The following is a 57671-nucleotide window of genomic DNA, read 5'->3' as shown; positions in this document are numbered from 1 at the left end:
TTCTTTTTGTAGAGCTTGATGAGAAAGACCATCGACGCTGCCGGACAGATCAGAAAGTAATTATCATAGGCAATTACCTCTTTTTCAATTAAAAACGTCAGCAACACAATAAAGCAGCCCACCAAGGTGCCATAGTAGGTCAACGGCTGGTTTCCATCAAGACCCAGCAGGCGGTAAAACTCCAGCTGCGTCAGCGCACTAATGGCGCAAAAAAGCAGGGCAAAGCTCCAATCGCCATACCAGATTGCCCCTAAAACAAGTCCTATCCCCACCACGGCTGCAATGACCCGCTGTTGAAGATTCGACATTTTATCTAACCTAGATTTCATTATCCGATGCTAACGTTGGCCCAATTGACCGTTTTGCCAATAACCAACTATGAAACAAACAATTACACCTAATCGAATGCAAGCTACGAGTACTGTTATGCTGAATTTTCGGTGCGATTGTTCATTTTGCGAACCTATCTATTTTACCAGTTTGGGCGAATATACCAAAAAATGAGCGATAAATGCCCATGAGGTATGCTATCCAGCCGGTTTGTCACGAGGCCTAAACGGGCATCTGGCTTGTTCTGCTGCTTATGTTTACGATATTTGTTGACGCAGTTCGTGAAAAAAGCGTTGCGATCACCAAATCTTTTATCTCCATGAAGTTTTTTGTACCGGCCACCAAAGACAATAAAGAAGCAGAGAACGTCTATAGCATCTTGCAGAAAAAAATTCGTCAGGCGAATTATAAACCCACCGACGCCCGGGTTTATTCGATTACGTTTGAAGACAATGGCCAGGAGCTTACTGAAACCGTCGGCAAATCATCGCCCATTGCTCACGAAAACGTAGTAGCTATCTTTGAAACGGAAGACATTTATTTAATCTGTACAACCAACCGAGGTATTTTGCGGGGCTTGCCTATTGCAGCCGGTAAGTGGGCCATTACCCGGGCGGAGTTGTTTGACGCCGAATAAAAGAAAACTGCCGAGTTTGATCGACAAAAAGTTGTTACTACCAGCTCATTCGCCGGTTACGTGCTGCATTTCAGCAGAAATAATCACTTTGGCAAGAATGGCATGTTGTGAAGGAACATAAACCTCACAGTTGCCAAAATGTACGTTACTATCTTTTTTGTTGATGACAACGGCGTCGATTTCGTGTCCGGCCAACACAATCTTGGCCATCTCAGCTCTGATAAGCATGGAAGTCACCAACACCTTTTCCCAATTTTTAGCCATACGGATGTGAACGAGCAGCTTGGTTGCTTTTTCGGAAGTAATACAATAATCCAATTGTTAAAAGTAACGAAAAAAAAGCACCCGTCAGCGGAACCGAGTTTGTATTTTCAATATCGATGGGCACTACTCGCTGCCGGTATAGCCATACCATCAACACGGTGAAGCCATTATTGACGAAATGGGCCAGAATCGGAACCCATAAATTTCCGGACCAGGCGTAGAGATACCCAAATAGCGCGCCGAGTAACATCCGTGGAAAAAATCCGTAAAATTGAAAGTGAATCGCGCTAAAAATGGCCGCAGCAATCCAGATCGCCGCGTGGGTATTTCCAGTCCATTGGCCTAGTTTCCGTTGCAGCAAGCCTCGAAATAAAACCTCTTCTCCAATGCCGGGCAGCGCCCCAACAACCACTAAGGCCAGCATAAGCTGCACCGGCGAATCAAACGAAACCAGAAAGGTGGTCAGCTTTGTGAGCTGGTCTTCCTTTTGCTTCATCCACTCTTCCAGCCCTTCAAAAGCCGGGGGCAAGTTAATGTTCTGATTCCACTCAATAATTAATCCGTTAAACGGCATAAAAGCAATGGTCAGCAAAACCACCAATGCCAGGGAGTTGACTGTCGACAGCGGACGCGGGTTGAAATCTTTCCAGCGGCGACGTTCCATCATTCGCCAGTAAAGCAGACAGGGGACCAGAAAAGTCAGGGCGTGGCTGATTCCCTGAATTAAAATCAGCAGATACCAGCTTCCTGAAAAAGCTTCCGGATTGCTCAGTAATTCGAACGTATTACGGGCCGCTCCCCCATCCTGCATCGTTGACCAGATCACCAGCAATAGGGCTGAAACAATACTTCCCAGCGACATACCAACCAACACGAATCCCAGCAAAAGGATTATACTGCGCAGGGGATGCAGCCCTTCGGCCAACGGATTATTTGAACGTAATTCAGTCATAAGGTTGTAAATTTACGGCTGTATTTTTAAAAGTTGGCATCTGAACCCATCATTCATCGGATGCGTTACAACTTCAAGTTCTGTGAGTTATTGCTTTTGAAGCAGGTATGGCAAAAATTGGTAAGATAGAATTAGGGGATTTTCCGCTGTTGCTGGCACCGATGGAGGACGTAAGCGATCCGCCTTTCCGGGCGGTTTGTAAGGCCAATGGTGCAGATTTAATGTATACGGAGTTTATTTCATCCGAAGGATTGATCCGTGACGCGGCGAAAAGCGTTCAGAAGCTGGATATTTTTGAATACGAGCGGCCCATTGGTATTCAGTTGTTTGGTTCCGATATCGAAACCATGCGGGCTTGCTCCGAGATTGCCACCCGCGCGAATCCGGATCTGATCGATATTAATTACGGTTGTCCGGTGAAAAACGTAGCCTGCCGGGGTGCCGGAGCGGCTTTGTTGCAGGACATTCCCAAAATGGTTCAAATGACCGAAGCCGTTGTCAAGGCGACGCATTTACCCGTGACGGTCAAAACCCGCCTGGGCTGGGACGACAACACCAAAAACATTATGGAAGTTGCCGAGCGGCTTCAGGACATCGGCATTCAGGCGTTGACCGTCCACGGACGCACGCGGGTGCAGATGTACAAGGGAGAGGCCGATTGGACACTTATTGGCCGAATCAAGGAAAACCCGCGCGTCACCATTCCTATTTTCGGTAATGGCGACATTGATAGCCCCGAAAAAGCCCTGGAATACCGCAATCGCTACGGCGTGGATGGCATCATGATTGGCCGGGCCAGCATCGGCTATCCGTGGATCTTTAACGAAATCAAGCACTTCCTGAAAACTGGCGGTCATCTCCCTATTCCAACCATCGCCGACCGCGTGGACGTTTGCCGCCAGCACCTCGATTTTTCCATCCGCTGGAAAGGCGAACGCGTGGGCACCTTTGAGATGCGTCGGCATTACACCAATTATTTTAAAGGGCTGGAAAACTTTAAACCGTATCGGCAACGGCTGGTCACGGCTGATACATACGATGAGTTACAAGGCATTTTGGCAGAAGTAGCTGATTTTTATGCCGTTGAAAGCGTCTAAGGACGCTTTCAACCCTCGCTTGCTTTACCATCCTTACGCCATTTTATGACCACGCCGACGTCTACCGAGCGACCTATTTCGCCGCCTGCCCAACAGACAACGCCCTTGCTGGCCTGGATTCTGCTTTTTATTCTCGCTTTGGTCTGGGGCAGTTCATTTATTCTCATTAAGCGAAGCCTGGCTTCTTTTTCACCAACGCAGGTTGCCACGGGACGGATTACATTCGCCTTTTTGTTCTTTCTGCCTTACGTGATGCTTAAAATTCGGCAGTTTCCACGGCAGCAGAGCTGGGTTTTATTGGCCTCGGGCGTATTGGGCTACCTCATTCCCGCCTTCATGTTTGCCATTGCCGGAGCCCATCTTAGTAGCTCGTTAGCGGGTGCGTTGAATTCGCTAAGTCCGTTGTTTACGTTGGTTTTAGGTGCTATTTTCTTCGGAAACTCGCTCCAGACCAGGCAGGTTATTGGCGTTTTACTGGGCTTCGCCGGCTCTGTATTTTTGGTTTTTCTGAGTGCAACCGGCTCTTTTTCGGTTAATGGCTACGCGCTTTTACTTGTTGTCGCTACTTTGTGTTATGGCCTCAATATCAATCTGGTATCGCGCTATCTTCGACACTTACCCGCGCTAACCTCCACCTCCTGGACGTTTGCACTGACCGGCCCCCTTGCCCTGCTGGGCCTGCTTACCACCGATTTTCCCGTCCGGGCGGTCAATCCGGCGTCTTCATCGTCGTTTGTGATGCTGATTATTCTGGGCGTGCTGGGTTCTGGCTTGATGACTGTTCTGTTTAACCGCATCATCCAATTGTCATCGGCCATTTTTGCGTCTTCTGTTACGTACCTGATTCCGATTGTTGCTTTAGGCTGGGGCCTTCTGGATGGCGAGCCGCTCTACTGGCCGCAAATCATGGGTATGGCAATTTGCTTATTTGGGGTATATTTGATCAATCGAAAATAAACCCGGCTTTTTATGTACCGCGCTACGGTCAACGAAAAAGATACATTTGATATTGATTTCCCGTCTGGTCAACCTACGCTCAATGGCGAGCCTTTCGCCTGGGATTTAGTGCCTTTAAACGACCGTCAGTTTCATATTCTGCATCAGAATCGTTCTTTTGTGGCCGAACTGCTGGAACTCGACCCTGCCGAAAAAAGCGTTACGCTTAGAATCAATCAGGGCATCCATACCATCAAACTGAAAGATCGTTTTGATCTTCTGTTGGCCCAAATGGGCATGGAATCGACTAACAAAGCGCGGATCAACGAAATCAAAGCACCCATGCCGGGCCTGATTCTGAGTATCAACGTACAGGTGGGTGACACCGTGCAGAAAGGCGATACCGTTCTGATTCTGGAAGCCATGAAGATGGAAAACGTCATCAAAGCACCCGGCGAAAGCACCATCAAAAGCATCCGCGTTCAACGAGGTGAGAGTGTTGAGAAAAATCAGGTTCTGATTGACTTCGCTTGACATCACGCCCCATAAATAATTTATTTATAGTCCTAGATACGCCCATAACCCCGCATGAATCCTGAAACGAAGCCTTCCAAAACTGAACAATTAGACCGTAAGAATGCTGAAGCTGAAATTGGCGGTGGACAAAAACGCATTGATGCCCAACATAAAAAAGGCAAGCTAACCGCCCGGGAGCGCGTTGCCTTGCTGGTGGATGAAGGCTCGTTTGAGGAAATCGGCAAGTTTGTCATGCACCGAACCCGGGATTTTGGGCTGGACAAAGAACATTACCTGGGCGACGGCGTTGTGACGGGCTACGGAACGGTGAATGGTCGGCTGGTCTACGTCTTCGCACAGGATTTTACTGTCTTTGGCGGCGCTCTATCGGAAACCCACGCCGAAAAGATTTGCAAAATCATGGATCTGGCCATGAAAAACGGCGCTCCGGTCATTGGCCTGAACGATTCGGGAGGGGCCCGGATTCAGGAAGGCGTTCTTTCGCTGGCGGGTTATGCCGACATTTTTTACCGCAATACGCTGGCCTCGGGTGTGATTCCACAAATTTCGGCGGTGATGGGTCCCTGCGCGGGCGGTGCCGTTTATAGCCCAGCCATCACGGATTTTATTCTGATGGTGGAAAACACTTCATACATGTTCGTGACAGGCCCGAATGTGGTCAAGACAGTCACGCACGAAACCGTTACGTCGGAAGAGTTGGGCGGTGCCAGTACGCATAGCACCAAGTCGGGCGTGACGCATTTTGCCTGCGCAAATGAGGTAGAATGCATCCAATACATCAAACGGCTCCTGAGTTACGTGCCGCAGAATTGCGAAGACGATACGCCCCGCCTGCCGTACGAAGCCACGGACGAAACGCGCCCCGGCCTCAATACCATCATTCCAGAAAACCCGAACCAGCCGTACGACATGCGGGAGGTGATTGAGGAATTGGTTGATGAAGGCAGCTTTTTTGAGGTTCACAAAGCCTTTGCCGAAAACATTGTGGTTGGCTTCGCGCGTCTGGCGGGTCGGAGCATTGGCATCGTGGGGAACCAACCGGCCGTTCTGGCGGGCGTTCTCGATATTCAGGCCAGTACCAAAGCCGCCCGATTTGTTCGCTTTTGCGACTCCTTCAACATTCCGCTGCTGGTGCTGGAAGATGTCCCCGGTTTTCTGCCCGGCACGGACCAGGAATGGAACGGCATCATTACCAACGGGGCCAAATTGCTTTACGCTTTTTGCGAGGCAACCGTTCCGCGTGTGACCGTGATTACCCGCAAGGCCTACGGCGGCGCTTATGACGTGATGAACTCCAAACACATCGGTGCCGATTTGAACTATGCCTGGCCAACGGCCGAAATTGCGGTGATGGGCGCCAGCGGAGCCGCCGAGATCATTTTTAAACGCGAGATTGCCGAAGCTGAGGATCCGCAGACCAAACTTCAGGAGAAAGTATTGGACTATACGGAGAAGTTTGCCAATCCTTACCGCGCGGCGCATCGGGGTTACATCGACGAAGTAATCTACCCGGAACAGACCCGACATAAGCTTATTCGGGCCTTTCAAATGCTGGAAAACAAAGTGGCCACCTTACCCAAGAAAAAGCACGGTAACATTCCGTTGTGATAAAACCAGTCTTAACAGACAGTTCAATTTTACTTGTTAAATTCTTTTTAGCGTACGATGAACGAACAAAGCAAAACATTTCTCTACAAATACCTCAATAATGCCTCTCCCACCGGCTTCGAGTCGTCGGGACAGCAAATCTGGCTGGATTATCTGAAACCTTATATCGATGAGCACATTGTCGATGTCTACGGTACCGCCGTCGGCGTCATCAATCCCGGCAAAGATTACAAGGTTGTTATCGAAGCACATTCCGACGAAATTTCGTGGTTTGTTAATTATATCGACGATAATGGCTACATTTTCGTGCGCCGCAACGGCGGTTCGGATGCCGTCATTGCTCCGTCCATGCGCGTTAACCTACACACCAAAAAAGGCGTTGTAACGGGTGTTTTTGGCTGGCCAGCCATCCACGTCCGCGATTTGGCTAAGGACACGGCGCCCAAAGTTACCGACCTCTTTATTGATGTGGGTGCTCATACGAAGCAGGAAGTTATCGACATGGGTATTCACGTGGGCACTGTCTGCACGTTTGTCGATGGTCTGTTCGAGATGAACAACCGCTATTACGTGGGGCGGGCGCTCGACAACCGCATGGGAGGCTTTATGATTGCGGAAGTAGCCCGGCAACTGAAAGAAAATAACGTTGAACTGCCGTTTACGCTATACGTCGTCAATGCGGTACAGGAAGAAATTGGTTTGCGGGGTGCCGAGATGATTGCCCGCCGCCTGAAACCAGATCTGGCGATTTGTACGGACGTTACGCACGATACGCAATCCCCAAAATACGACAAAAAAGAACAAGGCGACCTAAAAGCGGGCGGTGGTCCCGTGCTGTGCTACGGTCCGGCGGTGCAGAACAATGTGCTCGATTTCATCATTGACGTGGCGGAGCAAAAGGACATTCCGTTCCAGCGGCAAGCTGTTAGTCGTTCGACCGGAACCGATACGGACGCCTTTGCCTACGCAACAGAAGGCATCGCTTCGGCCCTGATTTCGCTACCGCTCAAGTACATGCATACGACTGTGGAAACGGTTCATATCGATGACGTGCAATCGGTGATTCACCTCATGTACGAAACATTGCTTACGCTGAAAGGCAACGAAGATTTCCGGTACATCAAATAAATGATTTATCCAGACTGGCGCTGTTGCAGTGCCAGTCTGGATAAGTTTACTTCGTTTCTTTAACGGCTTCCCAAAGTTCCAATGGTCGGTCGGTTGACATAATATCCGCGCCGTTTTTAGCGTATTGCCGGTATAGCTGGTCGCCTTTGGCTGCGGCCTGTTTGTCCAGGTTGCCGAGTGTTCCCAGAATGCACGAAATGCCTTTTTCGTGCAAAAAACGATACAGGTCCGGGTTCGCTTCTTTTGTGCCAACAAAGGCAATCATCCGATTATCAGGAATTCCTAATTCACGCAGACGCTCATAATCCGCTTGTTTCATAATGCCTACGGATAGCATCAACGCCGGATCGAGGCGATGCAGTTTCGCGGCATCGGTAGCATTATACGTAATTACCGCCGCGTAATCGGTGGCACCCGTTTTGTGAATCATATCGACCACTTTTTCGAAAGGAACCGTGCGTTTCACGTCCAGCGTAAACACTACTTTGCCTTTCCCCCACCGCAATACCTCTTCCAGCGTTGGAATTTTGAACTTGGTTAAGTTGCCCTGATTATCTTCCAGATTCAACGTTTTGCAGTATTCCCACCTCACCTCATTTAGCTTCCCTTTGCCCGTGGTCGTCCGCTCCAGGCTGTTGTCGTGCATCATCATCAGCACACTGTCTTTCGTCAGCGAAATATCGCACTCGATGATGGTGGGCATCCGGTCGGCCAGGTACTGAAACGATTCGATGCAATTTTCGGGATAACCTTTAATATCCCCTCCGCCCCGGTGGGCGCTAATCATCGGCGTTTTCCCCGGCTCATACCGAAAGAACTGCGATAGCCCATTTTTCGGGACGCGGTAGGCCGTCCGCACCGTTTTGGGGCTGCAACCCGCCAAAAGAATGATAACGGCCCAAACAATACTAAACTTTTTCATAAACTGATTAATTAATCCCACAAAGGTAAATCGCACGCGGGTTTGCAATTGGGTTCTTTTGGTATATTTAAGAATACTTAATTCAATTCACGACTCGAATGAAAGCAACCTTTGCCTTATTGTCTCTCTTCGCCTCATCGTCGGGCGTTTTACTGGCTCAGGCTATTCCTACCTTAAAAACTACTGACAAAAAGGTTCAGGTATCCTCGACTTTCTACGGTTTTGACGAACGGGTGCAGTTCAGCGATCTAGCCAAAGAAGAAGGTAAACGGCTCAACGTCAGAATGAACGCGACTACATCCAGTGAATTGTCAGGCTGGAAAAATCCAATTTTGATCAAGGTCCAGACGGATTCAATACAGGTATCTTACCGGGGGGCTGAGTATGAGCGGGTACGTATTACCGACGGGAAAGATACGGTCACGGTTCAGGTGCATTATATCAACCTGGTACCTACTTTTTCAGAAGCTTACAAGGCCGCCCATCGGAAGAAAGCACTGGTTGCCATTCCACCCGTCCAGGAACTGATGCATTTGAGCATTGCCCTGACGCCTACCGGGCAGAAAGACCGCGACATGATTCACAAAAGTGGGCCGTACTACCAGAAAGTAATGACTCGCTTCGCGCCTTACCAAAACCACGCGTTCATTAAAAAACTGGATTCCATGTTAGCGAAAAGCTCCGACCTTTATTTCAATTTGGTTCAGGATGCGAATGCGTACGATATACAGCAGGGGCGTATCGTTGACGGAACGATTTACAAAACCTCGGGGGCCATCGCGCCGCTTCTTCCTTTGATGCAGGATTTTGCCAATACCAGTAAATTCCCCGCTTTTTTTGCCGAAAACGAAGCTTACTACCAACAATCCATCGCCCGGACGAAGCAGCTTATGCCAATGGAAAAGATGTGGCAATGGATTGAAAAAGAGTACCCTAACCGGTACGACTGTTACAAAACGGTTTACTCGCCTCTGACCGGAAACAACCATAGCACACGCTATTATTTAACCGACGATTATCAGGAGTGCATCATGTTTGTATGTGGTTCTGAAGTAATGGATAAAAATAAAGCTGACGAATTGACCCAGCAGGCGTCCTTATCGGGCGTGGTTTTTACCGAAATTGACCATAATTACGTCAATCCGATGTCGGACAAACACCAGAAAGACATCAATCGGGTGTTCGGTGACCGGGCCAAATGGGCGGCCAAAGGTGGCCCGGCGGACCATTACAACGGAGCGTATGATGTCTTCAACGAATACATGACCCACGCGCTTTACTGCCTGTATGTCCGAGAAAACTACCCCAAAAACGTCTCCGAAACGATAAATAAAGACCGCGAAAACCTCATGGTGGACCATCGGAAATTTATTCGATTCCGGGAATTTAATCAAAAGCTACAGGAGTTATACAGCCAGCGTAAACAAGGTCAAACGGCGGCTGATTTGTATCCGGCCATGCTGCAATGGAGTGAATCCCTGCAATAGCCCTTATTTGTCTAACGCATTTGCATGAAACTCCTTCAATCAATCAGTCGGCTGGATTCACACCATCGGCTCTTTATCGCGCTGGCAGTGGCGGTGGGCGTTTTTGGCTTTCTGCCGAATTCGTTCGCTATGCCAACGCGGCTGGTGATCACCTGGCTGGGCTTTTCGCTGACCTCGCTGCTTTTAACCTGGACAGCTCTGTTTCTGGCTCATCCGCTCCACATTCGCTCGTTCTACCAGATGCAGGACTCCAGCCGAACCCTGATTTTCCTGTTTGTGCTAGTGGCGGCCTTCAGCAGTTTGTTTGCGGTCATTGGGCTGCTGAGTAAAAGCCAGAATATGAGTGAGCTATCCCGGCACAGTTTTCTTTGCATACTCGCCATTATTTCGTCCTGGAGTCTGGTGCATACGATTTTCACCATTCGGTACGCCCATCTTTACTACGACCGTGAAGCTGGTCAATTGGCTAAAGGACTGGAATTTCCCGGCGATGAAGAACCCGACTACCTCGATTTTGCCTATTTTTCCTTTATTATTGGCATGACCAGTCAGGTCTCCGACGTAGCGATTAGTTCCAAGCCCATTCGGCGGCTGGCGCTTTTGCACGGAATTTTAGCCTTTGTTTTCAATGCGGTTATCATTGCGCTGAGCATCAATACACTTTCGGGCTTGCTTCAGACCTAACAAAAAAGCCCCCCGGTTGGGAGGCTTTTCGTTGACTTAAAGAACGACGTTCACAATCTTTTTTGGTACGACGATGATCTTTTTCGGCGGTTTGCCGTCCAGCCATTTCTGCACCACCTCGTTTGCGAGCACTTCCTTTTCAATATCCGCTGGCGTACGGTCGGTTGGAATCGATAGCGTAACGCGTACTTTTCCGTTAATCTGTACTGGGTAGTCGATTGAATCTTCGACCAGATACGCCGCGTTAAACGTTGGGAAAGCTGCCTCAGAAAGCGTACCCGGCTCATTGCCGAGCGCAGCCCATAGCTCTTCGGTGATGTGCGGCGCGAACGGAGCCAGCAGAATGACCAGATCCTGCAAAATGGCTCGTTTATGGCATTTCAGCGTCGATAGCTCATTTACGCACACCATAAACGCACTCACGGATGTATTAAACGAAAGCGCCTCAATGTCGTCGGCAATTTTCTTGATCGTTTTGTGCAGCACTTTCAGTTCGGCGGCTGTCGGAGCCTCGTCGGTAACCAGCCACTGCCCAGGCCGCGCTTCGGACGGCTCATCAGCAAACAAACGCCAGAATTTTTTTAGGAAGCGGAAAACGCCGTCGATGCCGTTGGTATTCCACGGCTTGGCGTCGGTTAGCGGCCCGAGGAACATTTCGTACAAGCGCAGCGTATCGGCGCCGTAGCGTTCCACCACCACATCCGGGTTCACCACGTTGAACTTCGACTTGGACATCTTTTCGACTTCTGTCCCGCAGACGTATTTGCCGTCTTCCAGAATGAATTCAGCACCTTCGGCAATGTCGGGACGCGTCTTTTTGAACGTCTCAACATCAAGCACATCGTTATCGACAATGTTAACATCAACGTGCAAAGGTGTCGTCTCGTACTGGCTTTTCAAGCCATTGCTGACAAAAATCGGCGTTTTTCCTTCGCCTAAAGACTCTTTCAGACGGTACACAAAATTCGACCGGCCCAAAATCATACCCTGGTTTACCAGCTTCTTGAACGGCTCTTCTTCCGGCACGTAGCCCCGGTCTTTCAGGAATTTGTTCCAGAAACGGCTGTACAGCAGGTGTCCCGTTGCGTGCTCCGAACCGCCTACGTACAAGTCTACACTACGCCAGTAATCGATGGCTGCTTTGTCGGCAAAGGCTTCGTTATTGGCCGGACTCATGTAGCGATACCAGTACCAACTCGATCCCGCCCAGCCTGGCATGGTGCTCAGTTCATACTCGTGTTCTCCTTTGTATTTCCAGTCTTCCGCCCGACCCAGGGGTGGCTCACCCGTTTCAGTCGGCAAATATTTGTCTACGGCAGGCAATTCCAGCGGCAACTCGCTTTCGTCCAGCAAATACGGTAAGTTATCCTTGAAATAAACCGGCACCGGCTCACCCCAGTACCGCTGGCGGCTGAACACCGCATCGCGCATCCGGAAGTTGATCTTGGCTTTCCCGATACCGTGTTCTTCCAGGTACTGCACCAACACGGGCAAGGCTTCCTTGTAGGTCAGTCCGTTGACAAAACCAGAATTGACATAGCGTCCTTCTTTGGTGTTATCCGCCTGTTTGTCAATATCTTTCTGTGCATCCAGAATAGGAATGATCGGCAAATTAAAGTGGGTAGCAAACGCCCAGTCGCGCTGGTCACCCGATGGAACGGCCATCACCGCGCCGGTGCCGTATCCTGCCAGCACGTAGTCGGCCAGATAAATCGGGACACGTTCTCCGTTAAACGGATTGATGCAGTAGCTGCCCGTAAACACGCCCGAAACGGTTTTCGCGTCGGCCATCCGGTCGCGCTCAGAACGCATTTTGGCCGCCGTTACGTAGGCGTCAACGTCGGCTTTCTGCTCCAGCGTGGTCAGTTCGGCCACCAGTTCGTGCTCGGGTGCCAGTACCATAAACGACACGCCAAAAATGGTATCCAGTCGCGTTGTAAACACTTTGATGCGTTCAACGCGGTGTTCAATCTGAAAGCTTACTTCCGCGCCGGTCGATTTACCAATCCAGTTGCGCTGCTGCTCCTTGATGGATTCCGACCAGTCGATGGTATCCAGCCCACGCAGCAAACGGTCGGCATAGGCGGTGATACGCATCATCCACTGGCGCATTTTTTTCTGCTCCACCGGATAGCCGCCCCGCTCCGAAACACCGTCTTTAACCTCATCGTTGGCCAGTACCGTTCCCAGCGCGGCGCACCAGTTCACAACGGCATCGGCCACGTAAGTCAGGCGGTATTGCAGCGTAATTTCATACTTTTCCCGCTCCGATTTGGCCTTCCATTCGGCGGCGGTAAACGACAATACATCTTCATCTGCTACCGTCTGAACTCCTTCAGTTCCAGCCGCTTCGAATTTTTCGATCAGGGTTTCAATCGGTTCTGCCTGGTCGGTTTCTTTGTTGTACCAGCTGCGGAACAGCTCCATGAAAATCCACTGCGTCCACTTGTAGTAGCTAGGATCGGAGGTGCGTACTTCCCGACCTTGCGATGGACCGCTCCAGTCATAACTGAAGCCAATATTTTTCAATTGCTCGATGTAGCGCGTGATGTTCTGTTCCGTCGTAATGGCCGGGTGCTGGCCCGTCTGGATCGCATATTGCTCTGCCGGTAAGCCGAACGAATCGAAGCCCATCGGGTGCAGTACGTTGAATCCTTTCAGGCGCTTGTAACGGCTGTAAATGTCGGATGCAATGTACCCCAGCGGATGCCCAACGTGCAGGCCCGCTCCCGATGGGTACGGGAACATATCCAACACGTAGAACTTCGGCTTATCGGATAGTCTCTCAACCTGATACGTTTTGTTGGTTTCCCAGAACTGCTGCCAGTCTTTTTCAATTTTCTTATGGTCGTACTCGAACTTGCGGTTGTAACCGGACATGATACGTCGTCTTTATCTATCGAAGCGCTTCTGAAGCAAATCCAACTTCACAGCAAGGAGCTGACGAACTGAATCACCGAAGCAACAAAATCTAATTTCGACGCAAAAATAGGAGATTATTACGGATTAGCCTGCCCTTTACTAAGACGATTGTTCTTTTTCGAACGGCTGAAAATGTGTTCGGTAACGTTACTGAAGGATATGTCCTGCGAATTACTTATTTTAAACCAACCTAAATTCAAGACATCCCTTATTACGCTAATGATTCTGGTCGGCCATCTTCTTCTTGCTTTGCCAATTTTAGCTATGGCTGTATATTTCAAAAAAAAGCAACCCGCAAAGATTAATGCTTTCGTAGGGTATAGAACCAGGGCTTCTATGAAAAACGAGGCCGCCTGGAAAGAGGCAAACCGGTTTAGCGCTGAATTGCAGTTTAAACTCGCTATTGTATTTGTTTTCTTTGAAGTCCTCTCCTATTTTGTAATTGGCGGAATAGAGTCTTTCTATGTATGCAGTGCGTTTTTGACAGTTGCTTCTATTTCTGTAATACCAATTACGGAATATCAGCTGAAGAGACAGTTTAGTAACAAAAGCGATTCGCACGTAGCTATTTAAATCCTTCTATCTGAGGAAGCTAGTAAAAACTCATTCGCTTCTTTCGCTCATATTCCGAAAAAATCTAGACCGTGTTTTTGCAACAAAACCACACAAAACTCAGTCATCTATACTGAGCGCTGACCTGCTTGTTTCTGGCTGAGTTCGTGCCTTTTTCTTTAGATTATTCCGAAATTATTCTGATCCGAAAATCGTTATTAATCTGTGTTCTGCTACCATTAAACGGACTCTATGACCAACCGCTACGGTTCACTTACTGCTTTCTGACATAACGTTAAACTACCGTATGCGCTTTTTTTCTGCGTTCACAACCCTGTTGATAGCTGGCTCCATCGGTTGCCAATCAGACAAAGACATTGAACCCGCCGACTGTCTGGTCAGAGCTTCGTCCCGCAACGGCGCGATCATCGAAGATTCTTATATCGTTACCTACAAACCTGCCGAAACGCTGCCAGCCACCACGGACCCGAATGCGCGGGTAGGTTCGGCCGTGCAGCGTTTTCTGACGAGCCACGCCATTGAGGCAGCCCAGCCAGAAATATTATTTTCTGCCGAAAAGACCGCATTTGTTGCCCATATTAATAAAGATCAGGCTGCTGAATTGCGCCAGGACCCCAGTGTCGAACTGGTTGAGCCCGACCGAATTATATCGCTTTGTAGTTGCGTCGATCTTCAGGCAACAACTACGCTTTCGTGGAATGTGAAAGCAACGGGCTACGGTCGGGGCGACATCCAGAAAGGCAAGACGGTCTGGGTTTTGGACACCGGCGTTGATCTAGACCACCCTGATCTGAACATCGATACGGACCGAAGCCGCTCGTACGTAACGGGCAAAACCGTGGAAGACGAAAACGGCCACGGCACCCACGTTGCCGGGATTATTGGCGCGCTCAACAACAACATTGGCATTACGGGCGTTGCTTCCGGGGCTAACTTGGTCGCGTTGAAGATCCTGGATAACGAAGGCGAAGGCAAGTTATCCACCATGATTCAGGCGGTGTCGTATGTAAACCAAAACGGTAAAGCGGGCGATGTGGTAAACATTAGCATTGGGGGCGAGGGCTACTCTTCTTCTCTGGAGCGTGTTGTCAAAGCTGCCGCCGACAAAGGAATCCTGTTCGCCATAGCGGCTGGCAATGAAAGCAAATCGGCTTCTGACTATTCGCCGGCGAGCATCAATCATCCCAACGTATTTACGGTATCGGCTATGGATCAGAATGATACGTTTGCTTCGTTTTCGAATTACGGTCCTGATGTGGATATTTGTGCGTATGGCGTTCGGATTCGATCGACCTACAAGAATGGGCAGTATGCCACGCTGTCGGGCACGTCAATGGCGGCTCCGCACGTCGCTGGTTTGTTATATATCCGAGGGGCGGCTATCCCTACCCGAGGTCCCGTTAAAAACGATCCGGATGGCTCCCCCGACCCCATGGCTGGCGAAGCAACGTTTACTAATTGAGAACTGCGCTCACATTTATTTTTATCCATAAGTAAAGATTTCTTTGAACAATGCCGGTAAAAATCTTTTACCCGGTGAAACATATCCACAAATTTCTTGCTTATTAAAACGCTGAAGCGCAACTTTGTACAATCGCCAAAAGGAAAAGCGGCACCCAGGCGGGTGCCGCTTTTCATATAAAAAAATTCCTATTTAGTAGATAGACTATATTCGCTATGAGCCAAAATCTGGTTAACGACGTGGCAGCAGAGGCACCTTCTCCGACCGATTTGAACCTGAACGGCTTGAAAGTTACGCTCAAAGGGACGAGTGCCAGCGAACAGGCGAAGCTATTACAGGCCACTTTTCCGGACGCAGAAATAACTGCTTTTTCTACACTCCCCAATCCTTTACTGCGCCGCCGTAACCGGACCGAAATTGCCATCTACGTCTTTTCTTCGCTGGCGCTAATGGTTGTTGGCCATCTTGTTTTCAGCTACTTAACCATCGATCGGCTTACGCTCTTTGCTTCGTCGCTGGAATTGGACCAGACGTTCTTTTTATATTTGCTGGGCGGATTTGTTGCCCAAATGATTGATGGTGCGCTGGGCATGGCTTACGGAGTTACAGCCTCGACTATCTTACTGACCATCGGCGTCAATCCCGCAGCCGTGAGCGCCAGCGTACACAGTTCAGAGATTTTCACCAGCGGGGTTTCGGGGTATATGCACCTGCGTTTCGGGAATGTTAACAGCAAACTTTTTAAAGCAGTACTGATTCCAGGTGTTATTGGAGCCTGTATGGGTGCCTACGTCCTGGTTTCGCTGGAGCAATATTCTGCATACATCAAGCCAATCGTTGCGGTTTATACGGCAATTCTTGGTATTTTAATCTTGAAAAAAGCCCTGGCTAAGAAGATTCAGAAGAAACCGATTCGCCGCATTGGGTTACTCGCCTGGTTCGGTGGAACTATGGACGCGATTGGCGGCGGCGGCTGGGGACCTATTGTGACTTCAACCCTGATTGCCCGGGGGCGGCACCCACGCTACACGATTGGTTCGGTAAACCTGGCAGAGTTTTTTATTTCGTTATCCAGTTCGCTGACCTTCGTTACGCTGATCGGGCTGACACACTGGCAGGTAATTCTGGGCCTGATTTTGGGAGGTATGATTGCTGCACCTATTGCCGCCATCCTTTCGAACCGACTGCCCATCAAAGCCATGATGATTATGGTCGGAATTATTGTCATTATCGTAAGTTTACGGAATATTTTAACTGTTGTATTGTAACGTATTATCCAGCATAGCACCTGCCGTGCGCGAATACTATGAAGAAGCAAACCAAAGCCATTCGCACTCAAACCAAGAAAACACAGTATCGCGAACATTCGACGCCTCTATTTTTGACGTCTAGTTTCACGTTCGAGAGTGCGGAACAAGGCAAAGCCTTATTTGAAGAGACAGAAGAAGGAAATATTTACAGCCGCTTTTCCAATCCGAACGTAACGGAATTTGTCGACAAAGTGTGCTTGCTTGAAAACGCGGAAGAGGGAATTGCCACCGCCACCGGCATGGCGGCCGTATTTGCCAGCATGGCCGGTTTGCTGAAATCGGGCGACCACATTGTCGCTTGTCGGGCACTGTTTGGTTCAGCCCACCAGATTATTTCACAGATTTTGTCGAAGTGGGGCATCACCCACACCTATGTGGATGCCGACGCCACGGAAGCCGAATGGGAAGCCGCCATCCAAGAAAACACATGCATGGTGTATCTGGAAACGCCATCTAACCCCGGCCTCGAACTGGTCGATCTGGAAATGCTGGCCCGCTTGAAGAAAAAGCACGGCTTTATTTTGAATGTCGATAATTGCTTTGCCACCCCGCTGCTCCAAACGCCCCTTGACCTGGGCGCAGACTTGTCGGTCCATTCGGCAACGAAATACATGGATGGCCAGGGCCGCGTCCTGGGTGGTATCGTCGTCGGTTCTGCCGAGCTGATTGCGCCGATCCGTTTCTTTGCGCGCCATACCGGCCCGTCCATGTCGCCATTTAATGCCTGGACGTTATCCAAAAGCCTTGAAACGCTGGACCTTCGCATGGAGCGCCATTGCTCCAATGCCCTGCAATTGGCCCAGGCGCTGGAAAATCACCCAGACGTTCAATCGGTTAAATACCCATTTTTGCCTTCGCACCCGCAGTACGAACTGGCCAAACGGCAGATGTCGGCGGGCGGTGCGATTGTCACCATCGAAGTGGAAGGCGGTTTTGAGCGGGTAAAAGCCCTGTTTGAAAACCTGGAAATTGCCTCGCTCTCGTCTAATCTAGGCGACTCCCGAACCATTGTAACGAATCCGTTTACCACGACTCACTCGAAGCTGAAGCCTGACGAAAAAGCAGCTTTAGGCATTACGGAAGGGTTGATTCGGATTTCTGTTGGTTTGGAAGCTATCGAAGATTTAGTGGAAGATTTCACCCAAGCCCTTACCAAATCCGCAGAAATAACCAAAGCAATCACCGCATAACCATGCAGATAACCAGCATTTTACTCCTTTCGTTGGCGCTCGCCCAGATGGTGAGTACGAATGCTACTGCCCAACCGGCTAAAAAGCCTGTTCGCGTTGGTATTGTTGGCTTGGTTCATTCGCACGTTCACTGGATTCTGGGTCGGGTGAAGCAAAATGACATCGAGATTGTGGGCATCGCCGAACCCAACCGGCAACTGGCCGAGCGGTTTCTGAAGCAGCATAACCTGCCGATGAGTTTGGTTTATCCAACTATCGAGGAAATGCTGGACAAGACCAAACCGGAAGCCGTTACGGATTTTGGTAAAATCGTTGACCACCTGAAAACCGTTCAGATTTGTGCGCCGCGCGGAGTGCATGTCATGGTCGAAAAACCATTGGCGGTCAGCCTCGATCACGCCCGGCAAATGGAAACGCTAGCGAAAAAGCACCAGATTCATTTGCTAACGAACTATGAAACAACCTGGTATGGCGGCAATTACAAAGCGTTCGCACTGATCAACAAGGACAAAGCCATTGGCGACATTCGTAAAATCGTGGTTCATGACGGCCATGAGGGGCCAAAGGAAATTGGCGTTGACAAAGAATTTCTGGATTGGCTAACGGACCCGGTTGATAACGGAGCGGGCGCGTTGTTTGATTTTGGCTGTTACGGAGCGAATTTATCCACCTGGTTGTTCAACGGCCAGCGCCCCCAAACGGTCACGGCCATTACGCAGCAAATCAAGCCGGACATTTACCCAAAAGTAGATGATGAAGCAACGATCATTCTGACTTATCCAAACGCCCAGACCGTTATCCAGGCTTCCTGGAACTGGCCTTTCAGCCGAAAAGACATGGAAGTTTATGGGCAGACTGGCTACGTCATGACCGTAGACGGCAAGCGGATGCGCCTTCGTTTGAAAGCAGATAAAGCCGAGCAGGTTGCTGAAGCTCCTCAGACGCTGGCTCCGGCGATAGACCCGTTTGCTTTTCTGGCCAGCGTAGTTCGAAACGAAACTAAATCGGTCAATGATTTGTCATCGCTTCAGGTGAATATGGTGGTTATGGAGATTCTGGACGCTGCCAAACGGTCGGCTAAAGAACAGAAAACCATTACATTAAAGTAATTGCGGCTCCGGCCCTTTTTTCGAATACATCAAAATCACGGGCCGAAGCCCGAGGTAAACTATGATAGCAGAACCTTCCTACACGCTTGAAAGCCTCACCGACCTGCTGGCGGGCAAAAATGAAGTTGACGCTTTACGCACGCTGGCGGCTTTATTTCCCGGTGAAGTTGTTTTCTCAACCAGTTTAGGCTATGAGGATCAGGTCATTACCGATTTACTATTTAGCAATCACATCCCGGTAAAAGTGTTCACGCTGGACACGGGGCGCATGTTTGGCGAGACTTATCAGGTTTGGCAAAAAACAAACAGCCGTTACGACACCAAAATTGAGGCGTATTTTCCCAATCAAGCTGCGATTGAGAACCTGTTGAACGAAAAGGGCCCTTTCAGCTTTTACGATTCCGTTGAAAACCGGAAAGAGTGCTGCTTTCTGCGCAAAGTTGAACCCCTGAACCGGGCACTGGCCGGCAATAAAATCTGGATTACAGGTATTCGCGCTGAGCAGTCGCAGAACCGCCAGACCATGACGCCACTGGAATGGGACGAAGCGCATCAGCTTTTCAAATTTCACCCGCTCATGGATTGGAGTTTCGATCAGGTGAAAGAATACATCCGCGAAAATAACGTTCCCTACAACCCGCTCCACGACCGGGGATTCGTGAGCATTGGCTGCCAGCCCTGTACCCGCGCCATTCGCGAAGGCGAGGATTTCCGCGCAGGCCGCTGGTGGTGGGAAGACCAGTCGAAGAAAGAATGTGGTTTACATAGCCGATGAGCGAAAGAGCGAAAGGCGAAAGAGCGGTTGGTTCAACGCGTCTCTTTCGCTCTCTCACTCTTTCACTCTTTCAATCATTGAAAGAATGAAACTTGATTATCTAGATCAACTTGAATCCGAAGCGATTCACATCATGCGCGAAGTCGCCGGGCAGTTTGAACGACCTGCGCTGCTGTTTTCGGGCGGTAAGGATTCCATTACCCTTGTCCATCTGGCGCGCAAAGCGTTCCGGCCCGGCAAGTTTCCGTTTCCGTTGGTGCATATCGATACAGGCCACAACTTTCAGGAGGCGCTCGATTTCCGGGATTGGCTGGCCGAAAGTTTAGGCGAACGCCTGGTTGTTCGTTACGTAGAAGATACCATTCGGGCAAAAGGCCTGAAAGAACCAACGGGGCGTAATGCCAGCCGTAATGCGCTGCAAACGTTTACGTTGCTCGACACCATCGAAGAATTTGAGTTTGATGCCTGCATTGGTGGTGCCCGCCGCGACGAAGAGAAAGCCCGCGCCAAAGAACGTGTCTTTTCAGTCCGCGACGAATTTGGTTCCTGGGACCCTAAGCGCCAGCGTCCAGAACTCTGGAATACTTACAACGGCAAAATTCACAAAGGCGAGAATGTCCGCGTATTTCCGATTTCCAATTGGACTGAACTCGATGTCTGGAATTATATCAAACGCGAAAATATTGCCCTCCCTCCCATTTACTTTGCCCACGAGCGCGAACTGATTCTGCGCGATGGGAAATTACTGGCTACGGCCAAGGGAGTGATCCAAGCCGAAGAAGGCGATCAAATTGTCACCCGGAAAGTACGTTTCCGCACCGTAGGTGACATTTCCTGTACGGCTGCCGTTGAGTCTGAGGCCGCTACGTTGGATGCCGCCATTGCCGAAATTCAGGCCACCCGCATCAGCGAACGGGGGGAAACCCGCATCGACGACCAGGTATCCGAAGCCGCCATGGAAGACCGGAAAAAGGGGGGATATTTTTAATGAGCGAAAAGACGAAAGAGTGAGAGAGCGACTGCACAATTGCGCCTTTCACTCTTTCGCTCTCTCACTCTTTCACACATTACACCAATGGACTTACTTAGATTTATTACCGCAGGGAGTGTCGATGATGGCAAAAGTACGCTGATTGGCCGCCTGTTATACGATTCCAAATCCATTCTGGCCGACCAGCTGGAAGCCATCGAACGGGCCAGCAAAAGCCGCGACGAGGGAGAAATAGACTTAGCGTTGCTTACCGACGGCCTCCGCTCCGAACGCGAGCAGGGCATCACCATCGATGTGGCTTACCGCTATTTTCAGACGCCACAACGCAAATTTATCATTGTTGATGCGCCGGGGCACATCCAGTATACCCGCAACATGGTGACGGGCGCTTCGAACTGCCAGTTGGCTATCGTTCTGGTTGATGCCCGTCATGGGGTGGTGGAGCAAACACGCCGGCATTCGCTCATTGCATCGCTGCTGGGCATTCCGCACATTGTGGTGGCGGTGAATAAAATGGATTTGGTTGATTACTCGCAGGATGTTTTCTCCAATATCTGCATCCAGTACGCAGAACTGGCCCAGAAATTATCACTTTCAAAAGACGTTACGTATATCCCACTAAGCGCACTTAACGGCGATAATGTGGTGGATAAATCGGTTCATATGCCGTGGTACGACGGAAAAACGCTGCTGAGCCACCTCGAAGACGTAGCCATCGATCACGACGAAAACCTGACCCACGCCCGTTTTCCGGTGCAGTACGTCATTCGTCCGCAGACGACCGACTTACACGACTACCGGGGTTATGCCGGAAAAATCACAAGTGGTATTTTCCGTAAAGGGGATGCCGTCACGGTACTTCCTTCCGGCGAAACCTCCACGGTCGAAGCCATCGAACTGGCCGAAGCGCACTACGACGAAGCCTTTGCGCCGATGTCGGTCATTCTTCACTTAGCGGACGATGTGGACGTAAGCCGGGGAAATTTGATCGTTAAATCAGACCGTCAGCCTATCGTTAGCCAGAACATCGAAGCCATGCTGTGCTGGATGGATACGAAAGCGCTGAAAGCAGGCAGTAAATACACGCTTCAGCACGGTACGTTCCGCACGCGCTGCGTGGTTCGTGAAATTGTTTACCAACTTAATATCAATACCTACGAAGAGGCTACAGACGTTGATAGTCTAAAGCTGAACGACATTGCTAAAGTCATTCTGAAAACGGCGCAACCCGTTAGTTTTGACCCATATACTCAAAATCGTGTCAATGGCGGTGCCATCCTGATCGACGAAACTTCCAACGTAACGGTAGGCGCGTTGATGCTGCGTGGCGAGGTGGAATAAATTTGTCTGTCGGCATTATTGCTAAAAAATAACCAGGGCAACTATGATCAAGCCTGAAGAATTTCCCTATATCAAATCCTTGCACGTAAACGACTGTTATGCGTACAAGGATTTTGATATTGTGCTACATAATTATCAGCCATTTAGTCATTTGATTTTGACAGGCAAAAATGGCTCTGGGAAAAGTACGATTTTGAAAGCTATAAACAGCCATATTTTAATATGGCGTGGTAGCGTACACCAAAATTTTTTGGTTCAGGTTAATGATCCATCAAAGCACATTGATCGGTTAAAAAGTGCTATAAACCAAAGCACCCTCGTAAAAGGAGAAAAGGCGCAAGACGTAGTAAGGCTTCAGCAAGATCTTGAGCAGCTAGATAGGCTCAGCTTGTATTACAATGTTGAACCAATTAACTTTTGGATTCTTAATAAAAATGTTCTTGTGTACTCTTTCTTATTAGCTAAAAGAGAAAGTAAAGTGACACAAGTCACCACTGTTAGCAAAGAGACTGACTTTGTTAATCAACTGTTGAAAGATGACTCAACACAAAAATTTACAAATCAGTTTAAGCAGTATCTGGTTAACCAAAAAGTTTATCAGGCTTTTGATCAGCTCAACAACAACAAAGAAAAGATTGAACAAACGGAGCGGTTTTTCAGTAAAATAACAGAAACGTTCCGCTCAATTTTTGAAGACAAGGGGCTAGAGTTAGTTTTTGTTCAGGAGAGTTTCGACTTTTATATTCAGCTTTCAGATGGACGCCAGCTTACGTTCGATACATTGTCAGAAGGATTTTCTGCGCTGCTGAGTATTCTGATGGATTTGTTCATGCGCGTCGATTTGATTCGCAAGCAGGTTGGTAACTTTTCGTACAACCCCTGCGGAATCGTTCTGATCGACGAGCCAGAAACCCACCTTCACCTTGAATTACAATACCAGGTTCTACCATTACTAACCAGTCTTTTTCCTAATATTCAGTTTATTGCCGCTACGCACTCACCAGCTATTATTTCGAGCATCAAAAAAGCCACGATTTTTGACCTCACTACGAAAGAAACCGTCACAGATGAAGTGGTCGGAAAGAGCTTTTCTGAATTAATGGTTACGCATTTTGGCCTAGAAAACGAATATTCGCCCATCGCAGATCGAATCATCGAAAAGGTGAATCACGCGATGACCGAGGCTAGCAAAGAAAAACGCCGGGAACTCCTGCAAACGATTTTAGTTGAGAATGAACGATACCTTTCTCCTACTCTCAAAATCGAGTTAGAATCCATTATCCTGCAAAATGCTTAATGCTTGTGATTCAAATTGAGCGAAACCCGAACCCACCCCAATCACTTTCTACTCCCGAAATACAACGGTATCTTGATGATTTAGACGCTTACAAAATTGATCAACAGCTACCAAAAGATCAACAGACACTTTCCAAACCAAAATGTAGTGAGAAATGGCGTGACGCTGACCTCTTTGAAGAATTTGACGCCTGCTTCTTCGCGAAATGTTACTTAACTGAGCAGAAGTTCGCTACTTCCTGGTCGATGGACGTGGAGCATTTTGTCTCTCGCCAAGAGCACCCTGACTTAACTTACCAGTGGACAAATCTGTATCCGGCAGAACACGCTGCTAACATGATGAAGCCGCGCACAACTCCGGTTGGCGGCTACCTTGATCCATGCGCTCCAAACGACGCCGTAGAATCCGAACTGCTTTACCATATTGACTTTAATGGCCAAAAAGTCAGCTTTGGCGCTATGAATCCGCTTAATATAAAAGCTATAAATACTGCTAATCTACTCAATCACCTGCACAACGGGACAAGCCATGAGACACAAAAGCGAACGGCTGAACTGCGTTTTGCCATTTATAAAAAGCGCGACGAGGTATTGAATACCATTATCGTCTGGAGAAATGCTCAGGATCAAAACAATGCACAAGCTGAATTTGAAGCACAGACAAAATTACAAGGCTTGTTATCACGGAAAAGCGCCTTTACGATGCTTATGCGTTCCATAAGCGCAGTGCGTATGATGGTGCCACCAGAATTTCTCGACTAATGCGTTCCCTCCTCCCCGGTCTTCTATTTGCCTTGTTGTGGGCTTCTGCCTCAGCCGCCACAAAATTTGGAGTACAATCCGCCGATCCATTAATCTTAGCCAATACCCGCTTTCTGATTGCCGGTAGCCTGATGGGTTTTTATGCGTATGTCCTGCGAAAAAATCCGCTTCCCAAAGGAAAGGAATGGAAACAGCTGACTCTTTTTGCCTTTTTGAATACGACCGTTTATCTGGCCGCCTTTGTGCTGGCCATCAAACAGGTTTCGGCGGGGATTGGCAGTTTATCCACCGCGACGAGTCCGCTCTTTATCACGCTCATTTCAGCAATCTGGCTCAAGCGGCCTCTGCGGTGGTTTGAGTTTGCGGGCGTCGCCTTGGGCTTGGGAGGCGTCACGCTGGCTACGTATCCGCTGCTTCAGGGAAGTTTTGCTACTGTTGAAGGATTGCTCATTCTCCTTGGCGGTATGGTTTCGGTGTCGGTGGCCACGGTGTATTATGCTCGCTGCAACTTCCAGCTTCCCAACATTGTCATCAACGGCTGGCAGGTGGGCATTGGTGGCATTCTGCTGCTGCCTTTTACGGTTGTTTTTGCCGATTGGGGAGCCGCGCACTACGACGGGCGTTTCTGGGCGTCTGTGTTCTGGCTGATTATTCCGGTTTCGGTGGTTGCGCTTCAACTTTGGTTCCACCTGGTCCGGCAGGACGCCGTACGGGCTTCGTTCTGGATGTTCCTCTGCCCCATTTTTGGCTTTGCCTACTCCTCCGTTTTGCTCAATGAACCCATTACCTGGCATACCTACGCGGGAACGTTGTTGGTACTGGCCGGGCTGTATTTAGGGCAGCTAGAGAAGTTCAGGAAACGCGTTTAATGACCCGCGAAAGCTCCTTTTCCACCTAGATTTGGAGCATTTTTCAGGGGCAGGAACAGCTCAAAAAACAATCCTTTTTCAAGCATTAGTTAAGGAGCGAGAAATTCCTTACAACTGATTATTTTTCAGGGCTTTATACATAGAAAAAAGTCGACAGAAAAGAACATTTTTTTAGGCTTTCATGTTATATTTATGTATGAAACAGAGCACTGAAAATACCCAAAATCAGGTTGGTGTGACCATGCAGGTGATACCCGGAACGCAGCTTGAGGAGACGTGGCGGAAATCCATTCCGGCGCAGGTGTTCCTGAACCACTTCTTCGCCATCGATTTCCATATTCAACGCCAAGACGACTTGTTCGATCTGGCACGATTCCCGCTGTTCCAAAGTTTTGAGCCAACAACTACGGAAGAGCAACGGAAAGCTTTAGAGAAGTTACTGCTGAATTGCTGGAGTGCGGAGTATGCTTTGCGGATTACACCTGTTGTCAACGACAACCAGTATTTGCAAAACTCCCTGCACTGGACTTTTCCGCAGGCGTATTATAGCGTTTTATTCGGCGTACGGGCTTTTCTTTTGCTTGCTGGTGAATCGATCAGCAATGAAGAAACAATTCGTCGTCGGGTCGGAAATATGGTTGTGCGTGGTTATTATCCTTCATCGACTGGCTTCTATGCGTCCGGTCCGCTGAATAATTACCGCACGATGCGTTTGCCTTTGGCCAAATCAAAACCCGATTTAACCTTGCCTTCGCGCGAATCAGCCGCCCAAGCCGAAGTTGCCCAATTCCTGAAAACAACCCGCGACCAGCGTATTAAAGCATTGCGCCAAATTATTCAGAAGAACCCCAAGACGGCCTTCAGAAGCGCCAGAACGGGCGAGATTCTGCAAAAGTTTAGCGAAGAACAATATAAACAATTGGGCAAGCAGCTAGGCTATACTACTTATTTTGATATCCTAAGCCGTTTGCGCATTTCGTCAACGAATCGCGAGATTGAACGCTTTGTTGATTCAGAGATCGACGTTCGACTTTTCCACGAGTCGCTGGTTAACATTGTATCGCACCTTAATGCGGTTCACGAAGCGTACATCGCCAAAGCCTTAGGCATTGCCGGGTTTAAACGATTGATTGCCAAACTACCGATTTATTTGCAGGAAGGCTTCTTACGCGATCGCTTGACCAATATCATTGAGCCACTGCTCCTTGATAGCCAGCAAGAGCATCGCTTGGCGGCTTAATGTCTCTTTTTATTTAGTGAAGAACCCCACTCATAAACTGAGTGGGGTTCTTTTTTTGAAAAACCCTGTGCAACATAATAGTCTTTTTATCCTATTTGACAAGAAAAAGCATAAAGCATAAATATTGTACAATAAAAACTCCCTAACGATCAATAGACAAGCTAAAATATTTATAAAATGCCTCTATGACCTTATAAGAGGGCATATTTAATAGATTTTATCTATACAAGATCAACAAAAGCTATATGAGATAATCAATTTTTAGCTTCATATTTGCACTATAGTTAGACATTCGACAACCTGTTATACATCTTATAACTATGAAAAATCAAATTATCTCTGTTGGTTCACAGTTCCCTGAATTCAAGAAACTAGCTGTTGTTTCTATGGAGAAAGGAAACGAGTTTTACGAAATTTCATCAGAAGATCATAAGTCAGCTGGCAAATGGCTGGTTATGTTCTGGTGGCCTAAAGACTTCACATTCGTTTGCCCAACTGAAATCGCTGAATTCAATAAAAAAGCGGAAGATTTCGAAGATCGTGACGCCGTTCTGATCGGTGCTTCAACCGATAGCGAATTTGTTCACCTGGCATGGCGTCAGAACCACGACGATCTGCGTGGTCTGAAATTCCCGATGCTAGCCGATACGTCAAAATCTCTGGCTGAAGAACTGGGTATCCTGGAAGCCAACGAAAAAGTAGCTTACCGCGTAACATACATTGTTGATCCACAAGGCATTGTTCGCTGGGTAGCCGTTAACGACCTGTCTGTAGGCCGCAACGTAAACGAAGTAATTCGTATTCTGGACGCCCTGCAAACGGACGAGCTTTGCCCTTGCAACTGGCAAAAAGGCGAAGCAACCATCAACGCCTAATTTCATCCGATGCAATCAGCGGATGATGGCCTAGATCGCCCATTCGCTGATTGCTCAATTTATACAACACACCATGGTTGCCACAAAAACTGATACTGTCATTTCGCTGTTGACCAATCTGGGCCTGAATACCGATGTGGCCTACCCGGCCCTGGAATCTTTAGGCGACGCTCGTTACCTGCGTGATTTGAAAATCAACGTGGGCAATGTGCTTAACAGCAACCAGAATCTGACGAAGAAAGAATCGCTGTTGCTGGCCTTGTCGGTGGCAGTGAACGAAAAATACCAGCCGTTAACCGATAGTTTCACGAACCTGGCCAAGCAGGAAGGCGCCACTGACGCGGAAGTAGCGGAAGTGTTAGCCTGTACCTCACTGCTAAGTACCAACAACGTGTTTTATCGTTTCCGGCACTTTATCAGCAAAGAGTACTATCAGCAAACCCAGCCTGGCATTCGCATGAGCATCATGATGAATCCGGTTTTGGGTAAAGAATTTTTTGAGCTGGTGAGCTTGGCGGTTTCAGCCGTTAATGGCTGCGAACTTTGCGTTCGTTCGCACGAAGAAAGTGTTCTGAAACACGGTGCTTCCGAAGCGCGCGTCTTCGAAGCGATCCGGGTGGTTTCCGTCATCAAAGGTCTGATTACACTATTGTAGGGAATTTCATCAATATCTAAAAACAAAAGCCACCTTCCGGGGTGGCTTTTCTGTTTTATAAGTTACAATCAATCAGGCTTTCTGCACTAAGTCGGCAATCGTTTCAATCCACAAAGGACTGTCGTTCAGGCTTTCAACCAGTTGCCAGTGCTCACCGCCCTCTTTTTCAAATATTTCTTTATATTCTTCGCCTACTTCGATCGTGGTTTCCAGACAGTCGGCTACAAAGGCAGGCGAGAAAGCCAGCACACTTTTAATGCCTTTTTTGGGTAATTCTTTAATTACCTCATCTGTATAGGGCTTAATCCAGGGATTGTTTCCCAACCGCGACTGGAACGACGTGATGTATTTACCTTCCGGAATACCCAGTTCACGCACCAGCAAACGTGTAGTGGCAAAGCACTGGGCCCGATAGCAATACTGGTTTTGGGCGTGGAGCGTGTCGCAGCAGTCACCCAGACGGCAGACGGTCTTGGTGACATCGCCTTTGAGGATCTGCCGTTCGGGAAGACCGTGATAACTAAACAGAAAATAATCAAATTGGCGCTCTGCCATGTATTTCCGGGCGTTCCGGACAAAGCCTTCAATGAATTTTGGGTGATCAAAGAAAGTGTTCGTAAACTTGATCTGCGGGATAACCTGCCAGTTGGAAATAACGTCCATCACTTTCTCGTAGACCGAACCGGTTGAGGCCGACGCATACTGCGGAAAAAACGGCACCACCACGATTTGAGTCAGTCCCAGCTGCTGAAACTCCGCCAATCCCGCCGGAATGCTCGGGTTCTGGTAGCGCATGGCCAATTTCACGACATATTGATCGCCCAGAAATTTTTGCAATTCCCGCTCCACAATTTGTCCATAATATTTCAATGGGGAACCGTTCTCAGTCCACAATTCCCGGTAGACTTTGGCCGACTTTGGTGCCCGAAACGGCGCGATAATCCCGTTGACCAGAAACGTACGCTGGACCAGCGGAATATCGATTACACGCCCGTCCATCAAAAACTCGCGCAGGTATTTGCGTACATCGGGAACAGAAGGACTGTCGGGCGTACCCAGATTAACCAGCAGCACCCCCGTTTTGCCCGGCGCTTTTATATGAACTCTTGATTCTTGTAAAACAGATGACTCCATAAGTGGAAAACAATAAACGACCGGCCTTGGTTGCGCCGTATTCCATCGTAAGTGCTTGACTCTATAATTAGCGCCTCAAAGGTACGGGTTTTCCCTTTTAGAACTTGTCTATATTATTCATTTATCCATAGATTTTATTTATATTATTCGTAACCTTGCAGCGCGTTCTTCCAAATACCCATTGGTTATTATGACGATTTCCCAGCTTGACTACATTGTTGCCGTTGATACCTACCGGCATTTTGCCACCGCCGCCGAAAATTGCCACGTTACGCAGCCGACACTCAGCATGCAGATTCAAAAACTGGAAGACGAACTCGGTGTCCTAATCTTTGACCGTTCCAAACAGCCTGTGGTCCCCACGGAGACGGGGCAGGCGATTCTGATGCAGGCGCGGGAAGTTTTGCAAGCAGCGCGGCGCATCCCGGAAATTGTCAACGAAGCGATTGAAGAGTATAGCGGAGAACTGCGCATTGGCATCATTCCGACCCTGGCTCCTTACCTCCTACCCTATTTTATCGGTTCGTTTATGGCCAATTATCCGGCTGTTCAGGTACAAATTCAGGAATTGATGACGGAGCAGGCGGTTGAAAAACTCAAAAATGGATTGATTGACGTCGGTATTGTGGTAACGCCGCTGCACGAATCAGGCATCAACGAAATACCCCTTTTCCACGAATCCTTTACGGCTTACGTGGCTGAATCACACCCACTGGCCAGCAAAAAGGAGATTCATTCTGATGATTTACATACCGATGGTCTGTGGCTGCTCAACGAAGGCAACTGCCTGCGCAACCAGGTAATGAACCTCTGCGGCAAAGCGCCCCGCGTAAACGGCAACACCCAGTCGCTTCGGTACGAATCGGGTTCGCTCGAAACCCTCATTAAGTTAATTGACCGACAGGCTGGCTTTACGCTCCTACCGCATCTGGCGACGCTGGACCTGAACGAAACACGCCGTTCGCGTCTCCGCCCGTTTGAATCGCCCCAGCCCGTCCGCGAAGTCAGTCTGATTACGCACCGCAGTTTCCTGAAGCGAAAATTAATCAAGGCCCTGAAAAAAGAAATCATCGCGCACTTGCCCAAAGAACTGCAAAACGACAAAAAACCCGGTCAGGTCGTTAGTACTTTCGATCTGCGACGCTCGGAATAAGTGTATTCAAAAAAAGCCGGACTCTTGTCCGGCTCTCTCCATTAACCTTGGTATTTTAAAACAACGGCTCCCAGCGGCGGAATCGACAGGCGCAAGGAATCGGGTCGTCCGTGCCACTTTTCGGCTTCGGTAGTCAACGGCTCTGGATTCAGTAGGCCACTTCCGAAAAACTCCTTGGCGTCGCTGTTGAATATCTCTTTCCAGACTCCTTCCAGCGGAACCCCAACGCGGTAGTTCAGGCGCGGTGTCGGTGTCATGTTAAGCACGACAACAACTTGTTCTTTGATGCGGGTGCCTTTTCGGGCGAACACAATAATGCTGTTTTCGCGGTCGGAGGTGTCAATCCACTCAAAACCTTCTGGTACGAAACTCTGCTCGTGGAGCGCCAGCTCATTCCGGTACACGTTGTTCAACGCTTTCATGCATTCTTTCATGCCCTGGTGCGGCGCAAAATCCAGCAGGTGCCAGTCGAGACTTCCCTCAAATTTCCATTCCGAGGTCTGCCCAAATTCCCCTCCCATAAACAGCAGCTTGGTGCCTGGATGGGTGAACATATAGGAAAATAGAAGGCGTAAATTGGCAAAGCGTTGCCATTCATCGCCCGGCATTTTGCTTACCAGCGATTTCTTTCCGTATACAACTTCATCGTGCGAAAGGGGCAGCATGAAATTTTCGGAAAAGGCGTAGACCGTACTGAATGTAATTTCTTCCTGGTGCCAGCGGCGGTAATACGGATCACGCTCGAAATAGCGCAGTGTATCGTTCATCCAGCCCATCATCCACTTCATACCGAAGCCTAAGCCGCCCATGAAAGCAGGTCGGGATACGCCCGGGAAAGCCGTTGACTCTTCGGCAATAGTCTGTATTTCAGGGTATTCTTTATATACAGCTTCGTTCAACTCTTTAAGCAGCGAAATCACTTCCAGGTTTTCCCGCCCTCCGAAAATGTTAGGCTCCCATTCTCCGTGATTCCGCGAATAATCGAGGTACAGCATCGACGCCACCGCATCAACCCGCAAGCCATCGATATGGAAACGATCCAGCCAGAACATGGCATTAGAGATCAAAAACGACCGGACTTCGTTGCGGCTATAATTGAAAATATAGCTTTTCCAGTCGGGATGGTAACCCTTGCGCATGTCTGGGTGCTCATACAGGTGCGAGCCATCAAACTCATACAGCCCGTGGGCATCGCCCGGAAAGTGTGAAGGTACCCAGTCCAGGTATACCCCAATATTCTCCTGGTGAAGCCGCTCAACGAGTTCCATAAAGCCCTGCGGTGTTCCGAAACGGCTGCTCGGCGCAAAATAGCCCGTAATCTGATACCCCCACGATGGCGAATAAGGGTACTCCATAACGGGCATAAATTCCACGTGCGTGAAGCCCATTTCTTTCACGTACGGCACCAGCGCGTCCGCAATTTCCTCGTAACTCAGAAAACGACTCGGATTGCTTGGATCACGCCGCCAGGAAGCCAGGTGTACTTCATAAACCGAAAATGGCTTGTTCAACGCGTTGAACTTACCCCGATTGCGAATCCAGTAGTCGTCTTTCCATTCATACCAGGTATCCCACACGACTGAAGCCGTCTGTGGCGGTGTTTCCCAGCGCAGTGCGTACGGATCGCCTTTTTCAAAATGCAGCCCGTTGGCCCCGTGGATGTAGTATTTGTAGACTTCTCCCCGACCAACATGCGGAATAAAACCTTCCCAGATGCCTGAGCTATCCCATCGGACGCTTAACTGATGACTCTGACGATTCCAGCCGTTGAAATTACCAATGACGGATACCGACCGCGCCGACGGTGCCCAGACGGCAAAATAGGTTCCAACAACGCCCACGACTTCCACTACGTGCGAACCTAATTTTTCGTACAAGCGGTAATGTTTCCCGGAACGGAAAAGATGAATGTCAAAATCGGAGAACCGAGTATGGTTCCAAACGGATTTTGACGTGTCCACAAATACGGTTTCCGCCACAACGACTGGTGCTTCTACGCTGGTTTCTGGCGACGTAGGCGCAGCACTTGCTTCAACAGATTCAACGTTTTTCTTCCGCGGCGACGTTTTTTTGGCGGGTGTCGTTTCAGGAATATTATCGGTAGTCGTTTTACGTTTTGCCATCAGCTAGTATTCTAAACTATTTTCTGGTTGATCCAGACTATTTCCTATTTTTTATGAAATAAAACAAAAATGCTGGAATAAATACAGCCCTCCCTTCAACCGGATTGGACAAAGGTGTGAATAAACTCTTTCTCCCCCTACAACTCAATTCTTAATAAATGCATGGGCAGGACGTACGGATCGAGTTCGACATAGTTCCAGGCACCTTTCCAGGTATAATAGGCATCCGTCAGCAGATCATGTACGGTGTATTCTTGCTCCTCCGAGATGCCCAGTTGTCCGATTGGAACCTGAACCATTCCGCCCCGATTGTTATAGGTATCCAGGTTGACGACAATCAGCAGTCGGTTGGCCTCCGTTACTTTTAAATACGCCATCAGGGCATCATCGTCAATGCGGCAGAAAGTCAGATTATTGGTTGTTTGCAAAGCCGCATTTTCCTTCCGCAACCGGTTTACAATGCCAATCAGGTAGCTTAAGCGGTTGTTTCGGTTGCGGTTCCAGTGCCGGATTTCGTATTTTTCGGAGTTCAGGTATTCTTCCTTACCTGGAATGGCTTCGTAAGCCATTAGCTCAAACGAAGGTCCGAAAATACCGTAATTGGCCGACAGCGTGGCCGCCATAAAATACCGGATAAGCGCCTGCGGTTCGTGGCCAGCCTGTAAATTAAACGGATTTATGTCTAGTGTTGCGGGCCAGAAAACAGGCCGGTAATAGGTCTGCATTTCGCTCCACCGCAGCTCATTCACGTATTCCTGTAACTCGTGTTTAGTGTTGCGCCAGATGTAATAGGTACACGACTGGCTAAAACCCCGTTTAGCCAACTGCCGCATGATTTTAGGCATCGTGAACGCCTCAGCCTGAAAGACCAGGTCTGGATACTCTTTTTTTACTTCTCGAATAATCCACTCCCAGAACGCAAAAGGCTTTTGGTCGGCACTCGAAGCCCGAACAATCCGAACACCCCACGAAGCCCAGGTCAGCAGAACCTGCTTCAGACTCAGCCACAAAGCGGCCCAATCTTCCGTCTCGAAATCGAAGGCGTAAATCTCCGGCTCGGCCACACCATTCTGCCCTGCATCAGGTTTTTTAAACCAATTCGGATGTTCTTTCACCCAGGGGTGGTCGGGTGAGCACTGAACCGCAAAATCCAGCGCCACGTCTATTTCGTAGTTGCGGGCAATTTGAATCAGGTGAATAAAATCATCAAGCGTGCCCAACTCGGGATGAATGGCCGTATGTCCACCCAACTCATTCCCAACGCTATACGGGTTACCCGGATCTCCCGCCTGAGCGCCGGACTGGTTGTTCTTGCCCCGCCGACCAGTCACGCCAATTGGGTGAATAGGCGGCAAATAAAGCACGTCAAAACCCAACGCAGCGATACGCGGCAACGCTCGTTCTACCTCCCTGAAGGTTCCGTGTTGCCCCGGCTCTTCGGAAATCGAGCGAGGGAAAAGGCCATACCACGCGCTAAAACCGGCTTTTTGCGGATCTACTTCAACAACTAATTCTTTGTAACGAGCCGCGTATTGCCGTTTGTCAGCTACCCAGGCTTCAATGGTATATATATAGCGTCCGGGGCTTTCCAGTAAGAAGCTTCCCGTCCAGCGGTCATTATCGATAAAAGTCAGGGGCGATTCGATCCACTCCGTATCACCGGCGTGCTTGTACAGCAGCACAGCCGTTAATGGCTCGTGGTTGTCCGTGAAGATGTCCGCTTCGACCACTACCGTTTCTCCCGAAAGTACCTTGATCGGAAAACGCCCGCCATCCAGCTCAGGACTAACCCGCTCAATGACAGCACGAACCTGCCCCGCCTCGTGTTGGATCAGGCTTTCTGTGTTTGATTTCTTTGTCGGACTTTTTCGGGTGGTACGACTCATGGTGATATGCCAGCTTAGCGAAACGCAAGTTAATGGATGCGATAAATGAAAAGAAAGCCCTAACATAAACAACGGGGCTCAGAAAATAGAAAGTTTCTGGCCCCGTTGTTTGTTTTGACTTCTGTGTAATTTATCGTAAAAACTTTATCACGTCTGCTTAGCAGCAAGTATACGTCGGCTCTTATATCCGAATACCCACCGTAACGACGGCACTCCGCCCGTCGGAAGACCAAACGCCCGGACCCGGATAAAAGGTTGGCCGCTTGGTGAAATACTGCTTATTAGCCAGGTTGTTGAGGCTCGCACGAATAGAATATTGCCGGCCAATTCGCCAGGTTGCAGCCAAATCCAGTAAGCCATACGCTGGAACTGGTCCTCTTGCCCCGTTTGCCGTGGCCACGGGCGTGTTCAACGCGTCCGAAAATGTTTTGCCTACGTAGCTGTACAGGATGGTCAAGCTAGCGGTCCGGTGGCGCAGGGTCAACCCATTCCGGCTTGTCCAGACCGGCACCGATTCAACCCGGTTTCCCCGAACCGACCGGTTTTCGTTTCCAGTGGCTACCTGCGCATTGGTGTAACGCGCATCAATGTAGGCCGTTGACGTAAACACATTGACCGACAAGGCTTTTGTCTGAACGATACTGGCTTCGATCAACGCTTCAACGCCCTGGTTCCGGCTATCGCCAATGTTGGTTCTTAGCACGGTCGACGTGCCGGAAGCATCCGTATTCACCAAGGTTCCCAGGCGGTTCCGATACAATAGATCGAACACACTCACGTTGAGGTGAACGCCTTTCCACTGACCGCTAATGCCGAGTTCTGCATTGTACCCAAAAGCATCTTTCAGGTTGTTGTCCACGCGTTCGTAAACCGATGCCGGAATGATGTCCTTGAAAATGACGGGTCTATACGCTTGCGACCAGCCGCCAAACAACCGCAGTTCTGGCGTTAACCGATACTGGGCGCTCACGCCGAGCAAGGCGAACCGGTGCGCAATGTTGTTGGGCAAGTCATTGGCCGGATAATAACTGATGGTACCCCGCATTTTTGTCAGGCCATTCTCAACCCGAATACCGGGCGATACCGACAAACGGGACGTTAAACGAAATTGATTTTCAGCAAATAAGGCGATGTTATTGGTATACAGATGCAGGTCACGGCCCCAACCCGACGGGTCAATACTCAAATCAAAATCGGTTCCTGTGGTGCCTTTTCCTTGCTGCTGGCGGTGCAAATCCGTCGTAATTCCCTGCGCGCCCACCGCCAAGGTAGAGCCGATTCTGCCAATTTGGTAGTGATGCAACAACCGAAGTTCAGTGGTGTAGCTATTAAAATGGTCAATGTCTACCTGACGGCCCCGGTACTGCCCCGTTTGCGGATTGATGATATCCTGCACCGTCGCGAAAGCGTCCAGTTGAACACTGTTGCGAGCACCCAACACCGCCGATGTGGTCCAGCTCAGGTGCGTCCGATCCGAAATCTGCCAGTCCAATTTTATGGATGGCACATAAATATCGGGATTGAAGTAATTCCGGCTGCGGGTTGACTGGCGCGGGTTCTGGTGGAACATGGAATCGGTCAAAGGCCCCGGAATCTGATACACATACGTTGATCGTCCCAGCTCTGCCTGCACTTTCAAGCGGGAAGAAAAGCGATACTCCAGGTGCGCAAATTGAGACTCCGCCTGGGAGCGTGAATTATCGCGGTAGCCTTCGGAGGCGCGTTTGTAGTAGTAGGCGTAGTAGGTCAACTTTCCTACCCGTCCGCCCAGAGCGTTATATGTACTCAACAACCCATAAGACCCTACGGAATTGATGCTTTCAAAACCAACCTTGCGGGTTGTGTCGGCACTTTTGGTCACGTAATTAATCATACCGCCAAACTGCGCTCCGTATTGCAACGATCCCGTTCCACGCACCAATTCCACCCGGTCAATGCTTTCCATCGGCGGCGAATAATGACTCGCCGGATAGCCGTACATATCCGAATTGGTAATGACGGAGTTTTGCCGAATATTCATTTCCCAGGAACGGTGCGGATCCAGTCCTCGCGTGGCCACATTCACCTGATTACCAGCCCCGTCCATGTCGTAGACAAACACACCCGGAATGCGCGCAAATACCTGTCGGGGCGTTTTCTCCGCAATGTTAGCGTCAATGTTAGCTAACCGAACGACCTCGTTCCGCTTACCCGTATTTAGGTACGTGCCGTTGATTTCGGTTAGCTCTTCCGCAATGCGCAGCCGCTTGCCTTCCACGTCCACCTCACTCAGCAATTGCGCCTGTTCAGCCAATTTGAACGTAACCAGTTTGGAACTACTCTCTCCTACGCGCACTGGCTCACGCTGGGTTTCGTAGCCTAAAAAAGAACTTTCGATGGTATACCGTCCCCGTGGCAGGTTAGGAAAAACAAACGTACCCGAAGCGTCCGTTAGCGTTCCCTGACCTGTTTCCAGCAAGCGTATGGCAACACCTTCCAGAGGCACCCACTTCGCATTAAAGACATTGCCTTTTATACTACCCGTAGTCGACTGCCCCACAGAACCACCGGGATGCAAGAACAAGGAAATGAATAAAAGAGAATAAATAAACTTCATCAGTGGTTGTTTACTGTGCAGACCATTTTAGCGTTTCCTGCCCAATGGCAATGCCGCATTTCAAACCAACTTCGCAGTCGCTCCGGAAGTGGATGCCCCCATACAGGCGAGACATAGACGCTTCCTGCGCCATGTTCATCAAACGATCTTTCTCGGCTGGGAATAAACCGCCCAATACGGTAGCCGCCGCACCGGAAAACGTAGAGTGACCCGACGTATAAGCTGGGAAATTAGGAACGCCCGTTGCCGTTTTTATTTTTGGATTGATGGTTGACGGACGCGGATTGAAGTAGTAGTATTTCGCCTCCCAGCAGCAGATTGCCGCATCGAACTCAGCGCTACCTAGCATGGCAAATACCTTGGCGGCTTCCAGATCGTTCATTTTGGCTTTCCAAATCATTTCTGCTGCAATGGCGTTCCAGTGGCCCGGAGGTGTATAAGTTCCCGCGCCATCTGCCCAGAAATGCACAATGCGCGTCTGCTCACGAGTCAGGCTTTGGGCGTAAGACAATACCTCGTCGGCTTCTTTTTTCATTTGCTCAGAATTCGTAGAAGGCGGTGGGCCGGGGCGAAGCTTCGCAATGTCTGCCGCGGACAAAACAAATGACTTTACTTCACCGAAGACAGGCAGCATTGGTGGCCGAGCTGGGGTCTCCAGACTAATCCACGGGCGTTCTCCCTGGGCTTTTATTTTTGTCGCAAAGCCATCCCAAACCGATTTATTTCCACCGGCTTTTCCCGCGTTGTCCGTTTTTGCCCGCGCCACAAACTGCGCGGCAATGGTTTTTCCTAAGGCGTCACCCGCTTCAATGTCGCTCCGAACGGCTTTACCGGCCCACAAAGCGGCAGCTTTCTGCTCGTCTGCTTTAGCTTGTAAATAAACTACTTCACCCGGAAACATCACTTTCATCATTTCCAAAGTCACCGAAGCCAGCACGGCATCTTCCGACGGATAAGATGGCAGATCAGCATTTAAAGGTACCAAAGCGGTTACGGTTGACGCAGTTTTTGTCAACGCGGGACGGTTGTGCGCAAATTTGTGCTTCCAGGCAGCCACTAACGCATCATACTGGGCGATGCTGATGTAACCATACGCCCGGGCGGCATACGGCGGATTGGCAAACGGGAAAAATGGATATGCCAGTGGATTGGCTGCATCCGGAGCAGGATACGTTCCATCTTCTTTCTGGTAAGGAGGCAGGTTATATTTTGCCACCAACTCGCGCATAATCTGATTCCAGCGCAGCACGGCCCCGCCATTCCAGTACCGGATGGCTTCTTTCTGGCTTTCGGTCAATGTTTTCTGAAGCTGCACCACTTCGTCAACTTCTTTCTTGTACGCATCTGAATTTACGGAAGTAGGGGCAGCAATGGCGGCAGCAGCGTGCTGCGTCGGGACTAAAAACGTTTTCCAGTTCCCGCCATCTTTGCTAACAACACTTGGGGCAGTGGGGTCAAAATTTTCCTGTTCAACGACTTTCTCATTGCAGGCATAAAGAAGAAATGATACAAAAATGGCAACTGTTGCCCAAAGGCTTATCGTACGGAATGATGTTTTCATAAAATCAAAAGTTGGTAGGTAGAAGTCAATCAGTGCCGGATGGCATGATGAGTCAGATAGAGAATCGAGCCACCGAACGTGGTGCTTTCGCCCACATTACGACCCGCCAGCGTTGTACCTGCCGAGGCAGTCAGCCCGAAACCTTTCCAGGCTCTTGGCCGAAGCGTAACCATCGCTCCTACTTTAGTAAAATTCATGCGGTTGGAAAGAAACGGCATGTCATTTTTGCGAATATCGGTTCCGCCCAGGGTTGTCATTTTTTCCATGAACCCTTCCAGAATAAACTCCGATTTCATGTAACCCAGACGCGCCGTATAGTCAGCCACATTGGGCATGTCGACCATGTTTGTCCGATGCTGGCGATCCGTATAATAAGCCTCCCGGTCGATTTTGACATTACTGCGGGCAATGTATCCTGCCTGGCCGGTCACGAACCAGCCTTGTTTCAGGCGTAGGTGCAGGATGGTCCGCAGTTGAGCCGTTTTCGACTGAAACCCAATGGATAGGGGCAGAAAATCGGCTACATAATTGGTAGTAGGTATCGAAGCCGCCCCGACAACCGACCAGTCAAAAGCCAGCCCAGAAGCGGGCCGAAGCGAGATAGGCCGAAATTTCAACCCGACGGTGGCATCCTGAAAGCCCTGCATACCCCGCAGCGTTCCAGCCGTAGCGTGGGTCCTTACGTAAGGGAGCATCGCCATGACGTTCAGCCTTTGGCTAATCCCGTAGGTGGCCATTGGCACAACCATCTGTGTACTAACCGTTCCAATGTTAAAGTTTTCGCGGCGAAACGTGCCCTCCCAATAAAATTTCCAGCTGTCGTACGAATAGCCAATGCCTCCGCAAAGCTGGTTTTTGCCCATGTAAATTCCGTCCGTCAGGGTTTGGGCCACAACCGAACGAACACTAATAACCAGAACGGCTATCAATCCGTATATCAATGATTTCATACCTGATTCGTAAATAAAAAAGAGGATTTTGGCGCTTCCTGATACCTACAGAGAAGCGTAGCAAGCCCAGAGTACTTTCAGCAAAGCACAAAGCGCGAGCAACTAAAAATCACAAAATCAGGCTAGTTCAGGAGGTGGGGAATTATGCGCAAGTGTGCAGGATGTGCGGGGATAGACATAGTTGGCAAACAGACTGTTCTCTGACCAGTCAAGCCAAAACAATTGAGTAAGAGTTCGTTGCGGCTGGTAATATTCCTTTACCAGGAGCTTAAGTAGGTTACTGGCTTTTTGGTTACTATTAGACGGCTGATCAAATTGCTCATTCACCAGGGATAATAAATCCTGCTGCCAGAATTCTTTGGCCTTGTTGACGTAGCCGGTGATGTGCAACGTATCCCCGGATAAGCTCATATTGACTACTTCGTAGTATTTTCCCCGGTATGAAAACCCGTCTGGGCTTTTCTGGGTGAGAATGGCTTCATTTGGATGCTGGTAGAGCGGAATATGAAATTCGACCATGCTGTCCGTTGAAGGGTATAAAACGAGTCTTTCCGACAGCTCATGCTCTTCCTGCCACTGCACGCTGAGGAGCACGAAAATCGAGCCCAGCGAGTGGTATAGCAGCAACAAGCACAAAGCAAGAGAAAGGAAACGTTTCATCAATAGCGCCTATCGGAAAATTTTCAATATTCTGACAAAAATATAGATAATATTCCGAGAATTGCAATTCCTTGAGTAATTCCCTTAAGTTTTTTTGCTCTTTAATCAACTTTTAAGGCCTATAGCTTAGGCCGTAACCGCTGGCTCTCCAAGAGCTGTTTTGCGCGAAACGGCCCACAAACCGAGGTACGTAATTAATCCGTTTAGCACCAATCGCTCAAAGCCAAATCGGTAGCCGCCGAACCACTCTGCCGAATGATTATTGATATACAGGGTTAGAAATGGCGAAGCCAGGCATACGAATGGCACCCACCCATCGCGAACAGGACGCTTCGAAAACAGACCAAAAGCATACAGCCCCAGCAACGGCCCGTAGGTATAGCCCGCCAGATCGAAAACCGCCGTTACAACGTCTTGGCTGTTGAGCCGATTGAAAATAATAATGACCACAAAAAACAGCACCGAAAAGCCGATGTGCACCCAATGTTTGATTCGGGCCCGCTCAACTTCCGGGCGGTTTTCTACGTTCATAAAATCCACGCAGAACGAGGTAGTTAGGGCCGTCAGAGCCGAATCAGAGCTGGCGTAGGTAGCCGCCGTGATGCCTAGCAAAAAGGTGATGCCAACAACCATACCGAAATGATCGAGCGCCAGCATGGGATACAAATCATCGGTTTTGGCCGGAATCGCAATGCCTTTAGTATTGGCGTAAATGTAGAGCAGCGCCCCCAACGACAGGAAGAGGAAGACAACAACGGCAAAAGTACCCGTAAACCAGTACATGTTCTTCTGAGCCTCACCAATGTTCTTGCAGGTCAGGTTTTTCTGCATCAGGTCCTGGTCCAGACCCGTCATGACAATGGCGATGAAGATCCCGGAAATAAACTGCTTGAAGAAGTTTTTTGGGTCGTTGGCATCCCAGAAAAAAATCTGGGAGTAGTCACTTTGTGAAATTGTTGATACCATCTCGCCGAAGCCGAGACCCAACTCCCTAGAAATCAGAATGATGGTCAGAATCACCGCCGTTACCAGGAAAGTGGTCTGGAGGGTGTCGGTTACGATGATGGTTTTCACCCCGCCTTTGAACGTGTATAGCCAGATCAGCAGAATGGTGATGGCAACTGACACTTCAAACGGAATACCAAAACTGTTGAAAATGGCAATCTGCAACACCCCAGCGGCAATGTAGAGGCGAATGGCTGAGCCAACCGTTCGGGCTAGTAAAAAGAAAGCGGCTCCGGTTTTGTACGACCAGAACCCAAAGCGTTTTTCCAGATAGCCGTAAATAGAAATCAGGTTCATGCGGTAATACAGCGGCATCAAAACCGTTGCAATGACATAATAACCCACGATATTGCCCAGAATAACCTGAAAGTAAGAAAAGGCTTTGCCACCCACCGCCCCCGGTACCGAGATGAAGGTAACCCCCGATAGCGACGTACCGATCATGGCAAACGCCACTAAATACCAGGGCGTCTGCCGGTTAGCGGTAAAAAACGTGTTCGTATCGGCTCCCCGGGCGGTATACCAGGAAACCACAATGAGCATCGCAAAATAGGCAATCAGAATTGTGAGCGCAATCGACGGATCCATGAATTAAAAAGCAACTTTTAGGCTGAAAAGCGGGTTCTTTATACGTAGGGATCAACCTTTCAGAAGAGGCCTATTTTTCGTAAATTTGCTAAATAAACTTAATTTTAGCTGCAATGCAACCCTTCAAAGAAAACGAGGTAGACGTGCTGGATGAAGTCGTTGAGACAGATGTGTTTAATCTTGTTGTCTTTAATGATGATGTCAATACGTTCGAGCATGTCATTGATACGCTCATGGACGTGTGCGAGCATACACCCGAACAGGCCGAACAATGTACGCTCCTGATTCATTATAAAGGTAAATGCACGGTTAAAAATGGCTCTTGGGAAGAACTGGTCCCTAAACGGAACGAAATCTGCCGCCGTGGTATTTCGGCAGAAGTCTTGAATTAATTAGAAGTCATCAGGTAAGGCTTGTGAGTAACAACACTCACGCTCTTTATTCGGTTACAGATAGTCCTGATTCTTAACCACTAATCGCTTAATTCTCTTGGATTTTCCTTCCAAATTAATAGAAAGTGCGGTTGAAGAGGTCGCCAAGCTGCCGGGTATTGGTAAGAAAACCGCCTTGCGCCTTGTGTTGCACCTGCTCAAACGCGACGAAGAACAAACGCAGCGGCTGGCCGAGACCTTGCAGGCCATGCGCACCAACGTGACCTACTGTCGCAAGTGCCATAACCTGTCGGATGAGGAACTGTGCAGCATCTGCGCTAACCGCAAACGCGATGCCTCGCTCATTTGCGTTGTGGAAGATATTCGCGATGTGCTGGCCATCGAAAATACGGCTCAGTTCAAAGGATTGTACCACGTTTTAGGGGGGATTATTTCGCCCGTTGAAGGCATTGGTCCGAGCGATCTGCACATCGATTCTCTGGTTGAGCGGCTCCGAAGCGACGAAAGCGAACAGGTCCGGGAAGTGATTCTGGCGCTCAGTCCAACCATGGAGGGCGACACGACGGCTTTCTACCTGCAAAAGAAATTACGGCCCTTCAAGGTTAAAATTTCGACCATCGCGCGGGGTGTTCCCATCGGTGGCGATCTGGAATATGCCGACGAAGTTACCCTCGGACGCAGTATTTTAAGTCGAATCGCATACGAGTAACCCTCTTAAAAGAGCCAGCTAAGCTGGCTCTTTTGGTTAAAGCGGCTATGGTTTTCGGGGTGTAAACACCATCACTTTATTTTTTGCGGGTTTTACCGTGCGCAGATACTCATAGATGGCCCCTAAATCGTCTTCTGTCATGTTTGCGTAGAGCGTCCAGGGCATCATGGTGTTAAAACCATCACCCGCTGCTGGTGCCTGATAGGTTGCGGGATCATACATTTTGAAACGACGAATAAAATCCTGTTTTGTCCAGGAGCCAATTCCCGTTTCCTGATCGGGCGTTACATTGGCCGAACGCACGGTTCCACCCGCTAGCTGCATTTCCGTCCCTCCCGAAAAGGCCGCCTTCTTTACCAGCATGCCCATGGTCCGCTTCGTATGGCAGTCGGCACAACCCGCCATCGTAACCAGGTATTTCCCGTATTCAATCCTATTTTTTCGGTCGAGTAGCGTTTGTAAATGCGCTTTGTGCGGCATCATGCGCATGGCCATACGCACAGGTGCGGCAATTTTGGCCGGTGGTGTTGTCCCTTCCACGGGTTCAAGCGTTCGTAAATAAGCAATAACGGCTTTCGCATCGCTCTCGGCCATGTGCGCATAATTCCGGGAAGGCATCATGGGAAAAAGCGGTTTTCCGTTCTTCGAAACGCCCGCCGTAATTGCCAATAATAACTCTTGGTCAGACCAGGCTTTAAGCGCAAAAGGGGTGATATTTTTCCCGTAAACCGTGCCGGGCAATCCCAGCTCTTTGCCAAATTTCTGACCACCTGCACCTAAGGTTCCGGGTACAATGGGACCCGCCAAACGGGTATAATCGCGGCGGGAATGACAATCCATGCAGGCCGCCACATGATTGACAAGGTAACGCCCGCGTTCAATCTCGGCGTCAGATTTTGCCAGCGTAACAGCCCTAATCCGTTCATTTACGGGCGAATACGCTTTTGGGTTAACGCACTGAAGCAGCAGCACTGACACCAGAGCCCAAAGCAGTTTTTGTAACTGTTTCATCAAGAAGAATTAAGTATTTGTTGTTCGGGTAAAGATAGCCGATTGGCCTCTTTTCATTTTAAAGGATTTCGCGAACGGTCAAAAGCAGCTATTTTCTGACAAAAACTCATTTTATTTGTTTCGTAATTAAGTAGGAATTCGTCACATCAAAAAACAACTTCCCCAACATGAATCGCAGTGAGTTTTTAAAATTGGCCTTTGGTAGTGCGTTGACCCTAACCGCTTTTCGCTCGTTAGGTAGCTCAACCCAGCAGGATGGCCCGTTCACGTTGCCTGCTCTCCCCTACAACGCGGGTGCCCTGGAGCCGCACATTGACAAGCAGACGATGGAGATCCACCACGGCAAGCACCACAAAGCGTATGTCGATAATCTGAACAAAGCCGTTGCCGGATCAGCCATGGCCGGTATGTCGATTGACGAGTTGGTGAAGAAAATTGACAGCAGCACGCCGGCAGCGATTCGCAACAACGGTGGTGGCCACTGGAACCATACTTTCTTCTGGAATATTCTTTCGGCAAACGGCGGCAAACAGCCAAGCGGCAACATTGCCGAAGCCATCAACAAAAAATTTGGCTCGTTCGATAAGTTTAAGGAAGAATGGGCGAAAGCCGCTTCAGGCCGCTTTGGTTCAGGCTGGGCCTGGCTGATCGTGAACGGCAAAGAACTGGAAATTGTCTCGACGCCTAATCAAGACAATCCATTGATGGCTTTGGCCGACAAAAAAGGCACACCGGTGTTGGGTCTTGATGTTTGGGAACATGCTTACTACCTAAAATACCAGAACCGTCGTCCTGAATACATCACCGCTTTCTGGAACGTCGTTAACTGGTCGAAGGTCAACGAATTGTACAATGCAGCCCTGAAAGCCTAAACAAAGTTCAGGAAAATTTGCTAAAGAATTTGTGATTAGGTTTGTCACGTCCGTACTACATAATTGGCGTGACAGCCTTATTTTTGTTTATAGAATATATTTTGCCATTAAAATACTAGCCGCACCATGAGCGACATCCTGTATGATGAGATTCCGTCGCTGGATTTAGCCGATTTCACATCTGGCGACCCCGAGCGTAAAGCAAAATTCGTCCGCGATCTCGGCGCGGCCTTTAATAACATCGGATTTATTGCCCTCAAAAACCACGGCTTGACCAACGAACTGACCGACAAGCTTTACGGCTCCGTTCAGGAATTTTTCCAGGCGGAGGATACGCTTAAAAAGAAATACGAACACCCGGAACTTCACGGCCAGCGTGGCTACGTGGGCAAGAACAAAGAGACTGCCAAAGGCTTTAAGGTGGCCGATTTAAAGGAGTTTTACCACATTGGACAGCCTGAACCCATCAACGACATGCCGGATAACGTGTTCCCGGACGAATTTCCTGCTTTCAGGGAATACACGCTGGAAACCTACCGAACGCTCGAAAATGCGGGTAAAATGCTGTTGCAGGCTATTGCGCTTTATCTTGAATTGCCCCAGGATTATTTCGAAAGTAAAGTAAAAAGTGGCGACAGCATCCTGCGGGCCATTCATTATTTCCCCCTGAATCCGGATCTGGTTCCAGACGGTGCCGTTCGGGCGGCGGCGCATGGCGATATCAACCTCATTACGTTGCTGATGGGCGCTTCGGCAGAGGGCCTGGAAGTATTGCGCCGAGACGGCAAATGGATTCCCATTACGGCGCTGCCCGATCAGGTTATCGTGAACGTGGGGGACATGCTCGACCGCTTAACGAACCACAAACTGAAATCAACCATTCACCGCGTTGTGAACCCGCCTCGCGAACGGATGGCGTCTCCCCGCTATTCCATTCCCTTTTTCATGCACCCGCGTGGCGATATGAACCTAAGCTCGCTCGACACCTGCGTAGACAGCGATCACCCGAAACTGTATGCCGATATGACCGCCGGGGAATTTCTGGACGAACGCCTTCGGGAATTAGGATTAAAGAAAGCCTGAGATCATTTATCTATGTTCATTAGCCGTAGTTAGCAGATAAAATTTTGTATCTTTCTGCCAGCTACGGCTTTTTTGCAACACAATTGTTTCTTCTGTCGTCTCCGGTTGTATGAACGCTTATTTACCAACTCTTACACCCCTCGCTCCGGTAAGACGAATTCGCTATATCATTTTCCTGAAAGACGTTCTGATTTTAGCCTGCACCACCTTTGGCGGGCCGCAAGTGCACCTGGCCATGATGCTCGACCGACTGGTGACCAAACGCCGTTACCTGACCGAAGATGAACTGATGGAATTGAATGCTCTCTGTCAGATTTTACCGGGTCCAACATCGACGCAAACCATTACGGCGCTGGGCTTTAAAATTGGTGGGCCAAACCTGGCTTACCTTACACTTTTGGTTTGGTCGCTCCCTGCCGCTCTGGTCATGACCGCTGCCGGAATTGGCATTTATTACTTTCAGAAGAACAACATTCCCCTCACTTTTACGCGCTTTATTCAGCCGATGGCGGTGGGTTTCCTGATCGTTGCCGGTTACCGCATCGCCCGTAAAGTGATCCGAAATCAGATGGATTTGGTACTTGGCGTTGTTTCTGCCCTGGCGGCGTATGCCTTTCCCTCCCCTTTTGTTACGCCTATAGCCATTGTGGCGGGTGGCCTGGTAACAGCCCTAACGTACCAAAAACACCAGGTCATGGAAAAAGCGCCTATTCGCATCCAGTGGGCTAATTTTTTTCTGTGGTTGGGCGTATTTCTAGTAGCTGCCGCTATTGGTGCGGCTACGCGCTGGTTACCAATCCGACTTTTTGAAAACTTTTACCGCAACGGCAGTCTGGTTTTTGGGGGTGGTCAGGTACTTACCCCGATGCTTTACAACGAATTTGTTGAGTTTAAGCATTATTTATCCCGTGAAGAATTTCTGTCGGGTCTGGCACTGGTGCAAACCGTTCCCGGCCCGGTTTTTTCGTTTGCTTCCTACATTGGTGCCCTTTCCATGCGTCATGACGGCCTGAGCGGTCAGCTTATTGGCAGTCTGGCAGCAACCGTCGGTATTTTTCTTCCCGGCACGTTTCTGATTTTCTTTGTTTACCGCTTCTGGAATCAGTTAAAACGGTACCGCCCGGTCCGGGCCTCGCTGGAAGGAATCAACGCCGCCAGCACGGGCCTGACGGCCGCCGCCGCCCTCACGCTTTTCGAACCCATGTCAAGCACCTGGCACTCCGTGCTGATTGTGATTGCTACCATCTTGCTACTGGAATTTTCTAAGCTTCCTCCTTATTTGCTGATTTTAGGCGGGCTCTTGATTGGGTTTATTTTCTGATCCCATCTTTCTCCACGTTTGTCCCAAACTTGCTGTCGTTTGTCCCACTTTATTGCCGAATCGGAGCACCGAGAGTACTTTCGATGCATCAATTAGCCAACTAAACCCGCTATGCAAACGCTTATTGCTCCCTCACCCCTTCCCTTCGAATCCAACGCTTCAACAACCGTTTATCCTAGCCTCCGTCAATCGTGGTGGTTGCTGACGACGCTGATTTTCTGGCAAATTGCCGCGTCGATTCCTTTTGGACTTTTGAAAGTTGTGATCGAAAAAATGGGTTGGTTTTCCCTGGCTGGCCTGCCTGATTTTCTCGTTTACGTAGCCTCATTCGGGCTGACCATCGCTTTCGGCATGCGCAAACGCCGTTCTTCGACGGTTCGGTTGGGAGCGGTTAAAGGCCGTGCTTTCCCGCTGGTGCTGGTGGGTACCATCGCGCTGGCCATTTTGCTGGAACCACTTACGGCCTCGCTACCGGTTCCGGTCTGGATGGAAAAAATTCTGGCTAGTTCGTTCACCAAAAGTGCCATTTGGACAGTTGTGCTGGCCGCGCCCATTCTGGAAGAAGTATTATTTCGGGGCGTTATTCTGGATGGCTTTTTAAAACAATACAACCCTGCCAAAGCCATTGTTTGGTCCGCTGTTTTATTCGGTATTATTCACCTGAATCCGGCGCAGGCTGTTGGTGGCTTTCTCATTGGTCTGGCGCTGGGCTGGCTTTACTACCGGACCCAATCGCTCTGGCTCTGTATTTTCCTGCATTTTGTAAACAATGCGTTAAGCTCAATTCCGCTTCTGTACGAAAACCACCTGGACATGAGCGCCAATCTAACCCGTACCTGGTTGAACAACGATACGATGTACATGGGCCTTCTGGTAGCAACCGCCATTATCGCCTATGTTTGCTATTATTTCCTAAACCGTATTCTGCCGACTCCAAAAACGAAATAGCCTACTTTCCTGGGCCACTGAAGGGTGAACCAGGAAATTCAACTCATTCTAACTCATGCAAAGTTCCTTAGTACCTCCTCAGTCTATCTCTTTTTGGCAACGCGTTCGCCGGGCAGCTCCCCACGAACTGAAAGTGTTTGCCATTCACTATGGGCTCTGGTTGTTTTTGAGTATTCTTTCTGTATTCTCTCTGTTCCTGCTCCCTGCCAAGGATTACGATAAGATGCCCTCTATGGCGCGCTATTTTGCCGATAAATGGAGCTTCATCACGGATTCTATCTTTCTCAACTTCTTGGTTTTACTTCCCGTTCACGGCTGTTATTTTGTCTATCGGCTTATTGTCCGGAAAACCCGCGTCTGGAATATTGTCGCTTTTGGGGCCTTTCTGGTTTTTTATCTTTTCTTTTTGTCTGTATGCGCGGGATTTTACGTGGCTTATACGCACAATCGCGTCACTCAGGAAGAGGCCCTTATCGTTGTCTTTTTTACCTGGGCCTACTCGCTTTTATTTATTGGTATTCGGATCTACCGCCACAACCGCCGCCAGCAGGTGGAACTGCAACGCCAAAAGGCCGAAGCGGAAATCGCCGCCTTGAAATCCCAAGTGAATCCTCACTTCCTGTTCAATACGCTCAATAACCTTTACGGAACGGCACTCACCGGCGACACCAACCGAACCGCCGCCGGCATTGAGCAACTATCGGGTGTCATGCGCCACATGGTTGAAGAGTCAAAACGCGACCGCACGCCAATCCAGAAGGAGATTCAGTTTCTGGAAGATACCGTTGAATTGCACCGCATGCGTTTACCCAAAAGCGATGCCATCAGCGTTCAATCCATCATGGAATGGGACGAGCAACCAGGCCCCAACGGACCCGTTGAGATTGCCCCTTTGCTGCTGGTTTCGTTCGTTGAAAACGCCTTTAAATACGGAATCAGCGTTAGTCAGAACTGTTTTGTGCACATTCAGCTAAACGTGGAACAGGGCCGTCTGCACTTCGTCTGCCAAAACAGCATTGTGGCCGCCAACCGCCTGCAATCCAGCACCGGAACCGGCATCGACAACATCCGACAGCGGCTGCAACTGATTTACCCCAATCGGCACATTCTAAGCCTAACCGAAAAAGACAATGTGTTCCGGGTAGAGCTAACCATCCACCTGTAGCGCTTACTGATAGCCTCTGGCCTGCAACTGGAACAGTTCGGCATACCGTCCCTCCTGGGCTACTAATTCCTGGTGGCTGCCAATTTCCAGTAGCTGGCCACCTTCCAGCACCAAAATGCGGTCAGCCATGCGGACCGTCGAAAAGCGGTGGGAAATGATGACCGATGTTTTCCCTTCGGTCAGGCGGGCAAACCGCTGAAAGACTTCGTATTCCGCGCGGGCATCCAGGGCGGCGGTTGGCTCATCCAGAATAAGCATCTGCGAATCTCGCATGTACGCGCGACCCAGGGCCACTTTTTGCCATTCGCCCCCCGACAATTCGACGCCTTTGCCGAAGTTTCGGCCCAACTGCTGCTCATATCCGCCGGGTAATTTTGCAATTACCGTATCGGCCAGACTGCGCTGGGCGGAGGTTTCAATGCGGGGCTGATTGCTCCGCTCGTCGATATCACCCACCGCAATGTTCACACCCGCCGACATTTTGAACCGAACATAATCCTGAAAAATAACACTGATATTCCGACGCAAATCCAGCAAATCGTAGTCGCGAAGATCGTGGCCATCCAGTAAAATTCGCCCCTCGGCGGGATCATAAAGACGAGCCAGCAGCTTCACCAACGTGGTTTTTCCCGCACCATTTTCACCCACGAGCGCCAGTTTTTCTCCGGGATGCAAGGTAAAGTTCACGTTTCGCAACGCCCAGCGCTCGGAGTTTGTGTATTTAAAGCCAACATTCTCAAATACAAATCCTTCCTGAATTTTAGCGGGAAAAGGCAGCGGTTTGCTGGTCGAATGAATCAGCGGTTTAATCTCAAAAAAATCAAATAAGTCCTGCAAATAAACGGCTTCCTGGGTCAAGCTACTGAATTGCAGCAGAATCCCTTCCATCGACGAGCGCAGTTGCCGAAACGACCCCGCCAGAAACGTCAGATCACCCAGGGAAATCGTGCCGCCAATGGCCCGCGCCACAATCCAGACATAAGCCGCGTAATACCCAACTGTTCCCAGAACGGTAAGCAAGGTCCCCCATCCCGCCCGTCGAATGGACAAAGCGCGATTTTTCAGGTAGTATTCACCTGATAAGTGGCGAAAGCGGTCGATCAGGAAGCTCGATAAGCCGAAAATTTTCACTTCTTTGGCGGTTTCGTCGCTAGCTCCGATGAAGCGTAAGTAATCTAGTTCGCGCCGTTCGGGGGTCCAGCTGCGCGAGAGTGAGTAACTTTTCTGGTTAAAATAGTTATCGCCGAGGAAGGCCGGAATGACCGCCAGCAAAAGCAGGAGCAGCAACCACGGATTGTATACAACCAGACCGGCCCCCAGAAAACCAACCGAAATCAGCTCCTGCACCTGTCCGAAAACGCTGGATAGTAAAATCGACCGACCCGTAGTCTGCCGCCGGGCCCGCTCCAGTTTGTCATAGAAGGTAGCATCCTCAAATTGCTCCAGATCGAGCGTTGCCGCGTGCTCCATGAGGTCGATGGAAATCCGGTTTGTCACCAGATCACCCAATAAACCGTCGATCAGACTCGTCAAGCGACCTAGCGCGGTTGAGAGAAAAGCAAGTCCAAATTCGGCGGCCACCAGTACCCAAATCCACTGGGTATCACCTCCCTTTTGGGTAGACAGCAGCACTACCTCATCAATGATCAGTTTGCCTACGTATAGTGTTAGAGCCGGGATGGCGGCCCGAATCAGCCGAACGGCAGCATTACTGATGAACAGGCCGGGCGATGTTTTCCAAATGATGCGGAAAAAAGCGGGAAGATTACGCAGCGCCGCGAAACGGTCGCGCCAGTTTAATGAAGGATTGTTTTGCTCGGTGTTTTTTCGATTTGAAGATTCCGATTTTGACGGTTTTGACATACTATAAATACACGCGCGAAACCGAATTGGTTCTATTCAAAAAGGGCTACCTTGCCTGCAAAAAATCACCCTGAAAGTCAGCTTATATACGTAGCTGGGGGTGGCCTACCTCCGCATCAGCAGACCTAGAAAACGTTTTGTGCTCTAGAAGAAATAAGTGGGAATAAATAGTAAATTTATCCGGCCTCATTTTTTGCTTCTACAGCCAAAAATCACCGACCTAATCTGTCATTTTATTCAATTTTCCTTAATACCATGAAAAAGAAAGGTTTCTCCGCCGTCTTTGAACGATTTTCAACCTTGGTCACGAAAGCAACGGGCAGTTCAACAGCGTTTTTGCTGGCGTTACTAACGGTCATTATCTGGCTTATTACTGGTCCCATTTTTCATTATTCCGATACCTGGCAGCTGGTTATCAACACGGGTACGACCATCATTACGTTTCTCATGGTTTTTCTGATTCAGAAATCGCAGAATAAGGATTCTATGGCCATCCAACTAAAGCTAAATGAGCTCATTGCCTCTCAGGACGGGGCCAGCAATCGTTTGCTTAACATCGAGGATTTGTCGGAAGAAGAACTGATTACGTTGCACCGTTACTTTACCGTTCTGGTTGAGAAATCGAAGCAGGATCTAAAGCTTACGGCTTCGCACTCCATCGAGGAAGCCGAAGAACGTCACGAAGAAAAATTAGAAGATCAGCGCAAAGACAAAGTTCAGCCAAAGGCGGCTTAATGGATTACCAACTTTTGCTTAAATTCAGGCTTCCAAAGCTTTATCTCCCATGAAAAAACTCCCTTTCCTGCTGGGCCTTTGCCTGGCCTTTCTGAGTAGCTACGCCGATGAGCCAGTTGGGGTGCGCTTTTTCACCGGCCCGTGGAAGGACGTCCTGGCCGAAGCCAAGCGCCAAAACAAACCTATCTTTATCGATATCTACACCACCTGGTGCGGTCCCTGCAAACTCATGTCCAAAGAGGCTTTTCCAGACCCGAAAGTAGCGGAGAAGTTCAATGCGGGATTTGTGAGCTATAAAATTGATGCGGAAAAAGGCGAAGGCATCGGCCTGGCCAAAAAATACAACGTTGAAGGTTATCCCACGTCGCTGTTTGTTAGTGCCAACGGCGATTTAATCTACCGCACATTAGGCTACGGTGGGGTTAAAAAGATGTTGGAAGAAGCCGACAAGGCACTAGAAGCCGCAAAAGACCCGAAACCAATAGCGGTCTGGGAAAAGGAATACAACAGCGGCAAGCGAGATGCCACTTTCCTGGCGGGCTATCTGGCAAAGCGATCCAAAGCAGGACTACCCAGTGGCCCAATTCTGGACGAATATTTAAAAACAGTTCCCGAAGGCGAGTTAACGACACTTGATAACCTGACCATCATGGCTGGTACGGTGGCCTCAACCCGCTCCAAAGCATTCACGGTTTTGCAGGAGCAAATGCCTAAACTGAAGTCCTCGCCGATCGGAACGATGGCACTCCGCAACATGCAGACGGCGGTTTATAACGATCTCAAACAAGCGGCTGAAAACAAAGACGAACAACAGCTGGAAGAAGTAATTGCGCAGAATAAAAAGCTCGTTGTTCATTTCCGCCCGATGACGCCGGAAGCCGTTGACGAAATGGCTAACGAACACCGCATGAATTTTTATTTGAAAACCAAGGATACCGAAAAATTCAGCGCGTTGGCGAGTACGTATGCCGATGGAAAACTCATGACCCAATCGGTTGATGAACTGCGTAAAAAAGATGCGGCTAATTATCAGCGCTTTGAAGATGATATGGCAAAAAGGCCCGAAGCCGAGAAAAAAGGCGAAAATTTTGAGCGCCTGAAAGCGTTTATGAAATCCGCGGAATCAGGGCAGGTAGCCAATAAGCTCAACAGCCTCGCCTGGAATTATTACAACGGCGTAACCGATCCTAAACAACTTAACCAGGCGCTGGCCTGGTCGAAGCGGTCGTTGGATCTGGATGCCAAACCAGCGTTTATGGATACGTATGCGCACCTGCTTCACAAACTAGGCAAAAAAGCCGAAGCGACAAAAGTTCAGGAAGAAGCGATTGCCAAAGCTAAAGCAATAGGCGAAGATAGCACGCAGCTGGAAGAGGAACTGACAAAAATGAAAAGTGGCAAATAAGCCTTCGAGAACCGGATTTTAATCTGGTTCTTTGCATGGTCAAACCAGAAAATTAGTGTAATGACGATTAGCGGTTTTAGTTATATCCGTAACGGATTTGAATACCAGTATCCTTTCCTGCAATCCATTCAGTCTATTCTGCCCATCTGCGATGAATTTGTCATTGCCGTAGGCAATTCCAAAGATGGAACACGGGAAGCAATAGAAGCGCTTAACTCGCCAAAAATCAGAATAGTTGATACCGTTTGGGATGAGCAGTTACGCGTCGGTGGAAAAATTTTTGCTCAACAGTCTAACGTTGCTTTACGGGAATGCAAAGGTGACTGGCTGTTTCATATTCAGGCGGATGAGGTGATTCACGAAGCTGATTTGCCCGTCATTCTAAAAACCATTCAGGAGATTGATAAGAACCCTAAGATTGAGGGCTTGCTTCTGGCTTTTCTGAATTTCTACGGCAGTTATGACTACCTGAATAACACTCGTTATCAGCATAAAAAAGAGGTTCGCGCCTTTCGGAAAGGTCTGAATGTTTTCTCTTACCGAGACTCGCAAGGCTTCCGGAAATACCCATCCTGGGAAGCGTATCAGCAGGGGCACAAGGGCCAGAAACTAGCCGTCCACTATCTGGATAAGCCGGTTTATCACTATAGTTACGTACGCCCTCCCGAGCAGATGAACGAAAAGTCTAAGTTCTTTGAAACGTTCTGGCACGACGATACTTACATTGAGAAAGTATATACGAACAAAAAGGTTTATGACTACTACAACATCGAGCGCGTCAAGCGCTTTGAGGGAACGCACCCCGCCGTCATGCAGGAGGCCGTTCGGAATGGTAGTTATGACTTTGACCCTACGCGTATCAGTAAAAAGCTTCGTCTAAAAGACAAGATTGCTTATTGGATCGAGGACCGGCTACCCATTCGCATTGGCGAATATAAAAACTACCGCCTTATAGAACCCTGATCGCTTATCGGTGCGAGAACAGCAACGGGTTGGGTGTAAAGCGAAAAACAAGTTCATGAACGCTGCGCTGCGGGAAATTCGGATTTTCCGCAGTTCGGCTACTAATGGTGTACCCCACCCGGATATTTCGTGATAGTTCGTATTCCGCCATACCCATGACATAGCTTTGCGTTGCAATCAAGGAGCTGTTGTTTAAGCGGACCGATACGCCCAACCCCAGCTTTTGGTAAAACCAGGCCTTAGCGTTGAGGTCGATGCCAAGCGGCAGGTCAGTCTGCTGCGTAATCAGAATTGAAGGCAATAAAACCACGTTGTCGGCAGGCACCATCTGCCCTCCCACGTGAACGAACAAGGGACGGTTATAACGAATGGGGGAATTGCTACCGGACAAGGATAGTGGACGGTTTACTAGCTCAGGTTTGGAAACCCCCGCCCAGAAATTATCCGACTGGTAGTGTACCCCAACACCAACGCTCGGCAACGCCCGATTGAAGCCCATTCCGGTGCCCGGGTTATAGACCGGCAGAACATTGATTCCTCCCGAACCGCCAAACGATACTTTCCCCCCCGACGGAAGCTTGATGTGATAAGCCAGACTGCCGTAAATACCCGTATTGGAATAAGGACTCATCCGGTCATTCAGAGCCTGCAAACCCAGACCAAGCCCGCCTTGTGCCAGCGAACCATCCGCGCCAAAACTCTGCGTGACCGGAAAGCCCTGAACACCCAACCATTTGCGCCGAAAAATGCCCGTCATCGAAAAAACCTCCCGAACACCCGTATAAGCGGGGTTGATGGTTAACGGATTTGACAAATATTGCGCGTAAAGCACCTCCCGTTGCGCACGGGCGGGGGTAGCGATCAAGGCCAGTGAAAAAAGGCCGAACAGGTATAAAAATCCTTTTTTTATCACGATCATGGGTATAAAAACGAACAGCAAGACGAAAGTAAGGCAGTTTTGGCTAGGTTACATCGAAGTTCAACAAAAAAGCGAATCGCAAAACTGCCATTCGCTTTCTGACGTTAATCACAGACATAGTCTACGTTCACTTTTCTAACCAGAATGCATTAATGCGATTCGCCCGTCTGGACTGATTGCCGCCTTTTTTCAATACTCATCAACATACCGACCTCGCGCAAGTGCGGTGTTTTTTGCGTTAAAACTGGCTCTAAGGTTGGCGGCACCGATTTTTCTTTTTTCCGCTGGAAGCGATAAATATCATCATCAGCCCCACCCCGACGCCGGTTACTACAGAAATAGCCTTTGTGCTGCTGTCCGTCGGTAATAATGCCGAAATCATCTTTGGATGAGTTGATGGGAGCCCCCAGGTTCTGAATTTTTTCGACCACCGCATCGACCGTGAGCTGGGCGTAAAAAATATCCAGCTCCCCCAAACCAGGAAGCCCGTCGGATGAGAAATAAAGATTTCCTGATTCATCCAGAAACGGAAACATCTCGTTGCCTTTTGTATTGATTTTCTCGCCTAGATTTACCGGCTTCGACCAGCGTCCTTTTTCATACCGCGTTACGTATAAGTCAACTCCTCCGAATCCGCCGGGCATATCCGACGCAAAAATCATCATTTTATCGTCGGCGCTTAGTGTAGGATGTCCGCACGAATAGTCATCGCTGTTGAACGACAATTCCCGTTCTAGCTCCCAGTTTTTTGCACCGTTGCGAGCGGCGTAAATCTTTAACTTCGTAATGCCATCTTTGCTTCCCTTTGTTGAATTGCGGGTGAAATATACGCGGTTGAAATCCTTGGAAAAAGCAACGGGGCCTTCGTGGTATTTGGAGTTTAAGTTCGTACTGAACGGCTTGATTCCAGTAATGGGTTCCTCGATGTAGTTTAGGTTCTGAGGCTGACCAGCAGTACTGCTAAAGCCTACCGTCCGGGAATCATTCGCGGTTGAAGCCGTGTAATTATCCATACCTAATGGACGGATCAGCCGAGTTGGTAGGCTGTTCTCCTTTCGGGACGTTTGCGACGAACTATCACTCAAATCAAATGTTGAGCTTAGATTAGGAATTTGGTAAAGGTCCAGAAACGGCGTATTGTTCCAGCCAAAAACCCGCTTGAGTCCTCCCGCATTCGACCGACTTGAAACAAAGACCACACTATTTTTGTAGTAAGCCGGGCTAAATTCGGCGTTATCCGTATTAAAGGCGAGGGCTTCAATATGGTAATTGCTGGAATCCCGCGTTAGCGAGCTAACATCTTTATACAACTCAGCGAAGACTTTTGCCCGTTGATCATCACCCCGAAACCGCAGGTATTTTTCATAAGCTCCCTGCGATTCCCGGTATTTCCCGTTGCTGGCCAACGCCTGCGCAAAGTACAGATAAAGGTCTGCTTCTTCTTTGTTTATTGCCTGCTCAGTCAGTATCGTCTGGTATATACGTTCGGCACTTTCCATGTCGCGGATCTGCCGATAACTAGTTCCTAGTTTTCTCAGGATAGTTCCCCGCTCCGCTTCGGACAGCAACGAATTGGACAAAGCCTGCTCGTAAAGTTCGATGGCACGACCATACGCCATTTGCCCGAACTGGTGATCTGCCTGCTTAGCCAGCGACTGCGCATTCGCTTTTCCGGATAAGCTTAACAAGACCAGACCACCCCAAAAAATAGTGTATAGCTTCTTCATGCAACCTTAGAAGTAGCGTGGCGTCAGAATCTTGTTTTTGCCGTAACCGAACTCGTAGCGCAGCATAAATTCATGCGAATTCTGTCCGCCAACGGTTCGCAAGTTGTTTAGCATTCGGTCGTAAGCATAGCCTAGCCGTAGCTGATCCGACAACTGAATTTCGACAATTCCCACAATGGCGTCGTTGGTGCTGCCCCCGAACGTATTGAATTGATTGCGCCGGTATGAAACGCCGAGGCCAACCCGGTCGGCGATCCACAAATTTAGGTTGCCATCAAACCCAAGCGGCGAAGACTCCGCATACTTGGCCAGGATGGATGGTTTCAGCTTCAAGGAAGGTCCAAGGCCAATAACAAACCCGGCCATCGCATACGCATGGCGACGCTGTACCGCACGATTGGGGCCAGAATCGTAATCGCTAATTTTGTTTTTAATCAACTGCGGCACTGATACGCCAATATAGGACCGGTCGTTGCTCAGGTAAATACCCGTTCCGAAGTTTGGCAGCACTTTCGCAATATTCTGCGCAAAAGAGGGGTCGTTGGGGTTGCCAGTAGCCACTTCGGCCAGATTCCACCGTAGGCTGACCGCCCCGCCCTGCAAGCCCAGCGCCAGCGTTGAACGTTCGCCTACCTTGATCCGAAAGGCGTAACTGGCAAACGCCCCGGTTTCATTCCATTCGCCAATGCGGTCGTTGTAAAGTTGTAATCCTACCCCAACCCGCTCGCGATTGATGGGCATATCGATGGTAAAGGTAGCCGTTTGCGGAGCCCCTTCAATGCCCCCCCACTGGTTGCGGTAAAGGCCCGTCATGCTCAAGACATCCCGGCTACCGGCATAGGCCGGATTGAGCGCCATCAGGTTGAACATGTACTGCGAAAACATCTTATCCTGTTGCGCCTGCACTCGGCCACTGCCGATCAGCAGGGCCAGTAATAGCAGGGAGGTTC

General features: G+C 49.3%; 51 protein-coding genes (2 of these 51 cut by a window edge). 33 read left to right on the top strand and 18 right to left on the bottom strand.

Annotated features, from left to right (window positions below; genetic code table 11):
- Window positions 1–329: the beginning of a phosphatidate cytidylyltransferase gene (locus L0Y31_RS11405; protein ID WP_234733191.1), read on the bottom strand. 511 nt of this gene lie to the left of the window's left edge; only the first 329 of its 840 coding nucleotides appear in the window; the start codon lies at window positions 327–329; its stop codon lies beyond the left edge, outside the window.
- A 320-nt stretch (window positions 330–649) separates the two neighbouring features.
- Here L0Y31_RS11405 and L0Y31_RS11400 point away from each other — a divergent pair, with 320 nt between their 5' ends.
- Entirely contained in the window at window positions 650–967 is a 318-nt protein-coding gene (locus tag L0Y31_RS11400) for a hypothetical protein (protein WP_234733190.1), read from the top strand.
- A 45-nt stretch (window positions 968–1012) separates the two neighbouring features.
- Here the strand turns inward: L0Y31_RS11400 and L0Y31_RS11395 are convergent, their stop codons facing one another.
- Window positions 1013–1195, bottom strand: coding sequence for a DUF2007 domain-containing protein (locus tag L0Y31_RS11395; RefSeq protein ID WP_234733189.1), 183 nt, complete (start codon window positions 1193–1195; stop codon window positions 1013–1015).
- Between the two features lie 28 nt (window positions 1196–1223).
- Entirely contained in the window at window positions 1224–2183 is a 960-nt protein-coding gene (locus L0Y31_RS11390) for a CPBP family intramembrane glutamic endopeptidase (protein WP_234733188.1), read from the bottom strand.
- Between the two features lie 107 nt (window positions 2184–2290).
- Here L0Y31_RS11390 and dusB point away from each other — a divergent pair, with 107 nt between their 5' ends.
- The 5 genes from dusB to L0Y31_RS11365 are packed head-to-tail and all read left to right on the top strand — an operon-like array spanning window position 2291 to window position 7489.
- Complete coding sequence (dusB, locus tag L0Y31_RS11385) at window positions 2291–3280, top strand: tRNA dihydrouridine synthase DusB (protein ID WP_234733187.1); 990 nt, start codon at window positions 2291–2293, stop codon at window positions 3278–3280.
- A gap of 45 nt (window positions 3281–3325) precedes the next feature.
- A complete protein-coding gene (locus tag L0Y31_RS11380; protein WP_234733186.1) occupies window positions 3326–4237 on the top strand; it encodes a DMT family transporter in 912 nt (303 codons plus the stop codon).
- 12 nt (window positions 4238–4249) lie between these two features.
- Window positions 4250–4750 (top strand): acyl-CoA carboxylase biotin carboxyl carrier protein subunit, encoded by a 501-nt coding sequence (locus tag L0Y31_RS11375; RefSeq protein WP_234733185.1) that lies wholly within the window; start codon window positions 4250–4252, stop codon window positions 4748–4750.
- A 54-nt stretch (window positions 4751–4804) separates the two neighbouring features.
- Entirely contained in the window at window positions 4805–6361 is a 1557-nt protein-coding gene (locus tag L0Y31_RS11370) for an acyl-CoA carboxylase subunit beta (protein WP_234733184.1), read from the top strand.
- A gap of 57 nt (window positions 6362–6418) precedes the next feature.
- Entirely contained in the window at window positions 6419–7489 is a 1071-nt protein-coding gene (locus L0Y31_RS11365; protein WP_234733183.1) for a M42 family metallopeptidase, read from the top strand.
- A 46-nt stretch (window positions 7490–7535) separates the two neighbouring features.
- Here L0Y31_RS11365 and L0Y31_RS11360 read toward each other — a convergent pair whose 3' ends face one another.
- Window positions 7536–8411: a glycerophosphodiester phosphodiesterase family protein gene (locus L0Y31_RS11360; protein ID WP_234733182.1), complete on the bottom strand. Its 876-nt coding sequence runs from the start codon at window positions 8409–8411 to the stop codon at window positions 7536–7538.
- Between the two features lie 98 nt (window positions 8412–8509).
- Here L0Y31_RS11360 and L0Y31_RS11355 point away from each other — a divergent pair, with 98 nt between their 5' ends.
- Both L0Y31_RS11355 and L0Y31_RS11350 read left to right on the top strand, forming a co-directional pair.
- On the top strand, window positions 8510–9898 hold the full coding sequence (locus L0Y31_RS11355) for a DUF4932 domain-containing protein (protein WP_234733181.1): 1389 nt from the start codon (window positions 8510–8512) through the stop codon (window positions 9896–9898).
- Window positions 9899–9922: 24 nt separating this feature from the next.
- Complete coding sequence (locus L0Y31_RS11350) at window positions 9923–10582, top strand: DUF1345 domain-containing protein (protein ID WP_234733180.1); 660 nt, start codon at window positions 9923–9925, stop codon at window positions 10580–10582.
- 36 nt (window positions 10583–10618) lie between these two features.
- On the opposite strand, the gene leuS is transcribed toward L0Y31_RS11350, so the two are convergent.
- A complete protein-coding gene (gene leuS / locus L0Y31_RS11345) occupies window positions 10619–13462 on the bottom strand; it encodes a leucine--tRNA ligase (protein ID WP_234733179.1) in 2844 nt (947 codons plus the stop codon).
- Between the two features lie 201 nt (window positions 13463–13663).
- Between leuS and L0Y31_RS11340 the strand changes: the two genes are divergently transcribed.
- The 14 genes from L0Y31_RS11340 (at window position 13664) to L0Y31_RS11275 (ending at window position 27952) form a co-directional block, all read left to right on the top strand.
- Window positions 13664–14077: an SdpI family protein gene (locus L0Y31_RS11340; RefSeq protein ID WP_234733178.1), complete on the top strand. Its 414-nt coding sequence runs from the start codon at window positions 13664–13666 to the stop codon at window positions 14075–14077.
- A gap of 286 nt (window positions 14078–14363) precedes the next feature.
- The gene (locus tag L0Y31_RS11335) at window positions 14364–15539 is read left to right on the top strand and encodes a S8 family serine peptidase (RefSeq protein ID WP_234733177.1); all 1176 of its coding nucleotides are present in this window, start codon (window positions 14364–14366) and stop codon (window positions 15537–15539) included.
- A gap of 215 nt (window positions 15540–15754) precedes the next feature.
- Window positions 15755–16807, top strand: coding sequence for a sulfite exporter TauE/SafE family protein (locus L0Y31_RS11330; RefSeq protein ID WP_234733176.1), 1053 nt, complete (start codon window positions 15755–15757; stop codon window positions 16805–16807).
- 38 nt (window positions 16808–16845) lie between these two features.
- Window positions 16846–18039 (top strand): trans-sulfuration enzyme family protein, encoded by a 1194-nt coding sequence (locus L0Y31_RS11325; RefSeq protein WP_234733175.1) that lies wholly within the window; start codon window positions 16846–16848, stop codon window positions 18037–18039.
- Between the two features lie 2 nt (window positions 18040–18041).
- Window positions 18042–19148: a Gfo/Idh/MocA family protein gene (locus tag L0Y31_RS11320; RefSeq protein ID WP_234733174.1), complete on the top strand. Its 1107-nt coding sequence runs from the start codon at window positions 18042–18044 to the stop codon at window positions 19146–19148.
- A 61-nt stretch (window positions 19149–19209) separates the two neighbouring features.
- A complete protein-coding gene (locus tag L0Y31_RS11315; protein WP_234733173.1) occupies window positions 19210–19923 on the top strand; it encodes a phosphoadenylyl-sulfate reductase in 714 nt (237 codons plus the stop codon).
- 85 nt (window positions 19924–20008) lie between these two features.
- The gene (gene cysD, locus L0Y31_RS11310) at window positions 20009–20911 is read left to right on the top strand and encodes a sulfate adenylyltransferase subunit CysD (protein WP_234733172.1); all 903 of its coding nucleotides are present in this window, start codon (window positions 20009–20011) and stop codon (window positions 20909–20911) included.
- Between the two features lie 87 nt (window positions 20912–20998).
- Window positions 20999–22255: a sulfate adenylyltransferase subunit 1 gene (locus tag L0Y31_RS11305; protein ID WP_234733171.1), complete on the top strand. Its 1257-nt coding sequence runs from the start codon at window positions 20999–21001 to the stop codon at window positions 22253–22255.
- A gap of 43 nt (window positions 22256–22298) precedes the next feature.
- Window positions 22299–23552 carry an AAA family ATPase gene (locus L0Y31_RS11300; protein WP_234733170.1) on the top strand — a complete coding sequence of 418 codons (1254 nt, stop codon included), beginning with the start codon at window positions 22299–22301 and terminating at the stop codon, window positions 23550–23552.
- Window positions 23552–24313 carry a hypothetical protein gene (locus L0Y31_RS11295; RefSeq protein WP_234733169.1) on the top strand — a complete coding sequence of 254 codons (762 nt, stop codon included), beginning with the start codon at window positions 23552–23554 and terminating at the stop codon, window positions 24311–24313. The genes L0Y31_RS11300 and L0Y31_RS11295 overlap by 1 nt, the downstream gene beginning before the upstream one ends.
- A complete protein-coding gene (locus L0Y31_RS11290) occupies window positions 24313–25182 on the top strand; it encodes a DMT family transporter (RefSeq protein ID WP_234733168.1) in 870 nt (289 codons plus the stop codon). Before L0Y31_RS11295 ends, L0Y31_RS11290 begins: the two co-directional genes overlap by 1 nt.
- 241 nt (window positions 25183–25423) lie before the next feature.
- Window positions 25424–26422 (top strand): hypothetical protein, encoded by a 999-nt coding sequence (locus L0Y31_RS11285; protein ID WP_234737163.1) that lies wholly within the window; start codon window positions 25424–25426, stop codon window positions 26420–26422.
- 320 nt (window positions 26423–26742) lie between these two features.
- Window positions 26743–27297: a peroxiredoxin gene (locus tag L0Y31_RS11280; protein WP_234733167.1), complete on the top strand. Its 555-nt coding sequence runs from the start codon at window positions 26743–26745 to the stop codon at window positions 27295–27297.
- Between the two features lie 73 nt (window positions 27298–27370).
- Window positions 27371–27952, top strand: coding sequence for a carboxymuconolactone decarboxylase family protein (locus L0Y31_RS11275; RefSeq protein WP_234733166.1), 582 nt, complete (start codon window positions 27371–27373; stop codon window positions 27950–27952).
- Window positions 27953–28024: 72 nt separating this feature from the next.
- Here the strand turns inward: L0Y31_RS11275 and hemH are convergent, their stop codons facing one another.
- Entirely contained in the window at window positions 28025–29086 is a 1062-nt protein-coding gene (hemH, locus tag L0Y31_RS11270) for a ferrochelatase (RefSeq protein WP_234733165.1), read from the bottom strand.
- 190 nt (window positions 29087–29276) lie between these two features.
- Between hemH and L0Y31_RS11265 the strand changes: the two genes are divergently transcribed.
- A complete protein-coding gene (locus L0Y31_RS11265) occupies window positions 29277–30239 on the top strand; it encodes a hydrogen peroxide-inducible genes activator (RefSeq protein ID WP_234733164.1) in 963 nt (320 codons plus the stop codon).
- 41 nt (window positions 30240–30280) lie between these two features.
- Here the strand turns inward: L0Y31_RS11265 and glgB are convergent, their stop codons facing one another.
- The 7 genes from glgB to L0Y31_RS11230 all read right to left on the bottom strand — a co-directional run bounded on the left by glgB (window position 30281) and on the right by L0Y31_RS11230 (window position 41608).
- The gene (glgB, locus tag L0Y31_RS11260; RefSeq protein WP_234733163.1) at window positions 30281–32362 is read right to left on the bottom strand and encodes a 1,4-alpha-glucan branching protein GlgB; all 2082 of its coding nucleotides are present in this window, start codon (window positions 32360–32362) and stop codon (window positions 30281–30283) included.
- A gap of 137 nt (window positions 32363–32499) precedes the next feature.
- The gene (locus L0Y31_RS11255; RefSeq protein WP_234733162.1) at window positions 32500–34248 is read right to left on the bottom strand and encodes a maltotransferase domain-containing protein; all 1749 of its coding nucleotides are present in this window, start codon (window positions 34246–34248) and stop codon (window positions 32500–32502) included.
- Between the two features lie 181 nt (window positions 34249–34429).
- Complete coding sequence (locus tag L0Y31_RS11250; protein ID WP_234733161.1) at window positions 34430–36844, bottom strand: TonB-dependent receptor; 2415 nt, start codon at window positions 36842–36844, stop codon at window positions 34430–34432.
- Window positions 36845–36854: 10 nt separating this feature from the next.
- Window positions 36855–38405, bottom strand: coding sequence for a vanadium-dependent haloperoxidase (locus L0Y31_RS11245; RefSeq protein WP_234733160.1), 1551 nt, complete (start codon window positions 38403–38405; stop codon window positions 36855–36857).
- A 29-nt stretch (window positions 38406–38434) separates the two neighbouring features.
- Window positions 38435–39355 carry a hypothetical protein gene (locus L0Y31_RS11240; RefSeq protein ID WP_234733159.1) on the bottom strand — a complete coding sequence of 307 codons (921 nt, stop codon included), beginning with the start codon at window positions 39353–39355 and terminating at the stop codon, window positions 38435–38437.
- 117 nt (window positions 39356–39472) lie between these two features.
- On the bottom strand, window positions 39473–40015 hold the full coding sequence (locus tag L0Y31_RS11235; RefSeq protein ID WP_234733158.1) for a hypothetical protein: 543 nt from the start codon (window positions 40013–40015) through the stop codon (window positions 39473–39475).
- Between the two features lie 126 nt (window positions 40016–40141).
- Entirely contained in the window at window positions 40142–41608 is a 1467-nt protein-coding gene (locus tag L0Y31_RS11230) for a sodium:solute symporter (protein WP_234733157.1), read from the bottom strand.
- Between the two features lie 113 nt (window positions 41609–41721).
- Here L0Y31_RS11230 and L0Y31_RS11225 point away from each other — a divergent pair, with 113 nt between their 5' ends.
- Window positions 41722–42000 carry an ATP-dependent Clp protease adaptor ClpS gene (locus L0Y31_RS11225; protein WP_234733156.1) on the top strand — a complete coding sequence of 93 codons (279 nt, stop codon included), beginning with the start codon at window positions 41722–41724 and terminating at the stop codon, window positions 41998–42000.
- A gap of 97 nt (window positions 42001–42097) precedes the next feature.
- Window positions 42098–42709: a recombination mediator RecR gene (gene recR / locus L0Y31_RS11220; protein ID WP_234733155.1), complete on the top strand. Its 612-nt coding sequence runs from the start codon at window positions 42098–42100 to the stop codon at window positions 42707–42709.
- Window positions 42710–42754: 45 nt separating this feature from the next.
- On the opposite strand, the gene L0Y31_RS11215 is transcribed toward recR, so the two are convergent.
- Window positions 42755–43720, bottom strand: a complete 966-nt coding sequence (locus L0Y31_RS11215; protein ID WP_234733154.1) for a c-type cytochrome — start codon at window positions 43718–43720, stop codon at window positions 42755–42757.
- A 167-nt stretch (window positions 43721–43887) separates the two neighbouring features.
- Between L0Y31_RS11215 and L0Y31_RS11210 the strand changes: the two genes are divergently transcribed.
- From L0Y31_RS11210 to L0Y31_RS11190, 5 genes are all read left to right on the top strand, one after another.
- Complete coding sequence (locus tag L0Y31_RS11210) at window positions 43888–44592, top strand: superoxide dismutase (protein WP_234733153.1); 705 nt, start codon at window positions 43888–43890, stop codon at window positions 44590–44592.
- A gap of 126 nt (window positions 44593–44718) precedes the next feature.
- Entirely contained in the window at window positions 44719–45675 is a 957-nt protein-coding gene (locus L0Y31_RS11205) for an isopenicillin N synthase family dioxygenase (protein ID WP_234733152.1), read from the top strand.
- A gap of 109 nt (window positions 45676–45784) precedes the next feature.
- Window positions 45785–46996: a chromate efflux transporter gene (gene chrA, locus L0Y31_RS11200; RefSeq protein ID WP_234733151.1), complete on the top strand. Its 1212-nt coding sequence runs from the start codon at window positions 45785–45787 to the stop codon at window positions 46994–46996.
- A 111-nt stretch (window positions 46997–47107) separates the two neighbouring features.
- A complete protein-coding gene (locus tag L0Y31_RS11195) occupies window positions 47108–47944 on the top strand; it encodes a CPBP family intramembrane glutamic endopeptidase (RefSeq protein ID WP_234733150.1) in 837 nt (278 codons plus the stop codon).
- A 55-nt stretch (window positions 47945–47999) separates the two neighbouring features.
- Entirely contained in the window at window positions 48000–49109 is a 1110-nt protein-coding gene (locus tag L0Y31_RS11190) for a sensor histidine kinase (RefSeq protein ID WP_234733149.1), read from the top strand.
- Window positions 49110–49112: 3 nt separating this feature from the next.
- On the opposite strand, the gene L0Y31_RS11185 is transcribed toward L0Y31_RS11190, so the two are convergent.
- Window positions 49113–50972 carry an ABC transporter ATP-binding protein gene (locus tag L0Y31_RS11185; protein WP_234733148.1) on the bottom strand — a complete coding sequence of 620 codons (1860 nt, stop codon included), beginning with the start codon at window positions 50970–50972 and terminating at the stop codon, window positions 49113–49115.
- Between the two features lie 255 nt (window positions 50973–51227).
- Between L0Y31_RS11185 and L0Y31_RS11180 the strand changes: the two genes are divergently transcribed.
- Genes L0Y31_RS11180 through L0Y31_RS11170 form a run of 3 tightly spaced genes read left to right on the top strand, consistent with a single transcriptional unit; the run spans window position 51228 to window position 54075 of the window.
- Complete coding sequence (locus L0Y31_RS11180; protein WP_234733147.1) at window positions 51228–51707, top strand: low affinity iron permease family protein; 480 nt, start codon at window positions 51228–51230, stop codon at window positions 51705–51707.
- A 49-nt stretch (window positions 51708–51756) separates the two neighbouring features.
- Window positions 51757–53112: a thioredoxin family protein gene (locus L0Y31_RS11175; RefSeq protein ID WP_234733146.1), complete on the top strand. Its 1356-nt coding sequence runs from the start codon at window positions 51757–51759 to the stop codon at window positions 53110–53112.
- A gap of 60 nt (window positions 53113–53172) precedes the next feature.
- The gene (locus tag L0Y31_RS11170; RefSeq protein WP_234733145.1) at window positions 53173–54075 is read left to right on the top strand and encodes a glycosyltransferase; all 903 of its coding nucleotides are present in this window, start codon (window positions 53173–53175) and stop codon (window positions 54073–54075) included.
- Between the two features lie 4 nt (window positions 54076–54079).
- On the opposite strand, the gene L0Y31_RS11165 is transcribed toward L0Y31_RS11170, so the two are convergent.
- The 3 genes from L0Y31_RS11165 to L0Y31_RS11155 form a co-directional block, all read right to left on the bottom strand.
- A complete protein-coding gene (locus tag L0Y31_RS11165; RefSeq protein WP_234733144.1) occupies window positions 54080–54994 on the bottom strand; it encodes a PorP/SprF family type IX secretion system membrane protein in 915 nt (304 codons plus the stop codon).
- A 149-nt stretch (window positions 54995–55143) separates the two neighbouring features.
- A complete protein-coding gene (locus L0Y31_RS11160) occupies window positions 55144–56721 on the bottom strand; it encodes a tetratricopeptide repeat protein (RefSeq protein ID WP_234733143.1) in 1578 nt (525 codons plus the stop codon).
- A gap of 6 nt (window positions 56722–56727) precedes the next feature.
- On the bottom strand, window positions 56728–57671 hold the 3' portion of the coding sequence (locus L0Y31_RS11155) for a PorP/SprF family type IX secretion system membrane protein (protein WP_234733142.1). Its footprint extends 28 nt past the window's final position; the window shows 944 of its 972 coding nt (coding positions 29–972); its start codon lies off the right edge, out of view — the gene reads right to left on this strand; its stop codon occupies window positions 56728–56730.

The organism is Tellurirhabdus bombi, assembly GCF_021484805.1.
Taxonomy (GTDB): Bacteria; Bacteroidota; Bacteroidia; order Cytophagales; family Spirosomataceae; genus Tellurirhabdus; species Tellurirhabdus bombi.
The sequence above is the reverse complement of the archived record's forward strand: the minus strand, read 5'-3'. Positions and strand labels throughout refer to the sequence as shown.

What these genes read in the sequence shown, in the direction of transcription:
- L0Y31_RS11400 (WP_234733190.1), top strand. Translation starts at nt 650, where the DNA reads ATGAAGTTTTTTGTACCGGCCACCAAAGACAATAAAGAAGCAGAGAAC.
- L0Y31_RS11395 (WP_234733189.1), bottom strand. Translation starts at nt 1,195, where the DNA reads ATGCTTATCAGAGCTGAGATGGCCAAGATTGTGTTGGCCGGACACGAA.
- L0Y31_RS11390 (WP_234733188.1), bottom strand. Translation starts at nt 2,183, where the DNA reads ATGACTGAATTACGTTCAAATAATCCGTTGGCCGAAGGGCTGCATCCC.
- dusB (WP_234733187.1), top strand. Translation starts at nt 2,291, where the DNA reads ATGGCAAAAATTGGTAAGATAGAATTAGGGGATTTTCCGCTGTTGCTG.
- L0Y31_RS11380 (WP_234733186.1), top strand. Translation starts at nt 3,326, where the DNA reads ATGACCACGCCGACGTCTACCGAGCGACCTATTTCGCCGCCTGCCCAA.
- L0Y31_RS11375 (WP_234733185.1), top strand. Translation starts at nt 4,250, where the DNA reads ATGTACCGCGCTACGGTCAACGAAAAAGATACATTTGATATTGATTTC.
- L0Y31_RS11370 (WP_234733184.1), top strand. Translation starts at nt 4,805, where the DNA reads ATGAATCCTGAAACGAAGCCTTCCAAAACTGAACAATTAGACCGTAAG.
- L0Y31_RS11365 (WP_234733183.1), top strand. Translation starts at nt 6,419, where the DNA reads ATGAACGAACAAAGCAAAACATTTCTCTACAAATACCTCAATAATGCC.
- L0Y31_RS11360 (WP_234733182.1), bottom strand. Translation starts at nt 8,411, where the DNA reads ATGAAAAAGTTTAGTATTGTTTGGGCCGTTATCATTCTTTTGGCGGGT.
- L0Y31_RS11355 (WP_234733181.1), top strand. Translation starts at nt 8,510, where the DNA reads ATGAAAGCAACCTTTGCCTTATTGTCTCTCTTCGCCTCATCGTCGGGC.
- L0Y31_RS11350 (WP_234733180.1), top strand. Translation starts at nt 9,923, where the DNA reads ATGAAACTCCTTCAATCAATCAGTCGGCTGGATTCACACCATCGGCTC.
- leuS (WP_234733179.1), bottom strand. Translation starts at nt 13,462, where the DNA reads ATGTCCGGTTACAACCGCAAGTTCGAGTACGACCATAAGAAAATTGAA.
- L0Y31_RS11340 (WP_234733178.1), top strand. Translation starts at nt 13,664, where the DNA reads ATGTCCTGCGAATTACTTATTTTAAACCAACCTAAATTCAAGACATCC.
- L0Y31_RS11335 (WP_234733177.1), top strand. Translation starts at nt 14,364, where the DNA reads ATGCGCTTTTTTTCTGCGTTCACAACCCTGTTGATAGCTGGCTCCATC.
- L0Y31_RS11330 (WP_234733176.1), top strand. Translation starts at nt 15,755, where the DNA reads ATGAGCCAAAATCTGGTTAACGACGTGGCAGCAGAGGCACCTTCTCCG.
- L0Y31_RS11325 (WP_234733175.1), top strand. Translation starts at nt 16,846, where the DNA reads ATGAAGAAGCAAACCAAAGCCATTCGCACTCAAACCAAGAAAACACAG.
- L0Y31_RS11320 (WP_234733174.1), top strand. Translation starts at nt 18,042, where the DNA reads ATGCAGATAACCAGCATTTTACTCCTTTCGTTGGCGCTCGCCCAGATG.
- L0Y31_RS11315 (WP_234733173.1), top strand. Translation starts at nt 19,210, where the DNA reads ATGATAGCAGAACCTTCCTACACGCTTGAAAGCCTCACCGACCTGCTG.
- cysD (WP_234733172.1), top strand. Translation starts at nt 20,009, where the DNA reads ATGAAACTTGATTATCTAGATCAACTTGAATCCGAAGCGATTCACATC.
- L0Y31_RS11305 (WP_234733171.1), top strand. Translation starts at nt 20,999, where the DNA reads ATGGACTTACTTAGATTTATTACCGCAGGGAGTGTCGATGATGGCAAA.
- L0Y31_RS11300 (WP_234733170.1), top strand. Translation starts at nt 22,299, where the DNA reads ATGATCAAGCCTGAAGAATTTCCCTATATCAAATCCTTGCACGTAAAC.
- L0Y31_RS11295 (WP_234733169.1), top strand. Translation starts at nt 23,552, where the DNA reads ATGCTTGTGATTCAAATTGAGCGAAACCCGAACCCACCCCAATCACTT.
- L0Y31_RS11290 (WP_234733168.1), top strand. Translation starts at nt 24,313, where the DNA reads ATGCGTTCCCTCCTCCCCGGTCTTCTATTTGCCTTGTTGTGGGCTTCT.
- L0Y31_RS11285 (WP_234737163.1), top strand. Translation starts at nt 25,424, where the DNA reads ATGCAGGTGATACCCGGAACGCAGCTTGAGGAGACGTGGCGGAAATCC.
- L0Y31_RS11280 (WP_234733167.1), top strand. Translation starts at nt 26,743, where the DNA reads ATGAAAAATCAAATTATCTCTGTTGGTTCACAGTTCCCTGAATTCAAG.
- L0Y31_RS11275 (WP_234733166.1), top strand. Translation starts at nt 27,371, where the DNA reads ATGGTTGCCACAAAAACTGATACTGTCATTTCGCTGTTGACCAATCTG.
- hemH (WP_234733165.1), bottom strand. Translation starts at nt 29,086, where the DNA reads ATGGAGTCATCTGTTTTACAAGAATCAAGAGTTCATATAAAAGCGCCG.
- L0Y31_RS11265 (WP_234733164.1), top strand. Translation starts at nt 29,277, where the DNA reads ATGACGATTTCCCAGCTTGACTACATTGTTGCCGTTGATACCTACCGG.
- glgB (WP_234733163.1), bottom strand. Translation starts at nt 32,362, where the DNA reads ATGGCAAAACGTAAAACGACTACCGATAATATTCCTGAAACGACACCC.
- L0Y31_RS11255 (WP_234733162.1), bottom strand. Translation starts at nt 34,248, where the DNA reads ATGAGTCGTACCACCCGAAAAAGTCCGACAAAGAAATCAAACACAGAA.
- L0Y31_RS11250 (WP_234733161.1), bottom strand. Translation starts at nt 36,844, where the DNA reads ATGAAGTTTATTTATTCTCTTTTATTCATTTCCTTGTTCTTGCATCCC.
- L0Y31_RS11245 (WP_234733160.1), bottom strand. Translation starts at nt 38,405, where the DNA reads ATGAAAACATCATTCCGTACGATAAGCCTTTGGGCAACAGTTGCCATT.
- L0Y31_RS11240 (WP_234733159.1), bottom strand. Translation starts at nt 39,355, where the DNA reads ATGAAATCATTGATATACGGATTGATAGCCGTTCTGGTTATTAGTGTT.
- L0Y31_RS11235 (WP_234733158.1), bottom strand. Translation starts at nt 40,015, where the DNA reads ATGAAACGTTTCCTTTCTCTTGCTTTGTGCTTGTTGCTGCTATACCAC.
- L0Y31_RS11230 (WP_234733157.1), bottom strand. Translation starts at nt 41,608, where the DNA reads ATGGATCCGTCGATTGCGCTCACAATTCTGATTGCCTATTTTGCGATG.
- L0Y31_RS11225 (WP_234733156.1), top strand. Translation starts at nt 41,722, where the DNA reads ATGCAACCCTTCAAAGAAAACGAGGTAGACGTGCTGGATGAAGTCGTT.
- L0Y31_RS11215 (WP_234733154.1), bottom strand. Translation starts at nt 43,720, where the DNA reads ATGAAACAGTTACAAAAACTGCTTTGGGCTCTGGTGTCAGTGCTGCTG.
- L0Y31_RS11210 (WP_234733153.1), top strand. Translation starts at nt 43,888, where the DNA reads ATGAATCGCAGTGAGTTTTTAAAATTGGCCTTTGGTAGTGCGTTGACC.
- L0Y31_RS11205 (WP_234733152.1), top strand. Translation starts at nt 44,719, where the DNA reads ATGAGCGACATCCTGTATGATGAGATTCCGTCGCTGGATTTAGCCGAT.
- chrA (WP_234733151.1), top strand. Translation starts at nt 45,785, where the DNA reads ATGAACGCTTATTTACCAACTCTTACACCCCTCGCTCCGGTAAGACGA.
- L0Y31_RS11195 (WP_234733150.1), top strand. Translation starts at nt 47,108, where the DNA reads ATGCAAACGCTTATTGCTCCCTCACCCCTTCCCTTCGAATCCAACGCT.
- L0Y31_RS11190 (WP_234733149.1), top strand. Translation starts at nt 48,000, where the DNA reads ATGCAAAGTTCCTTAGTACCTCCTCAGTCTATCTCTTTTTGGCAACGC.
- L0Y31_RS11185 (WP_234733148.1), bottom strand. Translation starts at nt 50,972, where the DNA reads ATGTCAAAACCGTCAAAATCGGAATCTTCAAATCGAAAAAACACCGAG.
- L0Y31_RS11180 (WP_234733147.1), top strand. Translation starts at nt 51,228, where the DNA reads ATGAAAAAGAAAGGTTTCTCCGCCGTCTTTGAACGATTTTCAACCTTG.
- L0Y31_RS11175 (WP_234733146.1), top strand. Translation starts at nt 51,757, where the DNA reads ATGAAAAAACTCCCTTTCCTGCTGGGCCTTTGCCTGGCCTTTCTGAGT.
- L0Y31_RS11170 (WP_234733145.1), top strand. Translation starts at nt 53,173, where the DNA reads ATGACGATTAGCGGTTTTAGTTATATCCGTAACGGATTTGAATACCAG.
- L0Y31_RS11165 (WP_234733144.1), bottom strand. Translation starts at nt 54,994, where the DNA reads ATGATCGTGATAAAAAAAGGATTTTTATACCTGTTCGGCCTTTTTTCA.
- L0Y31_RS11160 (WP_234733143.1), bottom strand. Translation starts at nt 56,721, where the DNA reads ATGAAGAAGCTATACACTATTTTTTGGGGTGGTCTGGTCTTGTTAAGC.